The 57,259-nt window shown below is 56.1% G+C and carries 53 protein-coding genes and 5 tRNA genes; 22 read left to right on the forward strand and 36 right to left on the reverse strand.

All coding sequences use genetic code 11. The annotated features are described in order from the left end of the window. The first annotated feature begins 167 nt into the window (after positions 1 to 167). From ABIE02_RS13445 to emrB, 4 genes are all read left to right on the forward strand, one after another. Entirely contained in the window at positions 168 to 1,352 is a 1,185-nt protein-coding gene (locus ABIE02_RS13445; protein WP_336995070.1) for an MFS transporter, read from the forward strand. Between the two features lie 312 nt (positions 1,353 to 1,664). Continuing rightward, positions 1,665 to 2,195 carry a transcriptional repressor MprA gene (mprA, locus tag ABIE02_RS13450; protein WP_032613564.1) on the forward strand — a complete coding sequence of 177 codons (531 nt, stop codon included), beginning with the start codon at positions 1,665 to 1,667 and terminating at the stop codon, positions 2,193 to 2,195. Between the two features lie 125 nt (positions 2,196 to 2,320). Then, on the forward strand, positions 2,321 to 3,496 hold the full coding sequence (emrA, locus tag ABIE02_RS13455; RefSeq protein ID WP_032613565.1) for a multidrug efflux MFS transporter periplasmic adaptor subunit EmrA: 1,176 nt from the start codon (positions 2,321 to 2,323) through the stop codon (positions 3,494 to 3,496). Between the two features lie 16 nt (positions 3,497 to 3,512). Beyond that, entirely contained in the window at positions 3,513 to 5,060 is a 1,548-nt protein-coding gene (gene emrB / locus ABIE02_RS13460) for a multidrug efflux MFS transporter permease subunit EmrB (protein WP_032613566.1), read from the forward strand. Positions 5,061 to 5,139: 79 nt separating this feature from the next. On the opposite strand, the gene luxS is transcribed toward emrB, so the two are convergent. The 15 genes from luxS to mltB all read right to left on the reverse strand — a co-directional run bounded on the left by luxS (position 5,140) and on the right by mltB (position 16,529). Continuing rightward, complete coding sequence (luxS, locus tag ABIE02_RS13465; protein ID WP_032613568.1) at positions 5,140 to 5,655, reverse strand: S-ribosylhomocysteine lyase; 516 nt, start codon at positions 5,653 to 5,655, stop codon at positions 5,140 to 5,142. Positions 5,656 to 5,806: 151 nt separating this feature from the next. Continuing rightward, positions 5,807 to 7,351 (reverse strand): glutamate--cysteine ligase, encoded by a 1,545-nt coding sequence (gshA, locus tag ABIE02_RS13470; RefSeq protein WP_059307309.1) that lies wholly within the window; start codon positions 7,349 to 7,351, stop codon positions 5,807 to 5,809. Between the two features lie 71 nt (positions 7,352 to 7,422). Further along, entirely contained in the window at positions 7,423 to 7,851 is a 429-nt protein-coding gene (locus ABIE02_RS13475) for a YqaA family protein (protein WP_032613573.1), read from the reverse strand. Then, complete coding sequence (gene yqaB, locus ABIE02_RS13480) at positions 7,848 to 8,414, reverse strand: fructose-1-phosphate/6-phosphogluconate phosphatase (protein ID WP_032613575.1); 567 nt, start codon at positions 8,412 to 8,414, stop codon at positions 7,848 to 7,850. Before yqaB ends, ABIE02_RS13475 begins: the two co-directional genes overlap by 4 nt. Before the next feature lie 248 nt (positions 8,415 to 8,662). Next, positions 8,663 to 8,739: transfer RNA gene (locus tag ABIE02_RS13485), tRNA-Arg, on the reverse strand. Positions 8,740 to 8,936: 197 nt separating this feature from the next. Next, positions 8,937 to 9,013, reverse strand: a tRNA-Arg gene (locus ABIE02_RS13490). A 65-nt stretch (positions 9,014 to 9,078) separates the two neighbouring features. Beyond that, positions 9,079 to 9,155, reverse strand: a tRNA-Arg gene (locus ABIE02_RS13495). A gap of 196 nt (positions 9,156 to 9,351) precedes the next feature. Further along, positions 9,352 to 9,428: transfer RNA gene (locus ABIE02_RS13500), tRNA-Arg, on the reverse strand. A 4-nt stretch (positions 9,429 to 9,432) separates the two neighbouring features. Beyond that, positions 9,433 to 9,525 (reverse strand) — tRNA-Ser (locus ABIE02_RS13505). Between the two features lie 342 nt (positions 9,526 to 9,867). Then, positions 9,868 to 10,053: a carbon storage regulator CsrA gene (gene csrA, locus ABIE02_RS13510; RefSeq protein WP_000906486.1), complete on the reverse strand. Its 186-nt coding sequence runs from the start codon at positions 10,051 to 10,053 to the stop codon at positions 9,868 to 9,870. Between the two features lie 241 nt (positions 10,054 to 10,294). Then, positions 10,295 to 12,922 carry an alanine--tRNA ligase gene (gene alaS, locus ABIE02_RS13515; protein WP_336995071.1) on the reverse strand — a complete coding sequence of 876 codons (2,628 nt, stop codon included), beginning with the start codon at positions 12,920 to 12,922 and terminating at the stop codon, positions 10,295 to 10,297. 131 nt (positions 12,923 to 13,053) lie between these two features. After that, a complete protein-coding gene (recX, locus tag ABIE02_RS13520) occupies positions 13,054 to 13,554 on the reverse strand; it encodes a recombination regulator RecX (protein WP_059307307.1) in 501 nt (166 codons plus the stop codon). Positions 13,555 to 13,623: 69 nt separating this feature from the next. Then, positions 13,624 to 14,682, reverse strand: a complete 1,059-nt coding sequence (recA, locus tag ABIE02_RS13525) for a recombinase RecA (protein WP_032613584.1) — start codon at positions 14,680 to 14,682, stop codon at positions 13,624 to 13,626. A gap of 87 nt (positions 14,683 to 14,769) precedes the next feature. Next, positions 14,770 to 15,267, reverse strand: coding sequence for a nicotinamide-nucleotide amidase (gene pncC, locus ABIE02_RS13530; protein ID WP_032613587.1), 498 nt, complete (start codon positions 15,265 to 15,267; stop codon positions 14,770 to 14,772). Between the two features lie 170 nt (positions 15,268 to 15,437). Continuing rightward, positions 15,438 to 16,529, reverse strand: coding sequence for a lytic murein transglycosylase B (mltB, locus tag ABIE02_RS13535; protein WP_032613589.1), 1,092 nt, complete (start codon positions 16,527 to 16,529; stop codon positions 15,438 to 15,440). Between the two features lie 317 nt (positions 16,530 to 16,846). On the opposite strand from mltB, the gene ABIE02_RS13540 reads away from it, so the two are divergent. Beyond that, on the forward strand, positions 16,847 to 17,107 hold the full coding sequence (locus ABIE02_RS13540) for a hypothetical protein (protein WP_263298027.1): 261 nt from the start codon (positions 16,847 to 16,849) through the stop codon (positions 17,105 to 17,107). After that, entirely contained in the window at positions 17,100 to 18,065 is a 966-nt protein-coding gene (gene gutQ / locus ABIE02_RS13545) for an arabinose-5-phosphate isomerase GutQ (RefSeq protein WP_150872272.1), read from the forward strand. Before ABIE02_RS13540 ends, gutQ begins: the two co-directional genes overlap by 8 nt. On the opposite strand, the gene norR is transcribed toward gutQ, so the two are convergent. Next, complete coding sequence (norR, locus tag ABIE02_RS13550) at positions 18,062 to 19,576, reverse strand: nitric oxide reductase transcriptional regulator NorR (RefSeq protein ID WP_150872275.1); 1,515 nt, start codon at positions 19,574 to 19,576, stop codon at positions 18,062 to 18,064. The genes gutQ and norR overlap by 4 nt on opposite strands. Before the next feature lie 189 nt (positions 19,577 to 19,765). Between norR and norV the strand changes: the two genes are divergently transcribed. The 5 genes from norV to ABIE02_RS13575 all read left to right on the forward strand — a co-directional run bounded on the left by norV (position 19,766) and on the right by ABIE02_RS13575 (position 26,185). Further along, a complete protein-coding gene (gene norV, locus ABIE02_RS13555; protein ID WP_032613595.1) occupies positions 19,766 to 21,214 on the forward strand; it encodes an anaerobic nitric oxide reductase flavorubredoxin in 1,449 nt (482 codons plus the stop codon). Beyond that, complete coding sequence (gene norW, locus ABIE02_RS13560) at positions 21,211 to 22,344, forward strand: NADH:flavorubredoxin reductase NorW (protein ID WP_150872277.1); 1,134 nt, start codon at positions 21,211 to 21,213, stop codon at positions 22,342 to 22,344. The genes norV and norW overlap by 4 nt, the downstream gene beginning before the upstream one ends. Before the next feature lie 200 nt (positions 22,345 to 22,544). Beyond that, positions 22,545 to 22,703 (forward strand): hypothetical protein, encoded by a 159-nt coding sequence (locus ABIE02_RS13565; protein WP_164530006.1) that lies wholly within the window; start codon positions 22,545 to 22,547, stop codon positions 22,701 to 22,703. A gap of 211 nt (positions 22,704 to 22,914) precedes the next feature. Continuing rightward, entirely contained in the window at positions 22,915 to 24,405 is a 1,491-nt protein-coding gene (gene nagE, locus ABIE02_RS13570; RefSeq protein WP_059307303.1) for an N-acetylglucosamine-specific PTS transporter subunit IIBC, read from the forward strand. Positions 24,406 to 24,532: 127 nt separating this feature from the next. Next, entirely contained in the window at positions 24,533 to 26,185 is a 1,653-nt protein-coding gene (locus ABIE02_RS13575) for an SgrR family transcriptional regulator (protein ID WP_150872280.1), read from the forward strand. On the opposite strand, the gene ABIE02_RS13580 is transcribed toward ABIE02_RS13575, so the two are convergent. Continuing rightward, entirely contained in the window at positions 26,186 to 27,199 is a 1,014-nt protein-coding gene (locus ABIE02_RS13580; protein WP_336995072.1) for a LacI family DNA-binding transcriptional regulator, read from the reverse strand. It abuts the gene before it with no gap. A 244-nt stretch (positions 27,200 to 27,443) separates the two neighbouring features. Between ABIE02_RS13580 and ascF the strand changes: the two genes are divergently transcribed. The 6 genes from ascF (at position 27,444) to ABIE02_RS13610 (ending at position 34,579) form a co-directional block, all read left to right on the forward strand. After that, positions 27,444 to 28,895, forward strand: a complete 1,452-nt coding sequence (gene ascF / locus ABIE02_RS13585; protein WP_032613606.1) for a PTS cellobiose/arbutin/salicin transporter subunit IIBC — start codon at positions 27,444 to 27,446, stop codon at positions 28,893 to 28,895. An 18-nt stretch (positions 28,896 to 28,913) separates the two neighbouring features. Beyond that, positions 28,914 to 30,338: a 6-phospho-beta-glucosidase gene (locus tag ABIE02_RS13590; RefSeq protein WP_032613669.1), complete on the forward strand. Its 1,425-nt coding sequence runs from the start codon at positions 28,914 to 28,916 to the stop codon at positions 30,336 to 30,338. A 198-nt stretch (positions 30,339 to 30,536) separates the two neighbouring features. Beyond that, entirely contained in the window at positions 30,537 to 31,535 is a 999-nt protein-coding gene (locus ABIE02_RS13595) for an ABC transporter substrate-binding protein (protein WP_032613609.1), read from the forward strand. Further along, positions 31,535 to 32,572, forward strand: coding sequence for a FecCD family ABC transporter permease (locus tag ABIE02_RS13600; RefSeq protein ID WP_032613612.1), 1,038 nt, complete (start codon positions 31,535 to 31,537; stop codon positions 32,570 to 32,572). Before ABIE02_RS13595 ends, ABIE02_RS13600 begins: the two co-directional genes overlap by 1 nt. After that, positions 32,572 to 33,333, forward strand: coding sequence for an ABC transporter ATP-binding protein (locus ABIE02_RS13605; RefSeq protein WP_032613614.1), 762 nt, complete (start codon positions 32,572 to 32,574; stop codon positions 33,331 to 33,333). The genes ABIE02_RS13600 and ABIE02_RS13605 overlap by 1 nt, the downstream gene beginning before the upstream one ends. A gap of 13 nt (positions 33,334 to 33,346) precedes the next feature. After that, positions 33,347 to 34,579 (forward strand): MFS transporter, encoded by a 1,233-nt coding sequence (locus ABIE02_RS13610; RefSeq protein ID WP_059307300.1) that lies wholly within the window; start codon positions 33,347 to 33,349, stop codon positions 34,577 to 34,579. Between the two features lie 4 nt (positions 34,580 to 34,583). Here ABIE02_RS13610 and ABIE02_RS13615 read toward each other — a convergent pair whose 3' ends face one another. Further along, entirely contained in the window at positions 34,584 to 34,928 is a 345-nt protein-coding gene (locus tag ABIE02_RS13615; RefSeq protein WP_032613618.1) for a nitrous oxide-stimulated promoter family protein, read from the reverse strand. Positions 34,929 to 35,117: 189 nt separating this feature from the next. Here ABIE02_RS13615 and ABIE02_RS13620 point away from each other — a divergent pair, with 189 nt between their 5' ends. The 3 genes from ABIE02_RS13620 to ABIE02_RS13630 all read left to right on the forward strand — a co-directional run bounded on the left by ABIE02_RS13620 (position 35,118) and on the right by ABIE02_RS13630 (position 38,504). Further along, positions 35,118 to 35,348, forward strand: a complete 231-nt coding sequence (locus tag ABIE02_RS13620; RefSeq protein ID WP_059307299.1) for a SymE family type I addiction module toxin — start codon at positions 35,118 to 35,120, stop codon at positions 35,346 to 35,348. A 113-nt stretch (positions 35,349 to 35,461) separates the two neighbouring features. Next, positions 35,462 to 38,023 carry a DNA mismatch repair protein MutS gene (gene mutS, locus ABIE02_RS13625; RefSeq protein ID WP_059307298.1) on the forward strand — a complete coding sequence of 854 codons (2,562 nt, stop codon included), beginning with the start codon at positions 35,462 to 35,464 and terminating at the stop codon, positions 38,021 to 38,023. A gap of 103 nt (positions 38,024 to 38,126) precedes the next feature. Beyond that, entirely contained in the window at positions 38,127 to 38,504 is a 378-nt protein-coding gene (locus tag ABIE02_RS13630; RefSeq protein ID WP_077227376.1) for a DUF4440 domain-containing protein, read from the forward strand. Positions 38,505 to 38,555: 51 nt separating this feature from the next. Here the strand turns inward: ABIE02_RS13630 and rpoS are convergent, their stop codons facing one another. The 13 genes from rpoS to cysG all read right to left on the reverse strand — a co-directional run bounded on the left by rpoS (position 38,556) and on the right by cysG (position 49,646). Then, positions 38,556 to 39,548, reverse strand: coding sequence for an RNA polymerase sigma factor RpoS (rpoS, locus tag ABIE02_RS13635; protein WP_032613624.1), 993 nt, complete (start codon positions 39,546 to 39,548; stop codon positions 38,556 to 38,558). Positions 39,549 to 39,608: 60 nt separating this feature from the next. Further along, positions 39,609 to 40,730: a murein hydrolase activator NlpD gene (gene nlpD / locus ABIE02_RS13640; RefSeq protein ID WP_130588276.1), complete on the reverse strand. Its 1,122-nt coding sequence runs from the start codon at positions 40,728 to 40,730 to the stop codon at positions 39,609 to 39,611. A gap of 117 nt (positions 40,731 to 40,847) precedes the next feature. Continuing rightward, on the reverse strand, positions 40,848 to 41,474 hold the full coding sequence (locus ABIE02_RS13645) for a protein-L-isoaspartate(D-aspartate) O-methyltransferase (RefSeq protein ID WP_336995073.1): 627 nt from the start codon (positions 41,472 to 41,474) through the stop codon (positions 40,848 to 40,850). Beyond that, positions 41,468 to 42,229 carry a 5'/3'-nucleotidase SurE gene (gene surE, locus ABIE02_RS13650; RefSeq protein ID WP_032613629.1) on the reverse strand — a complete coding sequence of 254 codons (762 nt, stop codon included), beginning with the start codon at positions 42,227 to 42,229 and terminating at the stop codon, positions 41,468 to 41,470. Before surE ends, ABIE02_RS13645 begins: the two co-directional genes overlap by 7 nt. Continuing rightward, positions 42,210 to 43,259, reverse strand: coding sequence for a tRNA pseudouridine(13) synthase TruD (gene truD / locus ABIE02_RS13655; protein ID WP_059307295.1), 1,050 nt, complete (start codon positions 43,257 to 43,259; stop codon positions 42,210 to 42,212). The genes surE and truD overlap by 20 nt, the downstream gene beginning before the upstream one ends. Further along, the gene (ispF, locus tag ABIE02_RS13660) at positions 43,256 to 43,735 is read right to left on the reverse strand and encodes a 2-C-methyl-D-erythritol 2,4-cyclodiphosphate synthase (RefSeq protein WP_059307294.1); all 480 of its coding nucleotides are present in this window, start codon (positions 43,733 to 43,735) and stop codon (positions 43,256 to 43,258) included. Before ispF ends, truD begins: the two co-directional genes overlap by 4 nt. Next, on the reverse strand, positions 43,735 to 44,445 hold the full coding sequence (ispD, locus tag ABIE02_RS13665; protein ID WP_077227378.1) for a 2-C-methyl-D-erythritol 4-phosphate cytidylyltransferase: 711 nt from the start codon (positions 44,443 to 44,445) through the stop codon (positions 43,735 to 43,737). Before ispD ends, ispF begins: the two co-directional genes overlap by 1 nt. 22 nt (positions 44,446 to 44,467) lie before the next feature. After that, a complete protein-coding gene (gene ftsB / locus ABIE02_RS13670; protein ID WP_032613637.1) occupies positions 44,468 to 44,779 on the reverse strand; it encodes a cell division protein FtsB in 312 nt (103 codons plus the stop codon). A gap of 167 nt (positions 44,780 to 44,946) precedes the next feature. Further along, positions 44,947 to 45,270, reverse strand: a complete 324-nt coding sequence (locus ABIE02_RS13675; protein WP_032613639.1) for a DUF3561 family protein — start codon at positions 45,268 to 45,270, stop codon at positions 44,947 to 44,949. A 57-nt stretch (positions 45,271 to 45,327) separates the two neighbouring features. Then, on the reverse strand, positions 45,328 to 45,933 hold the full coding sequence (gene cysC / locus ABIE02_RS13680; protein WP_032613641.1) for an adenylyl-sulfate kinase: 606 nt from the start codon (positions 45,931 to 45,933) through the stop codon (positions 45,328 to 45,330). Beyond that, positions 45,933 to 47,360: a sulfate adenylyltransferase subunit CysN gene (cysN, locus tag ABIE02_RS13685; RefSeq protein WP_336995074.1), complete on the reverse strand. Its 1,428-nt coding sequence runs from the start codon at positions 47,358 to 47,360 to the stop codon at positions 45,933 to 45,935. Before cysN ends, cysC begins: the two co-directional genes overlap by 1 nt. A gap of 9 nt (positions 47,361 to 47,369) precedes the next feature. Next, positions 47,370 to 48,278: a sulfate adenylyltransferase subunit CysD gene (gene cysD, locus ABIE02_RS13690; RefSeq protein WP_032613645.1), complete on the reverse strand. Its 909-nt coding sequence runs from the start codon at positions 48,276 to 48,278 to the stop codon at positions 47,370 to 47,372. Between the two features lie 9 nt (positions 48,279 to 48,287). Further along, positions 48,288 to 49,646: a siroheme synthase CysG gene (gene cysG, locus ABIE02_RS13695; RefSeq protein WP_032613647.1), complete on the reverse strand. Its 1,359-nt coding sequence runs from the start codon at positions 49,644 to 49,646 to the stop codon at positions 48,288 to 48,290. Positions 49,647 to 49,885: 239 nt separating this feature from the next. Here cysG and ABIE02_RS13700 point away from each other — a divergent pair, with 239 nt between their 5' ends. Further along, positions 49,886 to 50,932 carry an aminopeptidase gene (locus tag ABIE02_RS13700; RefSeq protein ID WP_032613649.1) on the forward strand — a complete coding sequence of 349 codons (1,047 nt, stop codon included), beginning with the start codon at positions 49,886 to 49,888 and terminating at the stop codon, positions 50,930 to 50,932. A 100-nt stretch (positions 50,933 to 51,032) separates the two neighbouring features. Here ABIE02_RS13700 and ABIE02_RS13705 read toward each other — a convergent pair whose 3' ends face one another. Together ABIE02_RS13705 and ABIE02_RS13710 are read right to left on the reverse strand one after the other, a co-directional pair. Continuing rightward, complete coding sequence (locus ABIE02_RS13705) at positions 51,033 to 51,497, reverse strand: hypothetical protein (RefSeq protein WP_059307290.1); 465 nt, start codon at positions 51,495 to 51,497, stop codon at positions 51,033 to 51,035. Further along, complete coding sequence (locus ABIE02_RS13710; protein WP_130588271.1) at positions 51,475 to 51,867, reverse strand: polymorphic toxin type 44 domain-containing protein; 393 nt, start codon at positions 51,865 to 51,867, stop codon at positions 51,475 to 51,477. The genes ABIE02_RS13705 and ABIE02_RS13710 overlap by 23 nt, the downstream gene beginning before the upstream one ends. 202 nt (positions 51,868 to 52,069) lie before the next feature. On the opposite strand from ABIE02_RS13710, the gene ABIE02_RS13715 reads away from it, so the two are divergent. Beyond that, a complete protein-coding gene (locus ABIE02_RS13715; RefSeq protein WP_032613656.1) occupies positions 52,070 to 52,561 on the forward strand; it encodes an Hcp family type VI secretion system effector in 492 nt (163 codons plus the stop codon). Between the two features lie 363 nt (positions 52,562 to 52,924). On the opposite strand, the gene cysH is transcribed toward ABIE02_RS13715, so the two are convergent. Genes cysH through cysJ form a run of 3 tightly spaced genes read right to left on the reverse strand, consistent with a single transcriptional unit; the run spans position 52,925 to position 57,192 of the window. Then, positions 52,925 to 53,659: a phosphoadenosine phosphosulfate reductase gene (gene cysH, locus ABIE02_RS13720; RefSeq protein WP_130588269.1), complete on the reverse strand. Its 735-nt coding sequence runs from the start codon at positions 53,657 to 53,659 to the stop codon at positions 52,925 to 52,927. Positions 53,660 to 53,674: 15 nt separating this feature from the next. Continuing rightward, a complete protein-coding gene (gene cysI, locus ABIE02_RS13725; RefSeq protein WP_032613661.1) occupies positions 53,675 to 55,387 on the reverse strand; it encodes an assimilatory sulfite reductase (NADPH) hemoprotein subunit in 1,713 nt (570 codons plus the stop codon). Beyond that, on the reverse strand, positions 55,387 to 57,192 hold the full coding sequence (gene cysJ / locus ABIE02_RS13730) for an NADPH-dependent assimilatory sulfite reductase flavoprotein subunit (protein WP_032613663.1): 1,806 nt from the start codon (positions 57,190 to 57,192) through the stop codon (positions 55,387 to 55,389). Before cysJ ends, cysI begins: the two co-directional genes overlap by 1 nt. Positions 57,193 to 57,259: the final 67 nt, after the last annotated feature.

Here is a 57,259-nt window from a genome sequence, read left to right on the forward strand (position 1 = left end):
GAATGGAGAGGGAGCCTGAACACCTTCTCTCCTCTGAAAGAAAGACCGGAATGAGGGGGAAGCCCAAACCGCACAATCCATCACTCACCAGTTCTCCTCCTTTCTTATTCATCCGTTATTATGTTTTCTGAAAAAATAATCACTCAACTAATGATTTCAAAAACCTAATGACAAAATCGACTCAGGGGCTTAGCCCCGCACTTATTCTTCTGATGTCCGTGGCAACCGGTCTGGCGGTCGCCAGTAACTATTACGCCCAGCCGCTACTGGAAACCATCGCGCGTAACTTTTCGCTGTCTGCCAGCTCGGCCGGTTTTATCGTTACCGCCGCGCAGCTGGGGTATGCCGTTGGTCTGCTGTTCCTCGTCCCGCTGGGGGATATGTTCGAACGCCGGGCCATGATTGTCTCCATGACCCTGCTGGCCGCTGGCGGGATGTTGATCACCGCCTCCAGCCAGTCGCTGGCGATGATGATCTTCGGCACCGCCCTGACCGGCCTGTTCTCGGTGGTGGCGCAGATCCTGGTGCCGCTCGCGGCTACCCTCGCCTCACCGGAAAAACGCGGCAAAGTGGTCGGCACCATTATGAGCGGCCTGTTGCTGGGGATTTTGCTGGCACGTACCGTCGCAGGTCTGCTGGCGGGCATCGGCGGCTGGCGCACCGTGTACTGGGTGGCGTCGGTGCTGATGGTGGTGATGGCCCTCGCCCTGTGGCGCGGCCTGCCGAAGGTGAAATCCGAAACCCACCTCAATTATCCTCAGCTGCTGGGGTCCGTTTTTAGCCTGTTCACGCACGATAAACTGCTGCGTACCCGGGCGCTGCTGGGTTGTTTCACCTTCGCCAACTTCAGCATCCTCTGGACCTCAATGGCCTTTCTGCTGGCCGCTCCGCCGTTTAACTATTCCGAAGGGATGATTGGCCTGTTCGGCCTGGCGGGCGCGGCCGGGGCGCTGGGCGCACGTCCGGCGGGGGGGCTGGCGGATAAGGGCAAGTCGCACATTACCACGACCGCCAGTCTGGTCCTGCTGCTGCTCTCCTGGGCAACGATCTGGTACGGGCATGTCTCGGTGCTGGCGCTGATTGTGGGCATTCTGGTGCTGGACCTCACCGTGCAGGGGGTGCATATCACCAACCAGACCGTGATTTACCGCGTCAAGCCGGAGGCCCGTAACCGCCTGACGGCGGGCTACATGACCAGCTACTTCATCGGTGGGGCCGCCGGGTCGCTCATCTCGGCCTCGGCGTGGCAGCATGCTGGCTGGGCGGGCGTATGTGCAGTTGGGGCAGTTATGGCTATCCTTAATCTGCTGGTCTGGTGGCGCGGCTACCATCGTCAGGACGCTATTCAATAAGGTTTACATAAGTTTGGGGTTTCTTAGGGTGTTAAGGAACCCCTCAGTCTGTTATGGTGACTGGAATCATTTATTCTGGAAATTTTTATGTGGGTAATATATTAGAATACCGCATGAATAACTTACGCCCGAAGACCCATCCCCGTTTTGCCAGCGCTCCCTCCTCTTTTCTGTGCTTACCGGGTCACGGATCTACCCGGCTCTTGATGACGGTGAAATTTGTCTGATGGATTTTAGTCGCACAAATAATTCATTTACATTATTTGTCACTGTCGTTACTATATCGGCTGTAATTAATGAGGTTATGCCCAAATGGATAGTTCGTTTACGCCCATTGAACAAATGCTTAAGTTTCGCGCCAGTCGCTACGCAGATTTCCCTTATCAGGAGATCCTGTTAACCCGTCTCTGCATGCACATGCAGGGCAAGCTGCTGGAAAATCGCAATAAGATGCTGAAAGCTCAAGGGATTAACGAGACGTTGTTTATGGCGTTGATTACGCTGGAGTCTCAGGAGAATCACAGCATCCAGCCTTCCGAGCTGAGTTGCGCCCTGGGTTCGTCTCGTACCAATGCAACCCGTATTGCCGATGAGCTGGAAAAACGCGGCTGGATTGAACGCCGTGAAAGCGATAACGACCGCCGTTGTCTGCATCTGCAACTGACCGAGAAAGGTCACGAATTCCTGCGCGAGGTGCTTCCACCTCAGCACAATTGTCTGCATCAACTCTGGTCGTCTTTAAGTGGTACCGAGAAAGAGCAGCTCGAGCATATCACCCGCAAGCTTCTCACCCGTCTGGACCAGATGGATGAAGATGGCGCCGTTCTTGAGGCGCTACGCTAACGCGACGACACGCTCCAAAAATCCAGATTCATAAGAAAACCGACAGGCCAGCACATCACAGTGCTGGCCTTTCTGATAACAGGTCGGCTCAGCCGATGTGAAATAATAAGATCGTGGAGAAAATCATGAGCGCAAATGCGGAGAACACAACCCCGCAGCAACCGGTCAATAAGAAGAAAGGCAAACGCAAGCGCGCCCTTCTGCTGCTGACCTTGCTCTTTATTATCATTGCCGTGGCATATGGGATCTATTGGTTTTTAGTACTGCGTCATACTGAAGAGACGGATGATGCGTACGTGGCAGGGAACCAGGTTCAGATTATGGCGCAGGTGTCGGGCAGCGTGACGAAAGTCTGGGCTGACAATACCGACTTTGTGCAAAAAGGCGACGTGCTGGTCACGCTGGATCCGACCGACGCCCAGCAGGCGTTTGAAAAAGCGCAGACCGAGCTGGCCTCGAGCGTGCGCCAGACCCGTCAGCTGATGATCAACAGCAAACAGCTGCAGGCCAGCATCAATGTGCAGAAAACCGCCCTCGCCCAGGCGCAGACCGATTTCAATCGTCGTGTTCCACTCGGTAACGCTAACCTGATTGGCCGTGAAGAGTTGCAACACGCCCGTGACGCGGTTGCCAGCGCGCAGGCCCAGCTGGATGTCTCTGTTCAGCAATATAACGCTAACCAGGCGATGGTGCTGGATACCACCCTCGATCAACAACCTGCGGTGAAACAGGCGGCGACGGAAGTGCGCAATGCCTGGCTGGCGCTGCAGCGAACCAAAATTGTCAGCCCGATGACCGGCTACGTGTCCCGTCGCTCGGTGCAGCCTGGCGCGCAGATTAGCTCCTCAACCCCGCTGATGGCGGTCGTGCCCGCGACCAACCTGTGGGTGGATGCTAACTTCAAAGAGACGCAGCTGGCGCATATGCGTATCGGCCAGAGCGCAACGATCGTCAGCGATATCTACGGCGACGAGGTGAAATACACCGGTAAAGTTGTCGGGCTGGATATGGGTACCGGCAGCGCCTTCTCCCTGCTGCCTGCGCAGAACGCCACCGGGAACTGGATCAAAGTGGTACAGCGTCTGCCGGTGCGTATCGAGCTGGATGAGAAACAGCTGGCGGATCATCCGCTGCGTATTGGCCTCTCCACACTGGTCACGGTCGATACCGCGAACCGCGACGGTCAGATGCTGGCGAACCAGGCGCGTTCTAACCCGGCTTACGAAAGTAATGCCCGCGAGATCAGCCTTGAGCCTGTGAATAAGCTGATCGATGAGATCGTGAAGGCGAACGCCGGTTAATCCAAAGGTGAGCGTTATGCAACAGCAAAAACCGCACAAACCGTTGGAAGGCGCGCAACTGGTCATCATGACCATTGCGCTGTCGCTGGCGACCTTCATGCAGGTGCTGGACTCCACCATCGCCAACGTGGCGATCCCGACCATCGCCGGGAACCTTGGCTCCTCCCTGAGCCAGGGGACATGGGTAATCACCTCGTTCGGGGTGGCGAATGCGATCTCCATTCCGATCACCGGCTGGCTGGCAAAGCGCGTCGGGGAAGTGAAGCTGTTCCTCTGGTCCACCACCGCCTTTGTCATCGCCTCCTGGGCGTGCGGGGTGTCCAGCAGCCTGACCATGCTGATCTTCTTCCGCGTGATTCAGGGGATTGTTGCCGGGCCGCTGATCCCGCTGTCGCAAAGTCTGCTCCTCAACAACTATCCGCCTGCCAAACGGTCTATCGCGCTGGCGCTGTGGTCGATGACGGTGATTGTCGCCCCGATCTGCGGCCCGATTCTGGGCGGCTATATCAGCGATAACTATCACTGGGGCTGGATCTTCTTTATCAACGTGCCGATTGGCGCGGTGGTGGTATTGCTGACCCTGCAATCGCTGCGTGGCCGCGAAACCCGCACCGAGCAACGGCGTATTGATGGCGTGGGGCTGGCACTGCTGGTGCTGGGCATCGGCAGCCTGCAGATCATGCTCGACCGCGGGAAAGAGCTGGACTGGTTCGCCTCGCAGGAGATCATCGTTCTGACGGTCGTGGCGGTGGTGGCGCTAAGCTTCCTGATTGTCTGGGAGCTGACGGATGATAACCCTATAGTCGATCTGTCGTTGTTTAAGTCGCGCAACTTCACCATAGGCTGCTTGTGTATCAGCCTTGCCTACATGCTCTACTTCGGCGCGATTGTTCTGCTGCCGCAGCTGTTGCAGGAGGTATATGGCTACACCGCCACCTGGGCAGGGCTGGCGTCAGCACCGGTCGGGGTGATCCCGGTCCTGCTGTCACCGATTATCGGCCGTTTCGCCCATAAGCTCGATATGCGTCGGCTGGTGACTTTCAGCTTCATTATGTATGCGGTGTGCTTCTACTGGCGTGCCTATACCTTTGAGCCGGGCATGGACTTTGGTGCCTCCGCGTGGCCGCAGTTCATTCAGGGCTTTGCGGTGGCGTGCTTCTTTATGCCTCTGACCACCATCACCCTCTCCGGCCTGCCGCCGGAACGAATGGCGGCGGCCTCCAGTCTGTCGAACTTTATGCGTACGCTGGCGGGTTCCATCGGTACGTCGATGACCACCACCATGTGGACTAACCGCGAGTCGTTGCACCATGCGCAGCTGACAGAATCGGTGAACGTGTTCAATCCGCAGGCGCAGGAGGTCTACAGCCAGCTGCAGGGGATGGGTATGTCCGAGCAGCAGGCTTCAGGCTGGATAGCCCAGCAGATCACCGCTCAGGGGCTGATAATCTCCGCCAATGAGATCTTCTGGCTATCGGCTGGGGTGTTCATTGTGCTGCTGGGGCTGATCTGGTTCGCCAAACCGCCGTTTGGGGCGGGTGGCGGAGGCGGAGGCGCGCACTGAGTCGCCTGCCTGAAAACAAAAACGGATCTGCATGCAGATCCGTTTTTTTATGCTCGCGATTCCCGCAACTGCCTTGTGACTAGATGTGCAGTTCCTGCAGTTTATCTTTTGGCAGCGCCAGCTCTTCGTTGCTGTTAACGCGAACGTCACGCTCAAGAATATGACGTGCAATCTCCTGGGCTTCTTCCAGGGAGTGCATCTGGTATGTGCCACACTGGTAAACGTTCAGTTCCGGGATCTGGTTCTGCTCTTTGACCTTCAGCACGTCGGCCATCGCTGCTTTCCAGGCATCGGCAACACGCGTCTCTTCCGGCACACCAATCAGGCTCATATAAAAGCCGGTGCGGCAGCCCATCGGCGAGATATCGATGATCTCAACGCCATTCCCGTTCAGGTGATCGCGCATGAAACCTGCAAACAGGTGCTCCAGGGTGTGGATGCCTTTCTCTGGCATGACTTCCTGGTTCGGTACGCAGAAACGCAGGTCGAATACAGTGATCGTGTCGCCGTGCGGGGTATGCATGGTCTTCGCAACGCGTACAGCAGGTGCTTCCATACGGGTATGGTCGACAGTAAAGCTATCTAATAACGGCATACGTCACCTCCGATAGTGATTTTTTTATAAAAAAATGAACTCTTCTGTTCAACGCGAGTCTGACTATATGAAAGACGCGCATTTGTTATCATCATCCCTGTTCTTCAGAGATGTTATTTTGGCCACAGCGATGTGGCCTTTTTCTTTTCTGTCAGGCCTGTTTCGCCAGAAACGCTTCAAACGACTCAGTATCCGCCGCTTCAATCTCACTCTGACGCACCACGGACGCATCGCGCTCCGCAGCAAACTCGGCTTCGCTTAATACTTCCAGCGGCTCCTGTCGCAGCATATCCCGATACTCCGCCGAAAGCGCACGACCGGTGCCGCCAATTCCCTGATCGATCATCGAACGCAGAATGCGCGCCGAGAACGTCAGCTCAGGGTTATCAAAGCTTTCGACCAGCTGGTCACACACCTGCTGATACGCTTCGCCACCGTACACGCTGTCCAGCGTTTGGGCGACACGTTTAAGGTCGCGGAACAGATCTTTACCCACCTGCTGTAACGGGAACTGCGCCGTTTGACACCCGATGCCCAGCGTCAGCCCAGGCTTGCGCCCTTCGAGGATGACCCGGTTCCAGTTGGTGCGGGTGCAGAGCAGTTCGTCAGCGCTCATCTCCGGCGCATCGGCCAGTACGCACCAGACCATAAACAGATCGAGGAAGCGTACCTGCTGCTCATCCACACCAATCGGTGAGAACGGGTTGATATCCAGAGAACGCACTTCGATGTACTCAATACCGCCGCGTTGCAGAGCGTCTGACGGTGTCTCGCCGCTGCGGGTGACACGTTTTGGCCGGATCGGCGCGTACAGTTCGTTTTCGATCTGCAATACGTTGGTGTTGATTTGCAGGCGTTTACCGTCTTTCTCAAGTCCGATGTCGCTGTACGCTTCCGATGGCGTTTTGATCGCCCGCTTCAATCCTGCCACATACTCGTGCAAGTCGTTAAACGTAATTCCGAGATTGCTTTGCGACTTATTGGTATATCCCAGGTCGCTGAGACGCAGAGAGGTGGCGTACGGCAGGTAATACATACCGCAGTCAGTCTTCTCAAACGGCAGCGTGGTGGGTTTGCCCTGCAGGAAAGAGGAGCAAATCGCCGGCGATGCGCCGAACAGATATGGGATGACCCAGCCAAAGCGATAGTAGTTACGGATCAGGCGGAAATAGCCTGCAGAGATGGCCTCTTTGTCCGTCTCGCCGCACTTCGCCTGCCAGAATGCCATCGGCAGCGAGAAGTTATAATGCACCCCAGAGATGGTCTGCATCAGTGCGCCATAGCGGTTCTTCAGCCCTTCACGATAGAGGGTTTTCAGACGACCAACGTTAGAGGTGCCATACTGCGCCAGTTCGATGTCCTGGCCCTGTTCGATATAGCAAGGCATGCTGAGCGGCCACATACGTTCATCGCCCAGATTGCGGGCGCTGTGGCGGTGAATATCTCGCATAACCTTCAGCATGTGGTCAATATCGCCATCAACTGGCGTAATGAACTCAAGCAGCGCTTCAGCGAAATCAGTAGTGATCCACTTATGGGTCAGCGCGGAACCCAACGCCTGTGGATGGCCCGTCGTTGCAAGACTGCCATCCGCGTTTACGCGCAGCGTTTCGCGCTCAAGACCACGCTGAATACCCTTCAGAGCCTGAGGGTGGTTTTCCAGCCAGGCCAGTGCCTGTGATACGTCCGGGATCAATTCGACCTCCCGCCTGTCAAAATCATTTTATTTAGCATAATTGTAATGGTTCATGGTCACAAACAGTCCAATTAGTGCCACCACGTCATGCCCTGCATCGTCACCACTGCCACGAGAACGTAGCGCAGCGCCTTGCCCAGGCATAAAAAAAAGAGCACAGGCCCCCAGGAGATGCGCATCCATCCCGCCAGCAGGCACAGTAAATCACCGATTACCGGCATCCAGCTTAATAACAGCGTGGCAGCGCCATAGCGTTTTAGCCAGCCGACTGCCTTTTCCTGCCAGCGCGACGTTTTGCGTAGCGGAAAGAATCGCCCAAGAATAACGTTAGTCAGCCCTCCAAAGCTATTACCCATTGTTGCTATTAACACAAGCAACCAGGGCTGACTTACGCCGGACAATAGCATCGCCACCAGTACCACTTCCGAATTTCCCGGCAGGAGCGTGGCGCTTAAAAAACTGCTGGCGAATAATGAGGACAGTGACAGCAAGTCACTCACAGTAAGCGAACGTCCACTGCGTCCATGCCGGCAGCGTGCGCCGCCTGAATACCGAAGTCGGCATCTTCAAACACGACGCACCTGGCAGCGGGGACACCCATCAGCTCTGCACACAGCAGGAAGGTGTCCGGGGCGGGCTTGTGATTTTTAACATGATCGGCCGCGACAACCGCAGAAAAGTAGCGGCGCAGGCCAAGGTGGTTGAGTAATGCCTCTGCGATCGCGCTCTCACTGCCCGTCCCGACCGACATTGGCCGACGTCCGTGCCACTCTTTTACCACCTCGATTAATGGCAAAGGGCGCACGGTATCTAACAGCATCGCTTTTACCGCATCGGTTTTTTCACGCGCGAGCAGATGGGGGTCGAGATCGGCCTGATTCAGTTCAATCACGGCCTGCGCAATACGCCAGGTAGGCGATCCGTTGAGAGCAATCATGGCCTGTAAGTCGAAACGCATTCCGTAACGGCCGAGGACATCAGCCCAGGCTTTACGATGCGTTGGCTCAGTGTCCAGGATGGTGCCATCCATATCGAAGATCAAACCGTCATACTGTGCGTACATCGTGCTCTCGCAAAAGGATTACAAAGCATTACTTTATCGTAAATGATGGTTTTTGTCGCTGACAGAGAAGGTGATTGCTGACGGAACGTCGAAGGAATAAACAATGAGGAAGAAGATGGTGCATCCGGGAGGATTACTCGGCTGCGCCTTGCCCTACGGGTCGTTGCTAAAGCAACGCTATTCTCCCTAGTGCTCGCGATTATCTCGCAGAACACGAAACAACAGTTTATCTGCTATCTCGGAGAAGATGGTGCATCCGGGAGGATTCGAACCTCCGACCGCTCGGTTCGTAGCCGAGTACTCTATCCAGCTGAGCTACGGATGCATCGGGATTTGCTTCTGTACTACTCGATACTCTGTATTACTTCATAAGCAACACAAAGTAAAAGATGGTGCATCCGGGAGGATTACTCGGCTGCGCCTCGCCCTACGGGTCGTTGCTAAAGCAACGCTATTCTCCCTGGTGCTCGCGATTATCTCGCAGAGCATGAAACAACAGCCTGGCTGCTATCTCGGAGAATATGGTGCATCCGGGAGGATTCGAACCTCCGACCGCTCGGTTCGTAGCCGAGTACTCTATCCAGCTGAGCTACGGATGCATCGGGATTTACTACTGTACTACTCGATACTCAGTATTGCTTCATAAGCAACACAAAGTAAAAGATGGTGCATCCGGGAGGATTCGAACCTCCGACCGCTCGGTTCGTAGCCGAGTACTCTATCCAGCTGAGCTACGGATGCATCAGGATTTACTACTGTACTACTCGATACTCATATCACTTCGAAAGCAATATGAAGTAATAGATGGTGCATCCGGGAGTATTACTCGGCTGCGCCTCGCCCTACGGGTCGTTGCTAAAGCAACGCTATCCTCCCTGGTGCTCGCGATTATCTCGCAGAGCATGAAACAACAGTTTAGCTGCTATCTCGGAGAAAATGGTGCATCCGGGAGGATTCGAACCTCCGACCGCTCGGTTCGTAGCCGAGTACTCTATCCAGCTGAGCTACGGATGCAAAATGGCGGTGAGGCGGGGATTCGAACCCCGGATGCAGCTTTTGACCGCATACTCCCTTAGCAGGGGAGCGCCTTCAGCCTCTCGGCCACCTCACCACACAACGCCTCTTTCGAGTGCTTCGAGTAACTCGTTAAGAGCTTCTCGTCGCTGCGTGGCGCATATATTACTTTCTGGGACTTATAAGTCAAACAATTTTCCACAAGCTTTTATCGTTTGCACAAATCGCAGGCAATTCGCATGTAAAAGCCGCAAGAAGGGTGTTTTATAAGCACATTTTACTGGCCAGATGGCAGTTATGTGGGAGTAGAAAGCGTTGTTGTGGAGGTGAAAGCTGATTGCAGAAGGTTAAAAAGAGAGCAATTGAAATCGAACGGTAACTTTTGACAAGGAATATATCGGGAGGGTTGCGTCTCGCCAGACAGCGAGACGCGATAATATCAGTAACTGGACTGCTGGGATTTTTCAGCCTGGATACGCTGGTAGATCTCTTCACGATGAACAGAGACTTCTTTAGGGGCGTTCACACCAATACGTACCTGGTTGCCCTTTACCCCTAAAACTGTCACGGTGACCTCATCCCCAATCATGAGGGTCTCACCAACTCGACGAGTCAGAATCAGCATTCTTTGCTCCTTGAAAGATTAAAAGAGTCGGGTCTCTTGTATCCCGGCATTATCCATCATATAACGCCAAAAAGTAAGCGATGACAAACACGTAATGTGTAGGTAGTCACGGCATCACAATCTGTTAAACGTAAGTTTAGCCGATATACACAAACTCAACCTGACTTTATCATTATCGATAGCGTAGAGCGCAGTACGCCATAACGTTGTCGTTATGGCGTCTGTGCACGCTTTGTAATTATTACAGTTTAGAACTTACCCAGCTTTCAACACTGGCCAGTGCCGCTGGAAGGGCTGCTGCGTCTGTACCACCGGCTTGCGCCATGTCTGGACGACCGCCGCCTTTACCGCCCACTTGCTGAGCGACCATACCAATCAGCTCCCCTGCTTTCACACGGTCGATCACGTCCTTAGATACGCCCGCAATCAGAGAAACCTTACCTTCTGCTACCGTTGCCAGAACGATAATGGTTGAACCGAGCTGGTTCTTCAGATCGTCGACCATGGTACGAAGCATTTTCGGCTCCACGCCTGCCAGTTCGCTGACCAGCAGTTTGACGCCGTTAATCTCAACCGCTTTGCTGGAGAGATTTGCGCTCTCGGCAACGGCGGCCTGTTCTTTCAACTGCTGCAACTCTTTTTCCAGCTGACGGGTACGTTCCATCACGCTGCGCACTTTTTCGCCCAGGTTCTGGCTATCGCCCTTCAGCAGCTGCGCGATGTCGTGCAGTTGATCGCTCTGCGCATGCAGTAATGCAATCGCGCCTTCGCCGGTGACCGCTTCAATACGACGAACACCTGCCGCCGTACCCGATTCAGACACAATACGGAACAGACCAATGTCGCCCGTACGGCTGGCGTGCGTACCGCCGCATAGCTCGGTGGAGAAATCGCCCATGCTCAGCACGCGAACGCGTTCGTCATACTTCTCACCGAACAGGGCCATTGCGCCTTTGTTCTTCGCCGCGTCGAGATCCATGATATTGGTTTCGATCGGCAGGTTGCGACGGATCTGGGCATTCACCAGATCTTCTACCGCACGGATTTCCGACGGTTTCATCGCTTCGAAATGGGAGAAGTCGAAACGCAGCACTTTGTCGTTGACCAGCGAGCCTTTCTGCGCAACGTGCGTGCCCAGAACCTGGCGCAGCGCGGCGTGCATCAGGTGCGTCGCGGAGTGGTTCAGACGGATACGTGCGCGGCGCGCTTCATCAACGATAGCCTGAACGCCCTCGCCCACTTTCAGCGTGCCGGAGGCCAGCGTACCCTGATGACCAATCGCCTGGCCGTATTTCTGCGTGTCGTTCACCGCAAAGCTGAAATCACTGCCTTTCAGCTCGCCTTTGTCGCCAACCTGGCCGCCCGATTCTGCATAGAACGGCGTCTTATCCAGAACCACAACCGCAGCCTGACCTGCGCTGATGCTGTCCACGGCTTTGCCGTCAACAAACAGAGCGGTCACTTTGCCGTTGGTTTCGAGATGCTCATAACCTTCGAATTCGCTGCTGCCATCAACACGGATCATCGCGTTGTAGTCGGCACCAAAACCGCTGGACTCACGCGCGCGGCGGCGCTGCTCTTCCATTGCCGCTTCAAAGCCTGCTTCGTCAACTTTGATGTTGCGCTCGCGGCAGACGTCAGCCGTCAGGTCAACCGGGAAGCCGTAGGTATCATACAGACGGAAGGCGGTTTCACCATCCAGCGTATCGCCTTTCAGCTTCGACAGTTCGTCATCCAGCAGGGCCAGACCACGTTCCAGCGTACGGGCAAACTGCTCTTCTTCGGTTTTCAGAACCTGCTCAACCTGTGCCTGCTGGCGTTTCAGTTCATCGCCGGCTGCACCCATCACGCCAACCAGTGGCCCAACGAGTTTGTAGAAGAAGGTGTCCTTCGCGCCCAGCATGTTGCCGTGACGGATAGCACGACGAATGATACGGCGCAGCACATAGCCACGGTTTTCATTCGACGGGATCACGCCGTCAGCAATCAGGAAGGCACAGGAGCGGATGTGGTCAGCAATAACGCGCAGGGATTTGTTGCTTAGATCGGTTGCGCCAGTCAATTCGGCAACAGACTTAATCAGGTTGCTGAACAGATCGATGTCGTAGTTGGAGTTAACATGCTGCAGTACTGCGGCAATACGCTCCAGACCCATACCGGTATCTACGGATGGCTTCGGCAGCGGCTCCATGGTGCCGTCGATTTGACGGTTGAACTGCATGAAGACGATGTTCCAGATCTCAATGTAACGGTCGCCGTCTTCTTCTGCGCTGCCCGGAGGGCCACCCCAGATGTGATCGCCATGATCGTAGAAGATTTCGGTGCATGGACCGCATGGACCGGTATCGCCCATCTGCCAGAAGTTGTCAGACGCGTAAGGTGCGCCTTTGTTATCGCCGATGCGAATAATACGTTCGCGCGGGATACCCACTTCTTTTTCCCAGATTTCGTAGGCTTCGTCATCGGTTTCGTAAACGGTAACCCACAGACGCTCTTTCGGCAGGTTGAACCAGTTTTCACCGGTCAGCAGTTCCCATGCGTACTGGATAGCATCGTGTTTGAAATAATCGCCGAAGCTGAAGTTACCCAGCATTTCGAAGAAGGTGTGGTGACGTGCGGTGTAACCGACGTTTTCCAGATCGTTATGTTTACCGCCCGCACGCACGCAGCGCTGCGAGGTGGTTGCGCGAGAATAATTACGCTTGTCGAGACCAAGGAAGACATCCTTGAACTGGTTCATCCCGGCGTTGGTAAACAGTAAAGTTGGATCGTTGTTCGGTACCAGGGAGCTGCTGGCAACAACCTGGTGTCCCTTACTATGGAAAAAATCGAGAAACGCCTGTCGGATCTCAGCGGTGCTCTTGCTCATAATTATCCTGAAATCAAGCTAACGAAATGTCACAGCGGGTCGCTACACAACCTTTGTTGGACGGACCAGCTACTGAAAAAAGTGGGAATAAGATAAGTTTTCTTTAAAGGGAAGTAAAATCCCGCATGCGTTCATTCGGTAAAATTACGCCAGATATCCTGAATATCTTCCATAAGGAAGCCGCGATAAAGCAAAAAGCGCTGGATTTTGACTTTTTCCGAAAACTCCCGCGGCAAAGGCTCGCCATACTTCCGCACGGCCTGTTCCCGCGCCAGTTCGCACCAGTCAATGTCACATTCACGCATCGCCTTTTCGCTGGTTTCGCGGGCGATACCTTTTTGATTTAGCTCCTGACGGATGCGCGCTGGACCGTACCCTTTACGGCTGCGGCTGGCAATGAAGCGCGAGACAAACCGGGTATCGTCCAGATAGCTGTGTTCATAGCACCAGGCGACCACCCGATCGTAATCTTCTGCCGTGGCATCGATGGCTTCTGGTCCGTTTTTGCTCATTACCGGCGCGGCGAGCTTGCGGCGAAGCTCCTGTTCGCTGTGATCGCGAACGGCAAGAATACGTACAGCGCGATCTAACAGACGGTTATAAGCAGGACGACGTGCTGGGGATTCATTCATAGATAAACCTGCTGCAGTCAAAAAGCAAAAGGGCCGCACTAAGCGACCCTTGTCTATTACATCCGATTATCAGAAATCTTCGTTGGTTTCTTCAACGCCTTCGCCATCAACAGCGAACTGCGGTTTGGAATCCTGGTTGCTGAGCAGAAGCTCACGCACCTTCTTCTCGATCTCTTTTGCTGCTTCCGGGTTCTCTTTCAGCCAGGAGATAGCATTCGCTTTACCCTGACCAATCTTGTCACCGTTGTAGCTGTACCAGGCACCCGCTTTCTCAATCAGCTTCTCTTTCACGCCCAGGTCAACCAGTTCGCCGTAGAAGTTGATACCTTCACCGTAGAGGATCTGGAACTCAGCCTGTTTAAACGGCGCAGCAATCTTGTTCTTCACAACCTTCACGCGGGTTTCGCTACCCACCACGTTTTCACCGTCTTTCACGGCACCGATACGGCGGATATCCAGACGCACAGAGGCGTAGAATTTCAGCGCGTTACCACCGGTGGTGGTTTCCGGGTTACCGAACATCACACCAATCTTCATACGGATCTGGTTGATGAAGATCAGCAGCGTGTTGGACTGCTTCAGGTTACCGGCCAGCTTACGCATCGCCTGGCTCATCATACGTGCCGCGAGGCCCATGTGAGAGTCACCGATTTCGCCTTCGATTTCTGCTTTTGGCGTCAGGGCTGCAACGGAGTCGACGATAATTACGTCTACTGCGCCAGAGCGCGCCAGTGCGTCACAGATTTCCAGTGCCTGCTCACCGGTATCCGGCTGGGAGCAGAGCAGGTTGTCGATATCAACACCCAGTTTACGTGCGTAGACCGGATCCAGCGCATGCTCAGCATCGATGAAGGCACAAGTTTTGCCCTCGCGCTGTGCAGCAGCCACGACCTGTAACGTCAGGGTGGTTTTACCGGAGGATTCTGGCCCGTAGATCTCTACGATACGACCCATAGGCAGGCCGCCAGCACCCAGTGCAATATCCAGCGAAAGCGAACCGGTGGAGATAGTTTCTACATCCATGGAACGATCTTCACCCAGGCGCATGATGGAACCTTTACCGAATTGCTTTTCGATCTGGCCCAGTGCTGCCGCCAACGCTTTCTGTTTGTTTTCGTCGATAGCCATTTTTTCCTCTCATGCCGGGTGAAACAACTGCGCTTCACCTTGGATTTCTGTTCTGTTGGGGCAATTATACTGTATGCTCATACAGTATCAAGTGTTTTGTAGAAATTGTTGCCAGAGCGTTTTTAACGCATAAACGGTGGCCTGACGACGCACGCTTTCACGGTCGCCGCTGAAGCATTCCCGCCGGGTAATCCCCTCCCCTTGCGCTGTCGCAAAGCCAAACCAGACCGTTCCGACAGGCTTTTCATCGCTGCCGCCGTCCGGCCCGGCAATGCCACTAATAGAGATAGCATAGTCCGCGCGGGCGGCACGCAGGGCACCAATCGCCATCTCGATGACAACCGGCTCGCTGACCGCGCCATGCTCGATAAGCGTGGGTTCCCGTACGCCGATCATTTGCGCTTTCGCTTCATTACTGTAGGTGACAAACCCGCGTTCAAACCAGGCGGAACTGCCAGCAATATCAGTGATCACTTTTGCCACCCAGCCACCGGTACAGGACTCGGCAGTGGTGAGCGTGGCACCGCGCTGTTTTAACGCCTGCCCGACGCTCTCACTGAGCTGCATCAATTCATGGTCAGTCATATCGTTTTGGCTCCTTAAAAACGTGCAGCACAAGATAGCACTTTAGCCTGTAGATATGAGGATGAGGTGAAGGTTTTACGAGGGGGCTTCAGAAAAATTAACCTGGCCGTCAGGGTAATTTAAAAGTGAGTGGCACCACGCCACCCACTTTTCGGCAAGAAGAGGCAGCGTTAACTGAACGGCGAGCTTACGCGCGCCTGCGCCACGGCCAGCCCCAACTGCCAGACCGCCATCGCATAGTGCGTGCTGTGGTTGTAGCGGGTGATGGTGTAGAAGTTCGGCAGACCGTACCAGTACTGGTAGCCGGTACCGATATCCAGACGCAGCAGGCTGACCTGCTGATTGCCATTCAGCGGCTGCTGCGGCGTTAACCCTGCTGCGGTCAGCTGTGCGGTGCTGTAGCGGGTTTTAAAGCCGTTCTCCAGCCCTGGCGCCTGGCCGTTCGCGAGGATTGCCACCGGCTGACCTTGCGTCCAGCCGTGCTCTTTGAAGTAGTTGGCGACGCTGCCAATCGCATCCTCAGGATCCCACAGGTTAATGTGGCCGTCCCCATTGAAATCGACCGCATACTGCTTATAGGAGGACGGCATAAACTGCCCGTAGCCCATCGCACCGGCAAAGGAACCTTTCAGATCCAGCGGATCGTCCTGCTCGTCACGCGCCATCAGCAGGAAGGTTTCCAGCTCAGAAGAGAAATACTCCGCGCGGCGTGGGTAGTTAAAGGAGAGTGTCGCCAGCGCATCAAGAATACGGGTTTTGCCCATCACGCGGCCCCAGCGGGTTTCCACGCCAATAATCCCGATGATGATCTCCGGCGGCACGCCGTAAACCTGCTGGGCGCGGGTCAGCGCATCCTCATACTGGTTCCAGAACGCTACGCCGTTTTGCACGTTGTCCGGGGTAATAAACTGTTTGCGATAGCGTAACCACGCGCCGTTCGGCCCGGCCGGTGGCTGCGTGGTCGGAGCCTGGCGGTCCATCAACCGCAGCACGTAGTCCAGACGTTTCGCCTGGGAGAGGATCTCCTGCAGCTGGGTTTTATTGAAACCGTGCTTGCTCACCATTTTGTCGATGAACTGTTCCGCCGCGGGGTTGTTGGCGAAATCGCCCCCCATCTGCATCACATTATGCTGGGGTTCCAGCAGGAAGCCGCCGGACGGGGCGCCTGCCGTTTGCTGAACCTCTTCGGTCTTCGGTTTGCTGCTGCAGGCGGAAAGCAGAATAAGCGCAGGCAATAAGGCTGCGTAACGACGCTTGAACATGACAGATCCATTCAACAAATTCGATAAGAGGCAAGTATGGTAAAGCATCCGGGACACCTCAAGGAAGAGATGCGAAGCCGCACGGCAAAATCTTTACGCGTCCAAAGCTAAATTCGTTTTCTTCTCAACCACGTCATCCTCTTCCCACCCAAGACGGCACTCCATTGCAGGAGTTAAAGCCTGGTGTGATCATGCCTAATGATTCGCACTGTCAGGATGCATTATCATTAGCGCTTAAATTGAAACAGGGATAATTTCGTTGTGAACGTTATAAGCTGGCAAAATTATCATTTTGCAACCCGAAGAACTCAACGCCTATGAAACCCCGTCAGCGGCAGGCGGCGATTCCCAACCATCTGCAAAAGCAGGCAGAATACAAGAAAGCGATGTGCAACGCCGCCCGGGAAGTGATCCTGATGGCCGATTCATCAAAATTTGGTCGTAAAAGTCCCAATATAGTCTGTAGCCTTGAGAGCGTCGATAAGCTGATCACCGACGCGGGTATCGATCCGGCGTTTAAAAAAGCGCTGGAAGAGAAAGGAATCGAAGTCATTGTAACCGGAGAGAGAGATGAGTGATTTTTTGTTAAACGCGGGTCGTCAAACCCTGATGCTGGAACTGCAGGAGGCCAGCCGCCTGCCGGAACGTCTGGGGGAGGACTTCGTGCGTGCGGCAAACACCATTATCCAGTGCGAAGGAAAAGTGATTGTCGCGGGCATTGGCAAGTCCGGCCATATCGGTAAAAAGATTGCCGCGACCCTTGCCAGCACCGGCACGCCGGCCTTTTTTGTCCATCCGGCTGAAGCCCTGCACGGCGACCTGGGTATGATCGAAAGCCGCGACGTACTGCTGTTTATCTCCTACTCCGGCTCGGCGAAGGAGCTGGATCTGATCCTGCCGCGCCTGCAGGAAAAATCGGTCGCGCTGCTGGCGATGACCGGAAAATCCCGTTCGCCGCTGGCGCTCGCCGCCAAAGCCACGCTGGATATTTCCGTGGAGCGCGAAGCCTGCCCGATGCACCTCGCCCCCACCTCCAGCACCGTCACTACCCTGATGATGGGCGATGCGCTGGCGATGGCGGTTATGCAGGCCCGCGGCTTTAACGAAGAAGATTTTGCCCGCTCCCACCCTGCCGGCGCACTGGGGGCGCGCCTGCTGAATAAAGTCCACCACCTGATGCGCACCGACGCGGCAGTCCCGCAGGTGAAGCTGAATACCAGCGTGATGGATGCGATGATGGAGCTGAGCCGCACCGGGCTGGGACTGGTGGCGGTCTGCGATGATGACCTCCAGGTTAAAGGCGTCTTCACCGACGGTGACCTGCGTCGCTGGCTGGTGGGCGGCGGCCAACTGGAGGTTAACGTCAGCAGCGCCATGACCACTGGCGGCCTGACGCTGAATGCCGAAAGCCGCGCCATTGAGGCCAAAGAGCTGCTGATGAAGCGCAAAATCACCGCCGCCCCGGTGGTGGACGAAGCTGGCCGCCTGTGTGGTGCCATCAACCTGCAGGATTTTTATCAGGCAGGCATCATCTAACCTTTCAGACCCAGACGTTTCGCCAGCCGGTGCAGGTTGGCGACGTCGGTCTCCAGCGCCCTTGCGCTCGCCGCCCAGCTGCGGCTGTTCTGCTCCAGCGTCCGGGTGATCATCTGGCGCTGAAATGCCTCCGTTGCCTCACGCAGGTTCTGATTTACCACCACCGGGTTTTCCGGCATGACCGCAGGCGCGCTCTCATCATGCAGGGCAAAATGCTGCGCGTGGATCACCACGTCATTCCCCAGCCGCGCCGCCCGGGCCAGCACCACCGCCCGGTGGATGGCATGTTCCAGTTCGCGCACGTTGCCTGGCCAGCCGTAACTCAGCAAATGCGCCCGCGCGCCGGGGCTAAGCACCACACGGGACAATCCCATCCGCAACCGGCACTGTTCGCAAAAATAGCCCGCCAGCAGCACCACGTCTTCGCCCCGTTCGCGCAGCGGCGGCACCGAAAGCGGGAAGACACTCAGGCGGTGGTACAGGTCGGCGCGGAAGTTCCCGGCCAGCACCTCTTCACGCAGATCGCGGTTGGTGGCCGCCAGCACCCGCACATCGACCCGCAGGCTGCGGTCGTCGCCCACGCGCTGGATATCGCCATACTGCAAAACGCGCAGCAGCTTGGCCTGTAGCGCCAGCGACAGTTCGCCAATCTCATCAAGGAACAGGGTGCCGTTATCGGCCATTTCAAACTTGCCGCTGCGGTTGCTGATGGCCCCGGTAAAGGCCCCTTTCACGTGGCCGAACAGCTCGCTCTCCGCCACGCTCTCCGGCAGGGCCGCGCAGTTGAGGTAGACCAGCGGATTCACCGCTCTTGGCGATGCCTCATGGATAGCTTTCGCCACCAGCTCTTTGCCGGTGCCGGTTTCTCCCTCGATCAGCACGTTCAGGTCGGAAGCCGCGACAATCTCAATCTCTTTTTTCAGGCTCACCATGCCCGGCGATAGCCCGATCATTTCCGTATTTTTCACCTGCTCAAACACCGCCGGGCCAGCGGGCAGGCTGTTCTGGCTCTCCAGTTGCTCAATCAGCAGGGCATTGTTTAGCGCCCCGGCGGCAAGGGCGGCAATGAGCCTCAGCTCCTCGTCGCTGAAGGTATCGAACTGATCCGGTGACATACCGTCGAGGGTCAGCGCACCAATCAGGTTTTGTCCGGCAAACAGCGGCAGGCCGATACAGGCGTGCACCTTCAGGCTCTCCTGTCCGGGGATCAGCCCGTCGTAGGGGTCGGGCAGATCGCTGTCGGCCGGGAAGCGCACCACATCCCCGGCGCGGGCGATGGTCTCCAGCCGCGGGTGGCCCTCCAGGGTAAAGCGCCGCCCCAGCACGTCCTGCGCCAGCCCGTCGATCGCCAGCGGGATAAACTGCCGCCCTTCATAACGCAGCAACGCCGAGGCATCGCAATCTAGCACGTGACGCAGGGTGGAGATCAGCCGCTGAAAACGATCCTGATGGCCGATACCGCTCTGCAATTCAATGGCGATTTTCGCCAGCACCTCTACAGAAAAACTCATTGTCGCCTCGCTGTCATTTTGACAATGCATCTTGTCATATTGACTATATCAATGACAGTCAAAATGACTACCCATCAGGGGTTAATATTTTTAAAATTCATTTAAATCAATATGTTAAAAAGTTGGCACGCAACCTGCAATTACCCTGACATCTTTCGTTTAATTTCGCTGTATTAAGTTGAGGTTGCTATGTCAATTCTGGTTAAAAACAATATTCATTGGGTTGGTCAACGTGACTGGGAAGTACGTGATTTTCACGGGACGGAATACAAAACACTGCGCGGCAGCAGCTACAACAGCTATCTCATCCGCGAAGAAAAAAATGTCCTGATCGATACCGTCGATCATAAGTTCAGCCGTGAGTTCGTGCAAAACCTGCGCAGTGAAATTGACCTGGCCGATATCGACTACATCATCATTAACCATGCGGAAGAAGATCACGCCGGGGCGCTGACCGAACTGATGTCCTGCATCCCGGACACCCCAATCTACTGCACCAACAACGCCATCGACTCCATTACCGGTCACCACCACCATCCAGAGTGGAATTTCAACGTGGTGAAAACCGGTGACTCACTGGATATTGGCAACGGCAAGCAGCTGATCTTCGTTGAAACCCCAATGCTGCACTGGCCGGACAGCATGATGACCTACATGACCGGCGACGCCGTGCTGTTCAGTAACGACGCCTTCGGCCAGCACTACTGCGACGAACGTCTGTTCAATGACGAAGTGGATCAGGCTGAACTGTACGAACAGTGCCAGCGCTACTACGCCAACATCCTGACCCCGTTCAGCCGTCTGGTTACGCCAAAAATTACCGAAATTCTCGGCTTCAACCTGCCGGTGGATATGATTGCCACCTCCCACGGTGTGGTATGGCGTGATAACCCAACCCAGATCGTCGAGCAGTACCTGAAATGGGCCGCAGACTATCAGGAAGATCGCATCACCATTTTCTACGACACCATGTCCAATAACACCCGCATGATGGCCGACGCGATTGCCCAGGGCATCAACGAAGTGGATCCGAACGTGGCGGTGAAAATCTTTAACGTGGCGCGCAGCGATAAAAACGACATTCTGACCAACGTCTTCCGCTCCAAAGGCGTGCTGGTGGGCACCTCCACCATGAACAACGTGATGATGCCGAAAATTGCTGGTCTTGTCGAAGAGATGACTGGCCTGCGCTTTCGTAACAAACGCGCCAGTGCGTTCGGCTCCCACGGCTGGAGCGGCGGTGCGGTTGACCGTCTTTCTACCCGTTTGCAGGATGCGGGCTTTGAAATGTCGATGAGCCTGAAGGCCAAATGGCGCCCTGATCTGGATGCGCTGGAAATCTGCCGTCAGCATGGCCGCGACATTGCACGTCAGTGGGCGCTCGCTCCGCTGCCAGAAGCGACCGCCAAAGCCACACCTGAACAGGAAGCCTGCGCCTGTGCTGCCGCCGCTGCCGCCGACCTCGGCCCACGCATGCAGTGCAGCGTCTGTCAGTGGATCTACGATCCGGCCACCGGTGAGCCGATGCAGGATGTCCAGCCAGGCACACCGTGGAGCGACGTCCCTGATAACTTCCTCTGCCCGGAATGTTCCCTCGGTAAAGACGTCTTCGAAGAACTGGGATCGGAGGTAAAATGAGCCAGGGTATCGTCATTATCGGCTCGGGCTTCGCCGCCCGTCAGCTGGCGAAAAATATCCGCAAACAGGATGCGAACGTCCCGCTGACGCTGATTGCCGCAGACAGCATGGACGAGTACAACAAACCAGACTTAAGCCACGTCATCAGCCAGAGTCAGCGCGCCGACGACCTCACCCGCCAGACGGCGGGGGAGTTTGCCGAACAGTTTAACCTGCGCCTGTTCCCTTACACCTGGGTCACCGACATTGACGCGGCGGCGCATGTGGTCAAAGGGAAAGACAACCAGTGGTCATATGACAAACTGGTTCTGGCTACCGGGGCCTCGGCCTTTGTGCCCCCGGTTCCTGGCCGTGAACTGATGCTGACCCTCAACAGCCAGATGGAATACCGCGCCTGCGAAAGCACCCTGCGTGATGCCCGGCGGGTGATGATTGTTGGCGCGGGGCTTATCGGCAGCGAACTGGCGATGGACTTTTGCCGGGCCGGGAAAGCAGTCACCCTGGTTGACCATTCCGCCAGCATTCTGTCGGCGCTGATGCCAGCCGAAGTAAGCAGTCGCTTACAACATCGCCTGACCGAGATGGGTGTGCATCTGCAACTGAAATCGCAGCTGCAAAGCCTGACCAAAACCGATACCGGCATTTGCGCCCTGCTGGATCGCGATCGCTGCATCGAGGTGGATGTGGTGATTGCCGCCACCGGCCTGCGCCCGGAAATCGGGCTGGCACAGCGTGCGGGGGCAGAAACCCAGCGCGGCGTGAAGGTTGACAGCTATCTGCAAACCACGCAGCCGGACATCTATGCCCTGGGGGACTGCGCCGAAATTAATGGCCAGGTGCTGCCGTTCCTGCAGCCTATCCAGTTAAGCGCCATGTATCTGGCGAAGAATCTACTCGGCGCCAATACACCACTGAAACTGCCGGCGATGCTGGTGAAGGTCAAAACGCCGGAACTGCCGCTGCATCTGGCAGGTGAAACCCAGCGCCAGGATTTGAACTGGCAGATCGCCATCGAGCCTCAGGGGATGGTGGCGAAAGGGGCCGACAGCGAGGGCAATTTACGCGCCTTTGTGGTCAGTGAAGATCGAATGAAGGAGGCTTTTGCCCTGCTGAAATCATTACCTGTTTAACCCTCAAACTCTTGCTCTACTCGTTGTATGTTTGTCAGATTTTGCCTTTCGCAGCCCCGGTGCCCCGGGGCTTTTTTGTATTTTTAATTAATCTTAAAATTCGATAAATAATAAAATGCGGAACAGCCGAAAAACATCACCCTGTTTTATTCCGTGATTTGTTTTTAATCTGAGAGGATATTTATTAGCCGGAGATAAACATGGCGACCTTCCTGAAAGAAATTAACGACCTTGCTGACTATTTTAAAAAAGTTCAACCTGTCGAACGCATATTATTCCGCTGGCTTTACCTTAGCCCGGAGGCGCGCACCGAGCGCCTGAAAGAGCTGATGCTGCCTGTCAGCGCGAAAAAGAATTAATAAAAAACGGCGCCACTGCCGTTTTTTTTATTCTCTAAAAGCGGAAGCATTCACCAAACATATCCTTGTTTACTTAAATATAAATATACCAAAAGAGTTTCAGGGGAATTAATTTAAAGCTCATCACATTTTTACGTGCCGCCGTTTCAACCCTCATGAAAAGCTGTTATTTTGCGCCGTGAATTAAGCCCCTTTTTTGGACATGGATATTATGAACGCATTTAGCTATTTGCAACGGCTGGGCAAGGCTCTGATGTTGCCTATCGCGACCTTACCTGTCGCCGCGATTTTATTACGTCTGGGTCAACCCGACGTGCTGAATATTCCTTTTATTGCCAGCGCAGGCGGCGGCATTTTTGACAGCCTGCCCCTGCTCTTTGCGCTCGGCATCGCCATTGGACTGGCGAAAGACAACGCCGGTGCTGCCGCCCTGGCGGGCGCTGTCGGTTTCCTGGTGCTGACCAAAGCCACGGCAGTCATTAACTCCTCCATTAACATGTCCTTCTTCGCCGGGATCATCGCGGGCGTGGTGGCGGGTCACTGTTACAACCGTTTCTCTGATACCAAACTGCCGGATTTCCTGGCGTTCTTTGCCGGTAAACGGCTGGTGCCGATCATGACCGGGCTCATCTGCCTGCTGCTGGCGTGGATTTGCGGCTACGTCTGGCCATCGGTACAGCACGGGATTGATACTTTCAGCCTGCTGGTTTCCCGCAGCGGTGAGCCGGGCTGGTTTATTTACGGCATTCTTAACCGCGCTTTGATCCCCTTCGGCCTGCATTACATTCTGCACTCGGTATTCTGGTTCAGCCTCGGCGACTGCCTGAAGGTGACCTACGATGCGGCCAGCAGCTTGCACAATATCTGCCTTGCGCCAGATGTGGTGAAAGGGTTAGTGGTCGGCGGTGCCGTGCCGGGCATTGACGGCTCCAGCATCACCCAAATTGCTACCGATCTGACCCGCGGCGATCTCAACCGCTTCTTCGCAGGCGATCCGCATGCCGGTGTTTATATGGCATGGGCTTACCCAATCTTTATGGGCGGTCTGCCCGGTGCGGCGCTGGCCATGTACTTCGCGGCCCCGAAAGCGCGCCGTTCGGCGGTGGGCGGGATGCTGCTTTCCGTTGCCCTGACCGCATTCCTGACCGGGATCACCGAACCGATTGAGTTTTCCTTCCTGTTCCTTGCCCCTGCCCTGTATGCCCTGCATGCCGTGCTGGCTGGCGTGAGCATGGTGATTGCCAACAGCCTTGGCGTATTGCACGGCTTTGGTTTCTCGGCGGGTCTGATCGACTTCGTGCTGAACTGGGGCTTAGCCACAAAACCCTGGATCCTGATCCCGCTGATTGCCCTGTTCTTTGCGATCTATTTTGTTGTCTTCAGTTTCGCGATCCGCATCTTCAAGCTCAAAACGCCGGGCCGGGAAGATGACGAGAGCGTTACGGGGGAGTCAGACGACCAGAACGAAGCCATCACGCAGTATATCGCTGCGCTGGGCGGGGAACAGAACCTGAAGCTGGTTGACGCCTGCATTACCCGTCTGCGTTTGACGCTGGTCGATAATAGCGTCCTCGACGAACCGGCCCTGAAAACGCTGGGCGCCAAAGGCATCCTGAAGATGGGCACGCAGAATGCCCAGGTGATTCTGGGGCCGCAGGCAGAAAGCATCGCGTTAAAAATCAAAGCGCGGCTTAACGCATAAAGATACCCCCTCTTCCTACGGGGAGAGGGGTTAGCCTTCAAAACCGGAACAGTTGCTACATCTCTCCCTTATTTCTTCCGTAAAACCACCTACACTCTGACCATTGCGATGATTCCCCGGGAACGCTATGCGCCAGCTTCAGAAAATCCGCCAGTACCAACGACTTACCGTCCATTACGGCTTTACGCCAAAACTCACCACCCTCGGCGAGGTCGCCGAAGTGGCGCTGTGCAGCGAACGCCACGCCCGAACGCTGTTACGCCAGCTAAGTGAAAGCGGCTGGCTGAGCTGGCGCGCCCAGGCGGGACGCGGGCATCGCGCCACCCTGCACTGCCTGGTGACCACCAGCGAACTCAGCGCCCCGCTGATGCATGCCTGTCTTGAGAAGGGAGATTATCAGAGTGCGCTGCAGCTGGCGGATGGCGATCCGGCCAGCCTGCATCACATCATCACCCCCTTTCTCGGCGGCAAATGGCTGAAGCATCAGCCGACGCTGCGCATCCCCTGGTATCGCCCGCTAACCTCCCTGCACCCGGCTCGTCATCGTCGGCGCGCCGAACAGCATATTATCTGCGCAGTACACGCCGGGTTAACGCGTTACGAACCGGGTCAGGCGCAGCCGGTAGCCGATCTGGCACACCACTGGGCCTGCTCCGACGACGGGCTGCGCTGGCATTTTTACCTGCGCAGCGGCGCGCACTGGCATAACGGCCAGCCGTTGAGCGATGACGATATTTTGAGTGCGGTGCAGCAGTTGCTCGCCGACCCGGCGCGCAACAGTGGATTGTTGCATATCGATGCGGTGACCCTCGTCGCCCCCTGGTGCCTGGCGGTTTATCTGCATGCGCCGGATGCCCTGCTGGCGCATCGCCTCGCGCATCCGGTCTGCCGCCTGCCGCATCCCCGGCAACCCGAGGTCGGTGCCGGGCCGTTCGCCATTGCCCGCCACCACTCGCATTTTCTACGCCTCGAGCGTCAGCCCTGGTACTTTGCTTCCCATCCCCTGCTGCACGCCATTGAGTTCTGGCGCACCGGCACAGTAGCCGATAAACCGGCATGGATTACGGTAGGGAAAGGCAGCGCCCCGCAGGAGGCCGTGACCTCAACCAGCGGCGGTTTTGCGTGGCTGATGATGAATGCCGGCCTGCCCGCTCCGCTGGCCGCCTGGCTGCGCCAGACTGCCCTGGCCCTTAACCAGCTGTGCTTTGGCAAGCGTGAGGATCTGCAGATCCACACCGAAATCCTGCCCGGACTGCGGGTACCCACCCTGCCCGCTCCCTCTGATATCGATCTGCCGCCCCGGCTGAAACTGGTGTGCTACAACACCCCGGAGCTGCGCGAGCTGGCAGAAACCTGGCGGCTCCAGCTACAGCCGCATGGCTGTGAACTGCACATCGAGTGGAAAGATCGTGATGGCTGGTATGCCCCCGATACGCTGGCAGATGCCGATCTGCTGCTGGGAGATCATCTGGCCACCGGGATGGCAGCCTTTGCGCTGGCGGAGTGGTTTGTCTATGAACCTGCCTGGGCCACGGCGTTAGGCGAGGCGGGCTGGGAGGCCGCGAAACAGCAGCTGATGCAAAACAGCGACAGCGAAGCGCATTTTCACGCTTATCTGACGCCCTTTTTCCAGCACCTGCTGGCGGAGGGGCGCTGCACGCCGCTATTCCACTATCGCTACCGGATCAACGCCCTGGAAAACGTTCAGGATATGGTGCTGACTGCGGGGGGCTGGCTCGATTTTACCCGCGCCTGGCTGCCCCCGGCCGCCGGACTGTGATCAGCGGTGTGGACCGGGGATCACTGAATCACGCAGGATCAGCTCCCCGGCAAAAGTCTGGCGGAAAGTAAAGTCCCCGCCATCGAGCATAAAGATCAGGCGGCTGATGGTCTCTTTCACCATCTCCGTCACCGGCACACGCACGCTGGAGAGCGCGGGCACCACATACGGTGCCATCGCAATGTCATCGAAACCCACTACCGAAACCGCGTCCGGCGTGGCGATTCCGCTGTCGTGGAGTTGCTTTATGGCCCCAATCGCCATGTCGTCGTTACTCGCCACCAGCGCAGTAAAATTCTCGTCGCGCGCCAGCAGCGTCGCGACGCCTGCCGCCCCGCTGGCCGGGTTCCATTTGCCCTCGACAATCAACGACTCGCGCAGCGGAATGCGGTGTTGGGCCAGCGCGTCTTTGTAGCCTGAAAGACGCTCAATCCCGGTGGGGGAGTCCAGCGATCCGGTAATAAACGCGATCTCGCGATGGCCCTGATCGATGAGGGTGGATACCGCCGCCTGGCTGGAGGCTTTATGATCCGACCAGACGCAGTGACTGCTGTTTTTACGCAGCCGACGGTTGAGCACCATCACCGGCTGCTCGTGTTTCTGGATGATCTCATCCATCTCATCGACGCTGAGAAAACGCGGGTAGATGATGATCGCATCACAGCGCATATCGAGCAGATACTGAATCGCTTCGCGCTCTTCATCGGCGCTGTGCTTGCCATCGGCAAGGATCAGCTGCCGCCCTCTCTCCTCGGTCATTCTGGCGGCATGGAACAGCAGCTCGCTGAAATAGACCCCGTGATAGAGGGTGTTGGTCACCACCAGCCCGAGGGTCTGTGTACGTTTGGTCGCCAGGTTGCGCGCCAGTAAATTGGGGCGGTAGCCGCTCTCTTCAATCGCCTGAAAAACCCGGTCTTTTGTCTCCTGGCTTACGTAGCCATTGCCCGAAAGCACCCGGGAAACCGTTGCCTTCGAGACTCCTGCCCGCTTCGCCACTTCCAGCATCGTGGTCATCAATCTGTTCCGTCTGAATCTAATGAGCGGCAGTGTACTGCACCGCGTGAAAATTGTCGCAGCAGGACGATCACGCTTTTTGCGCCCTTAGGTGATCGTCATCACGAATCTAAAAAATGGGCAAAACGTGATCTTGTTTGATCCATAGAAACTCTTCATGATTTTGTGGAACCGGTTTCCTATATAAGTTTCATCGTTGCATACGGTGAAGACGTACCTTACTGATAAAACAGGATACAACCCGATGGCCAAAAATTATGCTGCGCTGGCGAATGCCGTTGTCAGCGCGCTCGGCGGCAAAGAAAACATCGTCGCCGTCACCCACTGTATGACCCGACTGCGCTTTGTGGCGAAAGACGAGAGCCTGATTGACAGCGCCACGCTTAAAAGCATCAGCGGCGTGCTGGGGGTAGTGCGCAACGACAACCAGTGCCAGGTAATCATCGGCAATACCGTGTCCCAGGCGTACCGCGAGGTGGTCAATCTGCTGCCCGCCGACATGCAACCTGCTGCGCCCCAGGGGCCGCAAAAACTGACGCTGCGACGCATTGGCGCGGGGATCCTGGATGCGCTGATCGGCACGATGTCACCGCTGATCCCGGCGATCATCGGCGGATCGATGGTCAAGCTGCTGGCGATGATCCTTGAGATGACCGGCGTGCTGACCAAAGGCGAGCCGACGCTGACCATTCTGACGGTGATCGGCGATGGTGCCTTCTTCTTCCTGCCGCTGATGGTGGCGGCCTCCGCCGCGGTGAAATTCAAAACCAACATGTCGCTGGCGATTGCCATTGCGGGCGTGCTGGTGCACCCGAGCTTTATCGAACTGATGGCCAAAGCGGCGCAGGGCGAGCACGTTGAGTTCGCCTTTGTTCCGGTCACCGCGGTGAAATACACCTACACGGTGATCCCGGCGCTGGTGATGACCTGGTGCCTGTCGTATATCGAACGCTGGGTGGACAAAATTACCCCAGCCGTCACCAAAAACTTCCTCAAACCGATGCTGATCGTCCTGATTGCCGCCCCGCTCGCCATCGTCCTGATTGGGCCGCTGGGGATCTGGATCGGTAGCGGCATCTCTTCACTGGTTTACACCATTCACGGTTATCTGGGCTGGTTGTCCGTGGCCATTATGGGCGCGCTGTGGCCGCTGCTGGTCATGACCGGTATGCACCGTGTCTTTACCCCTACTATCATTCAAACCATTGCCGAAACCGGTAAAGAAGGGATGGTAATGCCGTCTGAAATTGGTGCCAACCTGTCGCTTGGCGGTTCGTCGCTGGCGGTGGCGTGGAAAACTAAAAACCCGGAACTGCGCCAGACGGCGCTGGCGGCGGCGGCCTCTGCCATCATGGCAGGGATCTCTGAACCGGCGCTGTACGGTGTCGCGGTTCGCCTGAAACGTCCTTTAATTGCAAGCCTGATCAGTGGTTTTATCTGCGGCGCCGTCGCCGGGATTGCCGGACTGGCCAGCCACTCAATGGCGGCACCGGGCCTGTTTACCAGCGTCCAGTTCTTTGACCCGGCGAACCCGATGTCCATCGTCTGGGTATTCGGAGTGATGGCCCTGGCCGTGGTGCTCTCTTTCGTGCTGACCCTGATCCTGGGCTTTGAAGATATCCCGGTAGAAGAGGAAGCGGAAAAAGCGCGCGCGCTGCAAACCGCGCCGGTTCAGGCTAAAGCAGCACAAGCATAAATGTATAGCGAGGTAAAAATGTCAGTTTTTCCACAAGGATTTTTATGGGGCGGCGCACTGGCCGCTAACCAGAGCGAGGGCGCATACCGTGAAGGCGGCAAGGGCTTAACCACCGTCGATATGATCCCCCACGGCGCACATCGCCTGGCGGTGAAAGTGGGTAAGGAAAAACGCTTTGCGCTGCGTGAGGAGGAATTTTATCCGAGCCACGAAGCAATTGATTTTTACCATCGCTATAAAGAAGACATCGCCTTAATGGCCGAGATGGGCTTCACGGTATTCCGTACCTCGATTGCCTGGAGCCGTCTCTACCCGAATGGCGACGAGCCGCTGCCTAATAAAGAAGGGATTGCGTTTTATCGTGCGGTGTTCGAAGAGTGCAGGAAGTACAACATCGAGCCGCTGGTCACGCTGTGTCACTTCGATGTTCCGATGCATCTGGTGACCGAGTATGGCTCCTGGCGTAACCGCAAAATGGTCGACTTCTTCGCCCGCTATGCGCGCACCTGTTTTGAAGAATTCAACGGGCTGGTGAAATACTGGCTCACCTTCAACGAAATCAACATTATGCTGCACAGCCCGTTCTCCGGGGCCGGGCTGGTGTTCGAAGAAGGCGAAAACGAAGATCAGGTGAAGTATCAGGCGGCGCACCACGAGCTGGTGGCAAGCGCGCTGGCGACCAAAATCGCCCACGAGGTGAACCCGCAAAACCAGGTGGGCTGTATGCTGGCGGGCGGCAATTTCTACCCGTACTCCTGTAAACCCGAAGACGTATGGACGGCACTGGAAAAAGACCGCGAGAACCTGTTCTTTATCGACGTGCAGGCCCGTGGCAGCTATCCGGCCTACTCTGCCCGCGTGTTCCGCGAAAAAGGCGTGGTGATTGTCAAAGATCCGGGCGATGACGCGCTGCTGAAACACACCGTCGATTTTGTATCGTTCAGCTATTACGCTTCGCGTTGTGCTTCGGCAGACATGAATGCCAACAACACCAGCGCGGCCAACATCGTCAAGTCCCTGCGCAATCCGCATATCGAGGTGAGCGAATGGGGCTGGGGCATCGACCCGCTCGGCCTGCGTATCACCATGAACATGATGTACGACCGCTATCAGAAACCGCTGTTCCTGGTGGAGAACGGCCTCGGCGCGAAAGACGAGCCGGACGCCAACGGCGAGATCAACGACGACTACCGCATCAGCTACCTGCGGGAGCATATCCGCGCCATGGGCGACGCAATAGAGGACGGGGTCCCGCTGATCGGCTACACCAGCTGGGGCTGTATTGATCTGGTGGCCGCCTCAACGGGCGAGATGAGCAAGCGCTACGGCTTTATCTATGTCGATCGTGATGACGCCGGTAACGGTACCCTTGATCGTAAACGTAAAAAATCGTTCTGGTGGTACAAAAAAGTGATCGCCAGCAACGGTGCTGATTTAGAGTAATCCCGCCTTCGCCGGGCGGCGCCACGCTTGCCCGGCCTGCAAATCCCTTGATAAACACAATAATTTCATTACGTTACCATCATTCATTGACACAATGAATATATCGTTGTATAAAACTCCGCCAAAATAAATGATATTCATTCTCAGCCAGATGTCCGGGCTGTGATCAATAAATAAATTAATGAAGGATAGCGTTCCATGAAGAAGATCATCAGCGCATTAGGATTGCTGATTGCCACAGCAGGCTCCGCCTTTGCGACCACCTATCCTCTGACGATTGAGAATTGCGGATATAAAGAAACCTTCACTAAAGCCCCGGAGCGCGTCGTCGCGCTGGGACAAAACACCGTTGAAATTCTGCTGCTGTTAGGCCTGCAAGATAAAGTGGTCGCCAGCGCCTTCTGGCCCACCAAAGTGCTGCCGCAGCTGGCTGAACAGAACAAAAAAGTCAAAACGCTGACCGTCGAGATCCCGACGCTGGAATCCATTCTGGCGCAAAATCCGGACTTCGTTCCGGCGCAGCTGCCGCTGCTGCTGGGGCCAGAGAGTAAAGTCGCCAAACGCGAAGATCTGGCCACCGTGGGCGTGAACAGCTATATGTCGCCAGGCATGTGTGCCACCAAAAAAGGCGTTGGCGATATGTACGGCAGCCGCCAGAAGCTCTGGGATATGACCTTCCTTTATAAAGAGATCGAAGATTTCGCCAAAATCTTTAATGTCGAAGATCGCGGCCAGGCGCTGATCGCCGATTTCAAAAAGCGCGAAGCCGACCTGCGCAGCGAATTCAGCAAAAACAAAAAAGACCTGTCATTCGTCTTCTGGTTCTCCAGCTCATCCCCCTCTTCTGACGCTTACGTCGGCGGCAAAAACAGCGCCTCTGGTTTTATCGCCAATGTGCTGGGCGGCCACAACGCCATCACCTCTGAAACCGAATGGCCGACCGTTGGCTGGGAAAGCATTATTGCCGCCAACCCGGACGTGATCGTCGTTTCCAGCCTCGACCGTAACCGCTGGGCGCTGGACAATGCCCAGGAAAAAATCAAATTTCTGAAGAGCGATCCGGCTGTCAGCCAGCTGGAAGCCGTTAAAAAAGGTCACATTGTGATCATGGACGGCCAGGCGATGAACCCGACAATCCGCACCATCTATGGCGCAGAGCAGATTGGGGAACAGCTGAGAAAGATGGGGCTTAATTAATGACCGCAGTGGTTCAACAGACCCGACTGAACTGGTTGTTGCCTGCGTCGGGTTTCCTGGCGGTCGTGGCTTTGCTGCTGGTTATCGCCATCGGCGTCAGCGTGGGGGAACTGTCGATCCCCCTGCAAAGCGTGTTCTATGCCATTACCAATAAAATTGGCTTAACCGAGGCTCCACTCAACCGCATCTACGAGAGCGTGATCTGGGACTTCCGCCTGAGCCGGGCGCTGGTAGCCGCCTGCTGCGGCGCGGGGCTGGCCATTTGCGGCGCGGTGCTGCAAAGCCTGCTGAAAAATGCCCTCGCAGAACCCTACGTGCTGGGTGTGTCAGCCGGGGCGTCCACCGGCGCGGTCTCGGTGGTAGTGCTGGGCATTGGCAGCGGCACCGTCACCCTCTCCGCTGGCGCTTTTGCCGGTGCCTTTACCGCCTTTGCCTTTGTCGCCCTGCTGACCAACGGCGCCCGCGGCGGCAGCGAACGCACTATCCTTGCGGGTGTGGCAGCCTCGCAGCTGTTTAACGCCATTACCGCTTACACCATCAGCACCTCGGCCAGCGCCCAACAGGCGCGCGACGTGATGTTCTGGCTGCTGGGCAGTTTTAGCGGCGTGAGATGGCCCGAGTTCCAGCTGGTGCTGGTGGTGATGCTGGTCGGTCTGGCTGTTTGTCTGTATTACGCCAGAGCGCTGGACGCCTTTACCTTTGGCGACGATGCCGCCGCCTCGCTGGGGATCGCCGTTCCCTGGGTACGCCTGATTCTGTTTATCGTTACTGCGTTAATGACGGCGACCATCGTCAGCATGGCAGGCTCTATTGGCTTTGTCGGCCTGGTTGTGCCGCACGTGATGCGCTTCTTCTTCGGCCCGCTGCACCGCACGCTGCTCATCGCCAGCGCCCTGGCTGGCGCAATCCTGATGGTGCTGGCGGATATCGCCTCCCGCCTGCTGATCGCCCCGCAAAGCCTGCCGGTTGGCGTGGTCACAGCGCTGGTGGGCGTTCCGTTCTTTGCCATGATTATCTATCGTTCAAGGAATAAGTGATGAGCATCACGGCTGAAAATATCACCTGGAAGGTGGGTAAAAAGGTCATCGTCGATAATGTCTCTCTGGCGGTATCGCCGGGGCAGACCGTCGGCCTGCTGGGGCCAAACGGCTCCGGCAAATCGTCGCTGCTGCGGATCCTTGCCGGTTTGCGTCGTCCGCATTCAGGCACCGTTGCGCTGGATGGTAAAAGCATCAGTGGGATTGCCAAAAAGCAGCTCGCCCGTCGGGTGGCCTTTGTGGAACAACACGGCATGACCGATGCCAATATGCGTGTGCGGGACGTGGTGAAGCTAGGGCGTATTCCGCACCATTCACCCTTTTCCGGCTGGACGGCGCAGGATGACGAGACCGTGAATTCGGCGCTGAAAACGGTGGATATGCTGCATAACAGCGATCAGGGCTGGCAAAGCCTGTCCGGCGGGGAACGCCAGCGCGTACACATTGCCCGGGCACTGGCGCAGATGCCAACCGAAATCCTGCTGGACGAACCGACTAACCACCTGGATATCCATCATCAGATGCAGCTGATGCAGTTGATCAGCCAGCTGCCGGTCACCAGCATTGTCGCCATCCACGATCTCAACCACGCCTCAATGTTCTGCGATGCGTTGGTTGTGTTGCAGAAAGGGCGCATTGTGGCCACCGGCACGCCGCAGGAGATCCTGACCGAAGAGTTGCTGTGGGAGGTCTTCCGGGTGAAAACCCGCATTGAACTGTCGCCTTACCACGGCAAAAAACACATTCATTACCTCGTCTGAGGCGAGGTAAGCCGTGACCCTGATCCGCCCCGCTAAACAACTCTGGCCGCCCGTCTTACTGGGCAGCCAGTTTGTTTTCAACATTGGTTTTTATGCCGTCGTCCCCTTCCTGGCGATCTTTTTACGCGACGATATGCTGCTCTCCGGCGGGCTTATCGGGCTGGTGCTCGGGCTGCGCACCTTCTCACAGCAAGGGATGTTTATTGTCGGCGGTGCCCTCTCCGACCGTTACGGCGCGCGCATCATTATTCTTTGCGGCTGCGTTGTGCGGGTGGTGGGCTATCTGCTGCTGGCCTTTGGCTACAGCCTGCCCGTCATCATTGCCGGAGCGTGCCTCACCGGGATTGGCGGCGCGCTCTTTTCCCCCTCCATTGAGGCCTTACTGGCAAAAGCCGGAACCCGAAGCGAGGCACAAGGCAAACGCAGCCGCGCCGAGTGGTTCGCCCTGTTTGCGGTGTGCGGCGAACTGGGGGCAGTGCTCGGCCCGGTGGCGGGCGCCCTACTCACAGGTCTGGGCTTTCGTCAGGTGGCCCTGGCAGGTGCAGCGGTCTTTGTGGTGGCGCTGATTGTGCTCTTCTTCTGTCTGCCTGCCGGATCGGCAAAAAACCAGCCGTTGCACATTACTCCGTGGTGGACCACCTTTCGCCAGCCGCGGTTCGTGGCCTTTATCATCGCCTGGAGCAGTTGGCTGTTAAGCTATAACCAGCTCTATCTGGCGCTACCGGTGGAGATCCAGCGCGCGGGCGGCAGCGAAAAAGATCTCGGCCCGCTGTTTATGCTGGCTTCGGCGCTGGTGATCCTCTTTCAGCTGCCGCTGGCGCGCGTGGCCCGCCGGGTGGGGGCGATACGGGTCCTGCCGGTGGGGTTTTTGCTGATCTCTGCGTCCTTCCTGAGCGTCGCGCTTTTTGCGCCCTCGGAACCGGCAACCGGCTGGCTGCGTCTGCTGCCTGCGGCCTGCTTTGTCACGCTGCTTACCACCGGGCAGATGTTGCTGGTGCCGGCGGGCAAAGATGTGGTGCCGTGGTTTGCGAGTGAATCGACATTAGGCGCGCATTACGGTGCGCTGGCCACCGCGGGTGGCTGCGCGGTGCTGGCGGGGAATTTGTTGCTGGGTGACCTGCTTGACCAGGCGCTGACGCCCTCCATCGGAGCGAGTGCGCCGTGGCTGGTGCTGGCGGTGTTTCCGCTGTGCAGCGCAATCGCCATGATCTTTATCTGCCGCCCGATGCGCAGGCCGCGCACCTGAGAGATCACTTTTTCGGGCGGTATTTTTCCGGCAGCTCCGGGACCGGGCGACGATCGTCGATAAGATGGCGAACGGTTAAAATCGGATGACGCCACAACATCCGTGGCCCTGCCCAACGCATCACCTGTTTCATCTCTTCGCGTTTGGCCGGCTGATAGCAGTGTACCGGACACTGTTTGCAGGCCGGTTTCTCCTCGCCAAACACGCATTTATCCAGCCGCTTGTCGGCGTACTCATTCAGCGCCGGATAGTGCCCCGCGGCTTTCGATGCCTGCGGACACTGCTTTTCATACAGCGCGATCATCTTGCGGATGGTCTCTTTTTCGCGCGCGATCCGTTTTCCTGACATGGCCTGATACCCACTAGAAAGTTGCATTTATAATACTCTTTTTAGGCTGGATGTTCAGCCCGATTTCATATTTTACATTCCGTTTCCTGAAGGCGCTTCGCAGTTATAGGTTTGTCTTCGCCTCATTTTACTGACATTTTATACAGGTGTTTATGTCACCGGATCCTACCCTGCGAAAAAGGAGTTTCTATGTCGGATATGCCCCTCTCCAGACCGAGCCGTCATCTCACCGTGGGCTATTTCAGAAAGCGTCACGAGGATCGTAAGACCAAAATTCCGACGCGCTACAGCGTGCATGCCGCGCTCAGTTTAAAAGGCGACTGGCTGGAAGAGGCGGGTTTTAAAACCCATTCCCAGGTGCGGGTGCTGGTTGAACAGGGGAAATTGGTGATTGAGCTGGTTCAGGAAGAGGCCTCGTAAAGTCGCGACATTTTGCTGCGCCGGGTCTTTTTTTCATGCGACAATAGCGGCATTACACGACCCTAACGTCGCCTGAACAGCACTATTTTCAAAGAAATGGACATCATCACTCCATGACCACTACTGACAATTTCGACGCGCACACCCCCATGATGCAGCAGTATCTGAAGCTGAAAGCTCAGCATCCAGAGATCCTGCTGTTTTACCGGATGGGTGACTTTTACGAGCTGTTTTATGACGATGCGAAACGGGCGTCTCAACTGCTCGACATCTCGCTGACCAAACGCGGCGCTTCGGCCGGGGAACCGATCCCCATGGCCGGGATCCCGCATCACGCGGTAGAGAACTACCTGGCGAAGCTGGTCAATCAGGGTGAGTCGGTCGCCATCTGCGAACAGATTGGCGATCCCGCCACCTCTAAAGGCCCGGTCGAGCGCAAAGTGGTGCGCATCGTTACGCCCGGCACCATCAGCGATGAAGCGCTGTTACAGGAGCGCCAGGATAACCTGCTCGCCGCTATCTGGCAGGACAGCAAAGGTTTCGGCTACGCCACACTGGATATTAGCTCCGGGCGTTTTCGCCTGAGCGAACCGGCCGACCGGGAAACCATGGCCGCCGAGTTGCAGCGCACCAATCCGGCTGAGCTACTGTACGCCGAAGATTTTGCCGAGATGGGGCTGCTCGAAGGCCGTCGCGGCCTGCGTCGTCGTCCACTGTGGGAATTTGAAATAGATACCGCGCGCCAGCAGCTCAATCTGCAGTTTGGCACCCGCGATCTCACCGGCTTTGGGGTAGAAAATGCCCCGCGCGGCCTGTGCGCTGCTGGCTGTTTACTGCAGTACGTGAAAGATACCCAGCGCACCGCCCTGCCGCATATCCGTTCCATTACCATTGAGCGCCAGCAGGACAGCATCATTATGGATGCCGCCACCCGCCGTAATCTGGAGATCACCCAGAACCTGGCCGGTGGCGTCGAAAATACTCTTGCCTCGGTGCTCGACAGCACCGTCACCCCGATGGGCAGCCGAATGCTGAAACGCTGGCTGCATATGCCGGTTCGTGACATCGCCACCCTCACCGGACGCCAGCAGACCATTGGTGCCCTGCAGGACCGATACAGCGAACTGCAACCGGTGTTACGCCAGGTGGGTGATCTGGAGCGTATTCTGGCGCGTCTGGCGCTGCGCACCGCACGCCCGCGCGATCTCGCCCGGATGCGCCACGCATTCCAGCAGTTACCTGAACTGCGCAGCCAGCTGGCAGAGATCGACAGCGCGCCGGTGCAGAAGCTGCGCGACGCGATGGGCGAATTCAGCGAACTGCGCGAACTGCTGGAAAACGCCATTATTGAATCCCCGCCTGTGCTGGTACGCGACGGCGGCGTCATCGCTCCGGGTTACAACGAGGAGCTTGACGAGTGGCGAGCACTGGCCGACGGCGCAACAGATTATCTCGATAAGCTGGAGATCCGCGAACGTGAGCGGCTCGGGCTGGACACCCTGAAGGTCGGTTACAACGCGGTACACGGCTACTTCATTCAGATCAGCCGCGGGCAGAGCCACCTGGCACCTATCCACTATGTGCGCCGCCAGACGCTGAAAAACGCCGAGCGTTACATTATTCCTGAGCTGAAAGAGTACGAAGACAAAGTGCTCACCTCGAAGGGCAAAGCCCTGGCGCTGGAAAAACAGCTGTATGACGCTCTCTTCGATATGCTGATGCCGCACCTGGCAGATCTGCAGCAGAGCGCGACTGCATTGGCCGAGCTGGATGTGCTGGTTAACCTGGCGGAACGCGCCGAAACGCTGAACTACTGCTGCCCGACCTTTAGCGATAAACCTGGCGTACGCATTACCGAAGGCCGTCACCCGGTGGTTGAGCAGGTATTGAATGAGCCGTTCATCGCGAACCCGCTGAACCTGTCACCGCAGCGGCGCATGCTGATCATTACCGGGCCGAACATGGGCGGTAAAAGTACCTATATGCGCCAGACGGCGCTGATTGCCCTGCTGGCCTATATCGGCAGCTACGTTCCGGCGCAAAAGGTAGAGATCGGCCCCATCGACCGTATCTTTACCCGCGTGGGCGCGGCGGACGATCTGGCGAGCGGTCGTTCAACCTTTATGGTGGAGATGACCGAAACCGCCAACATTCTGCACAACGCCACGGAGTACAGCCTGGTGCTGATGGATGAGATTGGCCGCGGAACCTCTACCTATGACGGCCTGTCACTGGCATGGGCGTGTGCTGAAAGCCTGGCCAATAAAATCAAAGCCCTGACCCTGTTTGCTACCCACTACTTCGAGCTGACCCAACTGCCAGAGAAGATGGAGGGCGTGGCAAACGTGCATCTGGATGCGCTGGAGCACGGGGATACCATCGCCTTTATGCACAGCGTGCAGGATGGCGCGGCGAGCAAAAGCTACGGTCTGGCCGTGGCTGCGCTGGCGGGGGTGCCGAAAGAGGTGATCAAGCGCGCGCGTCAGAAACTGCGCGAGCTGGAAAGCCTGGCGCCAAACGCGGCAGCGACCCAGGTAGATGGGACGCAGATGTCATTACTGGTGCCAGCCGAAGAGACCTCCCCGGCGCTGGAAGCGCTGGAGAATCTTGACCCGGATACTCTGTCGCCTCGTCAGGCGCTGGAGTGGATCTATCGCTTGAAGAATCTGGTATAAGTCCGACACGCCCGGCGGCGCTACGCTTGCCGGGCCTGCGTGAGCTGTGATGAACATCGCCGGTGACTAAATTCATCCGCCACTTAAGGGTAAAGGAGAAAGAATGACCTGCTATGAAACAGAAATTATTGATGCTCACATCGCGTTAGAAAACTGGTTAGGCCTGGGTGAAGGCGATCTTGCCCCCCTGCTCGCCCGTTTTCGTCAGGACTTCCTGATGATCGCGCCAACAGGCGCACATCTGGATCATCCCGCACTGGCACGTTTCCTTGAGGCTCAGCGCGGCAGCCGTCCGGGGCTGAAGATCGTGATTGATGAATTAACGACGTTGCAAACCTGGGACAATGGCGCAGTGCTTCACTATCGCGAAACGCAAACCCGCCCCGATCAGCCGGTCAATGTGCGCTGGTCTAGTGCGGTACTGAATCAGGAAGGCGATACCATAACCTGGCGTCTGCTGCACGAAACCACGCAGCCTTAACCAAAGAAAAAGGCCCGTCGAGAGACGGGCCTTTTTTGGATGAAAAGTTGCTTACTCACGGAACAGCGCTTCGATATTCAGCCCCTGGCCCTGCAGGATTTCACGCAGGCGACGCAGACCTTCTACCTGAATCTGACGAACACGTTCACGGGTCAGGCCGATTTCACGACCGACGTCTTCCAGTGTCGCAGCTTCATACCCCAGCAGACCGAAACGACGTGCCAGCACTTCACGCTGTTTAGCGTTCAGTTCGAACAGCCATTTGACGATGCTCTGTTTCATATCATCGTCCTGCGTGGTGTCTTCCGGGCCGTTGTCTTTTTCATCGGCCAGGATGTCCAACAGCGCTTTCTCTGAATCACCACCCAGCGGGGTGTCGACGGAGGTAATACGCTCGTTGAGACGCAGCATACGGCTTACATCATCAACCGGCTTATCAAGCTGCTCGGCAATCTCTTCCGCACTTGGCTCGTGGTCCAGTTTATGGGACAACTCACGAGCGGTACGCAGATATACGTTCAGCTCTTTCACGATGTGAATAGGCAGGCGAATCGTACGGGTTTGGTTCATGATTGCCCGTTCGATGGTCTGTCGAATCCACCATGTCGCATATGTTGAGAAACGGAACCCACGTTCAGGGTCAAATTTCTCTACCGCGCGGATCAGCCCCAGGTTGCCCTCTTCAATCAGATCCAGCAGAGCCAGACCACGATTGCTGTAACGACGGGCAATCTTGACCACCAGACGCAGGTTACTTTCAATCATACGACGGCGTGATGCCACATCACCACGTAGTGCCCGGCGCGCGAAATAAACTTCTTCTTCTGCTGTTAACAGTGGAGAGTATCCAATCTCTCCAAGGTAAAGCTGAGTCGCGTCCAGCACACGTTGAGTGGCGCCCTGCGATAACAGCTCTTCTTCAGCTAAATCGTTATCACTGGGTTCCTCTTCTACTAAGGCTTTTTCATCAAAAACCTCAGCTCCGTTCTCATCAAATTCCGCATCTTCATTTAAATCATGAACTTTCAGCGTATTCTGACTCATAAAGGTGGCTCCTACCCGTGATCCCTGACCGAGACAACCGAAGTGGTATGTCCCGCCAAATTATCGCTGCGGTAAATATTGCAGCGGGTTTACGGATTTCCCCTTGTAACGAATTTCAAAATGCAAGCGTGTAGAACTGGTTCCGGTGCTACCCATAGTAGCTATTTTTTGCCCCGCCTTAACTTCTTGTTGTTCCCGGACCAGCATCGTATCGTTATGGGCGTAGGCACTCAGGTAATCATCGTTGTGTTTTATGATAATAAGATTACCGTAACCCCGCAGAGCGTTACCGGCATATACCACGCGTCCATCTGCGGTCGCGATAATAGCCTGTCCCTTACTTCCTGCGATATCGACACCTTTATTTCCCCCCTCGGAGGAAGAAAAGTTCTCGATAACCTTGCCTTCAGTCGGCCAGCGCCATGAAGAGATTGGCGAGCTGGACGTCATACTGCTGGCAACGGGCACGGTAGAGCTAACGACAGGTGCCGTAACGGGCGCTGTGACAACAGCCGCAGACCCTTTGTTGTTCGGCAACATCTTGTTAGCACTCTGTTCACCTGAATCCTCAGAATACGTAATTGTCGGTTGCGACGCAACCACTGTGCTTGATTTTTGCGCAGGCGTCACACTGTTATTTTGCGCCGTTACGTCAGCCACCGACACGGTATTGCCAGGCGTTAACGGTGCGCCAGTGTTATTGCCTACCTGTAGCGTTTGGCCAACTTCCAGACCATACGGGGCCTGAACGTTATTTCGCTGCGCAAGATCACGGAAATCGTTCCCGGTGATCCAGGCAATATAGAATAAAGTATCGCCGCGTTTTACCGTGTACGTACTGCCGCCGGTATAGCTCCCTTTCGGAATGTTCCCATACTTACGGTTATACACAATGCGGCCATTTTCCGTCTGGACAGGCTGATCCACTGGCTGAATCTGTACTGGCTGGGTAACCGGACGCTGAACAGGCTGAATTTGCGGTGTTTGTTGTGTTGTGGTGCCCATCTTAGGCGGAGGGGTGATCAGCATGCCGCCGGATGAACTGCCGGATCCGCTGTTGCCGCCAACGGAACTCACCGGCGCAGGGGCATTATTTGAGGATGTACAACCTGCCAGCCACAGTGAAACCAGTGACAGTGCCGCAACTCGGCTGATGGTGAATTTTGGGCTTCCCGCGCTCATTTATCCCCCAGGAATGTTTTTAGTTACCAGTGACTTAAAATTAACCGTAGTGTCACGCGCTTTTGCGCCACAACCATACGCTGAATTGGCCTGAATAACCCTGGAAAAATCCGAGTCTCAGGCGAGCTCTCCTTTTACCAGAGGCACAAAACGTACGGCTTCTACGGTATCGATGATGAACTCGTCGCCCCGTCGACGAACACGCTTTAACAGCTGATGTTCATCGCCCACCGGTAAAACGAGGATCCCGCCGTCATCCAGTTGCGCCATAAGCGCAGCCGGGATTTCCGGCGGTGCTGCCGTCACGATAATGGCATCAAAGGGGCTGCGCGCCTTCCAGCCCTGCCATCCATCCCCGTGACGGGTAGAAACATTATGTAAATCAAGCTGCTTCAGGCGACGACGCGCTTGCCACTGCAAGCCCTTAATACGCTCCACTGAGCAGACATGATGCACCAGATGCGCCAGAATGGCGGTCTGGTAACCTGACCCGGTGCCGATCTCCAGCACCCGTGAGTCCGGGGTCAGCTCCAGCAGTTCGGTCATTCGCGCCACCATATAGGGCTGCGAAATGGTTTGTCCCTGGCCTATCGGCAAGGCGACATTTTCCCAGGCTTTGTGCTCAAACGCCTCATCGACGAACTTTTCACGCGGCACCAGCGAGATGGCATTAAGTACATGCTCATCCGCAATACCCTGAGTGCGTAATTGATCCAGAAGGGTTTGTACACGTTTACTTACCATTGTGAGCTAACTCCGGCGCGATCCAGCCAGCCTGACACCACATCCTGCGCGTTATGCGCGGTCAAATCCACATGCAGAGGCGTGACGGAAACGTACCCTTCGTCCACCGCGGCGAAGTCGGTATCCGGTCCCGCATCGTGTTTTTCACCCGGAGGGCCAATCCAGTACAGGGTATTACCCCGTGGATCTTCCTGGGGAATCACTTTATCTGCCGGATGGCGGCTACCGCAACGCGTTACGCGAATGCCTTTAATTTGGTCCAGCGGCAGGTCCGGGACGTTGATATTGAGGATCCGCCCGGTGCGCAGCGGCTCGCGGCTCAGCGCGCGCAAAATGGAGCAGGTCACCGCGGCAGCGGTGTCGTAATGCTGATGCCCGTTGAGCGATACCGCCAGCGCAGGGAAACCGAGGTGGCGTCCCTCCATAGCGGCGGCCACGGTGCCGGAATAGATCACATCATCGCCCAGATTGGGGCCGGCATTAATGCCGGAGACTACTACGTCCGGGCGCGGTCGCATCAGCGCATTGACGCCGAGAAAGACACAGTCCGTCGGAGTGCCCATCTGTACGGCGATATCGCCGTTATCGAAAGTAAAGGTGCGAAGAGAGGACTCAAGGGTTAACGAGTTAGAAGCACCGCTGCGGTTACGATCGGGCGCCACGACCTGCACCTCAGCAAACTCTCGTAGCGCCTTGGCCAGCGTCTGAATGCCTGGCGCATGGATGCCGTCATCGTTACTCAGCAATATTCGCATAGTCACCCGAAGTGTTGATAAGTTCCCTGACAACACTGGTGGCAAAGCTACCTGCCGGCAGCCAGAAACGTAACTCGACGGTCACGTCATCCCACCAGTTCCAGCTCAACTGTTGCGGATAGAGCAGCATCGCCCGGCGTGCCGCTTCGACTTTTTCCCGCACCAGCAGAGAGCATAATTCTGTTTCATCGGCGATGGCCGCCTGCTCAGCCTGCAGCGCCTCGCCCTGCGGCCCCCATTCGCCGGTACCCGGCAGGGCCGCGGTGATCAGCAGGGTTTTCGCATTGACGCGCGCCTGCAAATCAGCCATTTCTTCGTCAGTGGCGACGAACCAGCTGCCGCGTCCCGCTAATTGTAGCGCATCGCCAACAACAACTTGATTCGCGTCTGTTTTTTTCAGACGCTCGCTCACGATTTGATTAAACAACGCACTGCGGGCTGCCGACAACCAAAAACTGCGTTTATTGCGGTCACGCACCGGGGCATTGCTTTGCGCCCAGCGCAGCGCGCCCTGCAAGTTACTGCCGCCAATACCAAAACGCTGGGCACCAAAATAGTTCGGCACGCCCTGCTCGCTGATGGCTTGCAGGCGTTTTTCGACGTCGTCGCGGTTGCTCACTTCACGCAGTACCAGCGTAAAAGCATTGCCCTTTAACGCGCCGAGGCGCAATTTGCGCTTGTGACGAGCGTATTCAAGTACTTTACAGCCTTCAAGCTGGAACTGGCTTAAATCCGGCATCCCATTACCCGGTACGCGGGCGCAGAGCCACTGCTCGGTCACAGCTTGTTTATCTTTCTGCCCGGCGAAGCTCACCTCACGGGCATGAATTTTCAGGAACTTAGCCAGCGCCTCGGCCACAAAACGGGTGTTACAGCCGTTTTTCAGGATCCGCACCAGAATGTGCTCGCCCTCGCCATCCGGCTCAAAGCCCAGATCTTCGATCACCACGAAATCTTCTGGATTGGCCTTTAGCAGGCCCGTGCCCTGTGGTTTACCGTGCAGGTACGTCAGGTTATCAAAGTCCGTCATTTGGCCGCCTTCACCAGCAGCGCCACGGCTTCACAGGCGATACCTTCGCCACGCCCGACAAAGCCGAGCTTTTCCGTGGTGGTGGCTTTGACATTAACGTCGTCCATGTGGCAACCGAGATCTTCGGCAATAAACACCCGCATCTGCGGGATATGCGGCAGCATTTTGGGTGCCTGGGCAATAATGGTCACATCCACGTTTCCGAGGGTATAGCCTTTGGCCTGAATACGACGCCAGGCTTCGCGCAGCAATTCGCGGCTGTCGGCCCCTTTGAAGGCCGGATCGGTGTCCGGGAACAGTTTGCCGATATCGCCCAGCGCCGCGGCACCGAGCAGCGCGTCGGTTAACGCGTGCAGAGCAACATCGCCATCAGAATGCGCGAGCAGTCCTTTTTCATAAGGGATGCGTACGCCGCCAATGATAATTGGGCCTTCACCGCCAAAGGCGTGTACGTCAAAACCATGTCCAATTCGCATTATGCCTTCTCCTGATGGGTCGAACGGGTAAGATAAAATTCTGCCAGCTGTAAATCTTCGGGGCGCGTCACTTTTATATTATCTGCGCGCCCTTCAATGAGTTCCGGGTGGAAGCCGCAGTACTCCAGCGCCGAGGCTTCGTCGGTAATGGTTGCGCCCTCGTTAAGCGCACGGGTTAAGCAGGCCTGCAACAACTCACGGGGGAAAAATTGCGGTGTAAGCGCATGCCAGAGATCAACGCGTTCCACCGTGTGGGCGATGGCCGGAAGCCCCGGCTCGCCGCGCTTCATGGTATCGCGTACCGGCGTGGCGAGAATGCCGCCGACGCGGCTGGTTTCGCTGATGGCCAGCAGCCGTGCCAGGTCGTCCTGATGCAGGCACGGACGCGCCGCGTCATGCACCAGCACCCACTGCGCTTCACCGGCGGCCTGAAGACCCGCCAACACCGAATCGGCGCGCTCTGCGCCACCATCCACAACGGTAACCTGCGGATGACTGGCAAGCGGCAGCGCGGCAAAGCGGGCGTCGCCCGGGCTGATGGCGATAACGACCCGCGTCACGCGTGGGTTCGCCAGTAGCGCCGCCACGGTGTGCTCAAGGATGGTTTTATCACCAATTGAAAGGTACTGCTTGGGACATTCTGTCTGCATGCGCCGGCCAAACCCGGCGGCTGGCACTACGGCGCATACGTTCGAAAAAGTGACTGCCATGGCGTAATAATCCTGGGCCTGATTATCGGGTGTTTTGTACTGAGCCCTGGTTGCGTTTAGACGCATCCGGCACCAGACGATAGAAGGTTTCGCCCGGCTTAGTCATGCTGAGTTCGTTGCGCGCGCGCTCTTCAATGGCTTCTTGTCCGCCATTGAGATCGTCAATTTCCGCAAACAGCTGATCGTTTCGCGCTTTAAGTTTGCTGTTTGTTGCCTGCTGCGCCGTCACGTCATCGCTGACACGACTGTAATCGTGTAGACCGTTCTTACCGAACCACAGTGAATACTGAAGCCAGACCAACAAAGCCAGCAACAGCAGCGTAAGTTTACCCATCCTGCCCCCTGAAAAACGGCATCATCATCCCATAACTTTTCCCACGACTCTACATCGGGGCTACAGAGATGCCGCACCATTGCGGGCAAATGTACCACATTTTTTTTGCAGATTCGCGCAAGCCAACACCGTGTCACAGTTAGTGACGGTTTGAATTATGGCTGAACTTATCCCATGAGCCACAAAAATAACAGTCCGACCATCGCCACCACCGTCATCACGGTAGTAAATGAACTGTAGAGCAGCTTGCCGTTGAGCAGAGAGTGCAGCGCAATCCCGACCACTACAGCAACGGGCATCAGCGCCAGGAAGAAAGGCCAGGTATAGAGGAAAAAGAACAGCGTATTACTGCCGTAAAACAGGAACGGGATGCCCAGTGCCATCAGCCATGACGCGAAGCCGACAATCGCCCCTGGGAAAGACCAGGTCGTCTCGTCATTTGTCGATACCCTGTCCGACCCGGTGATAATGTAGTTTTCACTGTTTCGCATAGCTGATCCTGTGACCATGACATACCAATGGGGGGATCACCCCCCATCGATACTATCTCAGGATCTGATAATATCGCCCTGTCTGAGCAGGTCTAATAATTGGCTCACTAAATTTGTTACCAATTGTTGGCCTTCCAGATGAATTTCGGGCGCATCAGGGGTTTCATAAACTGCGTCAATACCGGTGAAATTTTTCAATTCACCCGCTCGGGCTTTTTTATACAGCCCTTTCGGATCGCGCTGCTCGCAGATCGCCAGCGGGGTATCAACAAAGACTTCGATAAAGCGGTTCTGGCCGACGCGCTCGCGCACGAACTGCCGCTCGGCACGGTGCGGCGAAATAAACGCCGTTAACACCACCAGCCCGGCATCGGCCATCAGGCTGGCCACTTCGCCCACCCGACGGATGTTCTCTTTACGATCCGCATCGCTAAAGCCCAAATCGCTGCACAGTCCGTGACGCACATTGTCGCCATCCAACAGATAGGTGCTGACCCCTAACTTATGCAGCGCCTCTTCCAGTGCGCCTGCGACGGTGGATTTACCGGAGCCAGAAAGCCCGGTAAACCACAGCACAACCCCACGGTGACCGTGGAGTTGTTCGCGATCGGCTACGGTGACCGGATGAGGATGCCAGACGACGTTCTCATCATGCTGCGCCATTACTTCCCTCCCAGCAGATCGCGTGCGCCCCAGTGCGGGAAGTGTTTGCGCACCAGCGCGTTCAGCTCCAGTTCAAAGGCGCTGAATTCTGACGGCACCACGCTCGCGTGTTCGTGCGGCTCGCGCACCATGCCAGCGCCCACGGTGACGTTGGTCAGGCGATCGATAATGATTAAGCCCCCGGTCACCGGGTTGTGCTGATACTGATCCAGCACCAGCGGTTCGTCGAAAGTGAAATCCACCAGACCAATGCCGTTCAACGGGAGCGCATCCACGCTATGCTGCGCCAGATTGTTGATATCCACCTGATAGTGAATGCCGTCCACACGGGCGCGGGTCTTCTTACCGGCGATTTTGATATCGTAGCTCTGGCCCGGGGTGAGGGGCTGTTCCGCCATCCACACCACATCAATGGCGGCGCTTTGCACCGCAGGCAAGGTCTCCTGTGCATCCACCAGCAGGTCGCCGCGGCTAATATCGATTTCGTCTTTCAGCACCAGAGTGACGGCTTCGCCTGCCCCGGCTTCCTGCAGATCGCCATCAAAAGTCACGATGCGGGTAATCGCAGACTCCACGCCTGACGGCAACACTTTTACGCGCTGACCCACCTGGACGCTGCCGGAGGCAAGGGTGCCGGAGAAGCCGCGGAAATCGAGGTTCGGACGGTTAACGTACTGCACCGGGAAACGCATCGGCTGCGTCTCAACGCTGCGCTGGATCTCAACCGTCTCTAACACTTCCAGCAGCGTCGGGCCGCTGTACCACGGCATGCTGGCGCTCTGGGAGGCCACGTTATCCCCTTCCAGCGCCGAGAGCGGCACGAAGCGAATGTCGAGGTTGCCCGGCAGCTGTTCGGCAAAGGTGAGATAGCTTTCGCGGATCTCGTTAAACGTCTCTTCGCTGAAGTTAACCAGGTCCATCTTGTTGACTGCCACCACCAGGTGTTTGATCCCCAGCAAGGTGGAGATAAAGCTGTGACGACGAGTTTGATCCAGCACCCCTTTACGGGCATCCATTAACAGGATTGCCAGATCGCAGGTTGAGGCACCGGTCGCCATATTACGGGTGTACTGCTCGTGCCCCGGGGTGTCGGCAATGATAAATTTGCGCTTCTCGGTGGAGAAATAGCGATAGGCCACGTCGATAGTGATGCCCTGCTCGCGCTCCGCCTGCAGGCCATCTACCAGCAGAGCCAGATCGAGCTTCTCGCCCTGGGTGCCGTGACGTTTGCTGTCGTTATGCAGGGATGAGAGCTGATCTTCATAGATCTGACGGGTATCGTGCAGCAGTCGGCCAATGAGCGTGCTTTTGCCGTCATCAACGCTGCCGCAGGTCAGAAAACGTAGCAGGCTTTTATGCTGTTGTGCGTGCAGGTAGGCTTCTACGCCGCCTTCATCCGCAATCTGTTGAGCAATAGTGGTATTCATGGCGGCTCCTTAGAAATAACCCTGACGTTTCTTCAGCTCCATCGAGCCTGCCTGGTCGCGGTCAATCACGCGCCCTTGTCGCTCGCTGGTGGTCGACACCAGCATCTCTTCAATGATCTCTGGCAGCGTCTGCGCGCTGGATTCCACCGCGCCGGTCAGCGGCCAGCAGCCGAGGGTACGAAAGCGCACCATCTGCTTTTTGATCACTTCGCCAGGCTGCAGATCGATACGATCGTCATCCACCATCATCAGCATACCGTCGCGCTCCAGCACCGGACGTTCCGCCGCCAGGTACAGAGGCACAATCTCGATATTTTCCAGATAGATGTACTGCCAGATATCCAGCTCGGTCCAGTTAGAGAGCGGGAAGACGCGGATGCTTTCGCCTTTGTTAATCTGGCCGTTGTAGTTGTGCCACAGCTCCGGTCGCTGGTTCTTCGGATCCCAGCGATGGAAGCGGTCGCGGAAGGAGTAGATACGCTCCTTGGCACGGGATTTCTCTTCATCGCGGCGGGCGCCACCAAAAGCGGCATCAAAGCCGTATTTGTTCAGCGCCTGCTTCAGCCCTTCGGTCTTCATGATGTCGGTGTGTTTCCCGCTGCCGTGCACGAACGGGTTAATGCCCATCGCCACCCCTTCCGGGTTTTTATGTACCAGCAGTTCACAGCCGTAGGCTTTGGCGGTGCGGTCACGGAACTCATACATCTCGCGGAATTTCCAGCCCGTATCCACGTGCAGCAGCGGGAATGGCAGCGTGCCCGGGTAGAAGGCTTTACGCGCCAGGTGGAGCATCACGCTGGAGTCTTTCCCGATGGAGTACATCATTACCGGATTAGCGAACTCGGCGGCCACTTCACGGATAATATGAATACTTTCCGCTTCGAGTTGCCGCAGGTGAGTCAGTCGTTTTTGGTCCATAACCGTTCCTTAAGCCAAAGTCACTACAGAAGAACCAAAGCCTTCTGTGTCGGTAGTGTGTTGAAACCAGGCGAGCGTGCTGTGCAGCTGCACCACCTCTCCCACCACAATCAGGGCGGGCATCGGGGCGTCTTTCGCCAGGGTTGCAAGGTGTTGTAATGTGCCGGTCACCACGTGCTGATCGACGCGCGTGCCGCGAGATATCACCGCCACAGGCGTATTTGCATCACGCCCGTGGCGAATAAGTTGTTCACTGATTTCCGCTGCCTTCATGGTGCCCATGTAGATCGCCAGCGTCTGACGGCTTTGCGCCAGATGCGTCCAGTCGAACGGTGTACTGTCGGCCTTGTAGTGGCCGGTGACAAAGGTGACGCTCTGGGCATAATCCCGGTGCGTCAGCGGAATACCGGCATAGGCCGTCACTGCGGAGGCCGCCGTGATGCCTGGTACGACCTGGAACGGCACGCCCGCTTCGGCTGCCGCCTGTAGCTCTTCGCCGCCGCGGCCAAAGATAAACGGATCGCCCCCTTTGAGACGCACCACGGTCTTACCTGCTTTCGCCGCGTCAATCAACATCTGATTGGTTTCATGCTGCGGCACAGCGTGCTGGCCCGCACGTTTGCCAACGCAGATCTGCTCGGCGTCACGACGAATCAGCTCACGTATGCCATCTGTCACCAGATGGTCATAGAACACCACATCCGCATCCTGGAGTACCTGCAGGCCACGCAGCGTCAGTAATCCGGCATCCCCTGGCCCCGCCCCGACGAGAATAATCTCGCCACAGGTGCTGCCCGGGTTATCCAGTTCGTCTTCAAGGATTTTTTGTGCCGCCGTCTCATTACCCGCCTGCATCAGGCTGGCAAAGCGGCCGCGAAACACGCGCTCCCAGAAGCGACGGCGTTCCGCCACGCTGGTCAGGCGGGTTTTCAGATGGTTACGCCAGAAGCCGGCTTTTTCTGCCATCCGGCCCAGGCTGGTTGGCAGCAGTGCTTCAATTTTTTCCCGCAATACGCGCGCCAGCACAGGAGCTGTGCCGCCGGAGGAGATTGCCACCAGCAGCGGCGAGCGATCGACAATCGACGGGAAGATAAAAGAGCACAGCGGCTGATCGTCCACCACGTTCACCAGACGGTGACGGGCGTGGGCGGCATCAGAGATGCGCTGGTTGAGCGCCCGGTTTTCGGTTGCGGCAATCACCAGCACCACATTGTCGATTTGCGCTTCATCAAAGTCCGCTTCAGCAACGACCTGCACGCGCGCGCCTGCCCGGTGTAAAAAGGCAATTTTGCGCTCGGCGATTTCGCCCGTGCCGATCACCAGTACCGGACGGTCTTTTACGGCAGCAAATAAAGGAAGGTAATCCACAATGCTACAACTCGCTAACAACCTGGAATAGTGGGACTATAGGGGGCTGCTCAGAACGAATGAAATTACGAATTGGAATGAGTAGTTACTCAATGGAATAACGCTATGGAAAAGCAAATATCAAAAAGTGCTTAACACGCGTAATTACGGGCATTTAAGAGCAATTCAAATTGTGTAAGCGCGATCACAGTTTCATACTAAGCGCGTTAAAATTTTGCTCGATTTTTTAAGGACTCACTATGTTTTCCGCAATGCGCCACCGTATCGCTGCTTTGGCGCTCGGCGTTTGCTTGATCGGAACGGTTCAGGCTAAAACGCCCCCTCTGGGTGAGATCGCCGCGATGCAGGCGCGTCATATTGCCACCTTTTTCCCGGGCCGTATGACCGGCACCCCCGCCGAAATGCTCTCCGCTGATTATGTGCGGCAGCAGTTCGCTGAAATGGGTTACCAGAGCGATATCCGCACCTTCCAGAGCCGCTATATCTATACCTCACGTAACCAGAGCAAAAACTGGCACAACGTGACTGGCAGCACCGTGATTGCTGCCCATGAAGGTAAAGCCGAACAACAAATTATTATCCTGGCGCATCTGGATACGTATGCGCCGATGAGCGACAGCGATGCCGATAACAATCTCGGCGGCCTGACGTTACAGGGCATCGATGATAATGCTGCGGGTGTCGGGGTGATGCTGGAGCTGGCCGATAAGCTGAAAGATATTCAAACGCAGTACAGCATCCGCTTTATCGCCACCAGCGGCGAAGAAGAGGGACGCCTCGGCGCCGAGAACGTACTCAACCGCATGAGCCAGGCCGAGAAGAAAAATACCCTGCTGGTGATTAACCTCGATAACTTAATCGTGGGCGATAAACTCTATTTTAACAGCGGAAAAACCACCCCTGCCCCGGTGCGTAAATTAACCCGTGATCGCGCGCTGGCTATTGCGCGCGCCCACGGGATTTTTGCCGCGACCAACCCGGGAGGTAACGCCGCGTACCCGAAAGGCACCGGATGCTGTAATGACGGTGAAGTTTTCGATAAAGCCGGGATCCCGGTGCTGTATGTTGAGGCCACCAACTGGTCATTAGGTAAGAAAGACGGTTATCAGCAGCGGGCAAAATCAAAAGCCTTCCCACAGGGATCGAGCTGGCATAACGTCAGGCTGGATAATCTGCAGCATATCGACGAGGCCCTCCCGCAGCGGATTGAACACCGCAGCCGGGACGTGGTGCGCATTATGCTGCCGTTAGTGAAGGAACTGGCGAAAGCGGGGAAAAAAGCCTGATAAAGTGCATCACCCAAGCGGTGCCTGGGCATTTTTCTGTTTATTTTTATACGGAGTAAGATTAGTCGTGGGTTATCCCCGCTAAGGCGGGGAAGACGATTTATCGGCTGAACTTACCCCTGTCCCACCCTTCTCCGCGAGCGGTGAGGTCTATAGATGGCGAAACGGCGATCCCTTCTGCATCATAAAAAAATGCAGTCGACATGAAGTCATATACAGTACCGTAAACAGTAAACGAGACGTTATTGCCGATACCGTCCACTTTTGCGCGCGAGGTGTTCGCAGTTAGCGTAGGGGCGATATGCTGTTTTTCAAGCGCCACCAGCGGATCGCCCTCCAACTTGCTCGCTAAAAAATAGCGATACACCTCACCGGTAGTCATGTTTGAGTCTTTATATTGTGTGATGTAGAGCCAGGTGCGGGGTGTAAGCTGGCGCACTTCGTAGAGCTGATCCCGCACTGTTATGCGCTGGACATGCTGGAAATAACAATAAATAGCGATCACCAGGGCCATTAGAATTGTGGCGATCCAGTGCAAGACCTTAAAGGTGGTGCTGTTTAACATAGTCTATGCCTTGCTTAATCCAAAACTGATCGTGTGGGTCATCCCCAAACGGTGGCCCCTGCAAGAAATTCCCCCATGCTGGCTCAGATGTTTTTGCAACCCCCTGGGCCGCGCCAGCGGCTGTATGTAAAATTTCGGCAGGGATACCCGCTGCATAGCCAACCGCCCCGTAATGGAAATTACCGTAGTTTTCCCACACCTTATTTTTCTGTTTGTAATCCCACGGCCCGCGGTTTCTTACGCGCTGATAAAACCAGATATAGGTTAATGGCGTGGCCATGTTTTGAACTTCGCGTCGGGCGCGAGCCTGTTTGATATGATCTTTCAGTATTTCCAGTCCACGGGGCGGGTAAATCGGTATACAAGCCATATTGATATTCCCTTTGTGAAAAGGGAAAAATTAAACGCCTGGAAGGCGCGGCGTACTGTCCGGGATCAACTCTACTTATTATTCTTTTTATACTATAAATCAATTTGTTATAGCTAATAATAGCCGTCACAAATAACACAATTTGTATCACGCCCTTTCGCTTTTTATCAGTTAATGAGCGTTTCACAAAAAGGAGTTTAAAATGCCCATTCCTGCTTATTTATGGCTCAAAGACGACGGCGGCGCGCACATTAAGGGATCTGTTGATGTAAAGAATCGAGAGGGGAGCATTGAGGTGCTTTCTTTTAGTCACGGTCTCTTAGTACCAACCGACAACAACACCGGCAAAATAACAGGCACGCGCGTACATGCGCCGCTCGTCATTGAAAAAGAGTTTGATAGCTCCAGCCCGTATCTCTACAAGGCGGTAAGCACCGGTCAGACCCTTAAAAGCGCAGAGATCAAATGGTACAAGATCAACGACGCGGGCCAGGAAGTGGAGTATTTCAACATGCTTCTTGAAAATGTCCGTATCGTGAGCATCACCCCTGTAATGCAAAACTGCAAAGAGCCAGCGCATGCGATACATAATCATAATGAGGGTATTCAATTGCGCTATGAAAAAATAACCTGGCGTTATTGTGATGGTAACATTCAGCACTCAGACGCATGGAACGAGCGTGTAACAGCATAAAAAAAGGGGCGGTTAATCCGCCCTTAAATCTTTTTTTGCGCCAGCTGACACGCACCCTTTGTTTGCCAGTACGCCGCCTCTCCTCGATGGAAACAAAAGCCCGATCGCCTGGCACTGGCTCTCAGCTTTATGCGGGCTGGTGCGGAGAAGACAATAATTCATGAGCCACCAGACAGCAGCCATAGAAAATTAACATCATTTAATTAAATAAATCTGCCTGATAATAACCGAAGTGAGAATTAATGCTTAACGTTAATTACATTGAGTAACTTTAGATTTAAACAGACTTAGAAAAGTTATTTTCTATTAACTTGCAATAAAAAGCCCTTGCCTGGCAGCAAGGGCTAGAGAGAAACACGTCAATTACCCTTCGTGCAATCCACACTCGCGCTTGAGGCCAAAGAAGCGGGTCTCTTCTTCCGCCATGCCCGGCTCCCATTTGCGGGTGGTATGGGTATCGCCAACCGACAGATAGCCCTGATCCCACAGGGGATGGTATTTCAGGCCATGCTGTTGCAGGTACTGATAAACGGTCCGGTTGTCCCAGTCGATAATCGGCAGCACTTTGAACACGCCGCGCTGGATCGCCAGCACCGGCAAACTCGCCCGGCTTCCTGACTGATCGCGGCGCAACCCGGCGAACCAGGTTTTTGCGTTAAGCTCAGAGAGCGCCCGGTTCATCGGTTCGACCTTGTTGATCGCATTGTATTTCTCAATGCCTTCCACGCCCTGCTCCCACAGCTTGCCATAGCGTGCTTCCTGCCAGGCAGCGCTCTGTTCGGCGCGGTAGACTTTGAGGTTCAGCTTGAGCTTGTCCGTCAGCTCATCAATAAACTGATAGGTTTCCGGGAACAGGTAGCCGGTGTCGGTGAGGATCACCGGAATGTCCGGACGGATCTTATTCACCAGATGCAAACTGACCGCCGCCTGGATACCAAAGCTCGAGGAGAGCACATATTCACCAGGCAGGTTTTCCAGCGCCCAGGCGACACGCCCTTCCGCGTCCAGCTTTTCCAGCTGAGCATTGATTTCGGCCAGCGCCAGAATGCGCTCGACTTTTGGCTGCTCGTTAAGGGCGTTTAGATCGAGTACGGACATAATTACCTCTCGTAGTTACTCCCAGAAATCCCTTGCGGGATCGAGCACCGGGCGAATGATGCCCGCACGCACCGTAAAGTCACCGAAGCCTTCACCCGCTTCGCGCTCTTTCGCCCAGCGCCCGACCAACTCGTCGATCGAAACCAGAATCTCTGATTCCGTTATGTTCTCGCGATACATACGTGGAATGCGCGTCCCGCTGCGATTCCCGCCCAGGTGCAGGTTGTAACGCCCTGGCGCTTTGCCCACCAGACCCAGCTCCGCCAGCATCGCGCGGCCACAGCCGTTCGGGCAACCAGTAACGCGCATAACGATATGCTCGTCAGGAATGCCGTGTTTTTCCAGCACCGCTTCCACTTTGTCGGTGAACGACGGCAGGAAGCGCTCGGCTTCGGCCATCGCCAGCGGACAGGTCGGGAAAGAGACACAGGCCATCGAGTTTTCACGCTGCGGTTTTACTGCGTCCATCAGGGCATGATCCCGCGCCAGCTTCTCGATCTTCGCTTTCTGGCTTTCCGGCACGCCGGCAATGATCAGGTTCTGGTTGGCGGTGATACGAAACTCGCCCTGGTGGATCTTCGCAATTTCCAGCAGGCCGGTTTTCAGCGGGCGACCCGGATAATCCAGGATACGACCGTTTTCAATAAACAGCGTCAGGTGCCATTTATCGTCGATACCTTTTACCCAGCCAATACGATCGCCGCGACCGGTGAATTCGTACGGGCGGATCGGCTCAAACTTGATGCCTGCGCGACGCTCCACTTCCGCTTTGAAGGTCTCAACGCCCACGCGCTCCAGCGTGTATTTGGTTTTTGCGTTTTTACGATCGGTACGGTTGCCCCAGTCGCGCTGGGTGGTCACTACCGCTTCGGCCACCGCCAGGGTGTGCTCCAGCGGCAGATAACCAAACTCGCTCGCGGTCCGGGCGTAGGTATTCTTGTTACCGTGTTCGATAGAGAGACCGCCGCCAACCAGCAGGTTAAAGCCCACCAGCTTGCCGTTCTCGGCAATCGCCACGAAGTTCATGTCGTTGGCATGCAGATCGATATCGTTCTGCGGCGGGATCACCACTGTGGTTTTGAACTTACGCGGCAGGTAGGTCTGGCCGAGGATTGGCTCTTCGTCAGTTGTCGCGACCTTTTCCTGATCCAGCCAGATCTCGGCATAGGCGCGGGTACGCGGCAGCAGATGCTCGGAGATCTTCTTCGCCCACTCGTAAGCTTCGGCATGCAGTTCGGACTCATACGGGTTCGACGTACAGAGCACGTTACGGTTCATGTCGTTGGCGGTCGCTAAGGCGTCCAGCCCAACGGAGTGCAGCATCTGGTGTACCGGCTTCACGTTCTTCTTCAGAATGCCGTGGAACTGGAAGGTCTGACGGTTGGTCAGACGGATGCTGCCGTAAATAGTGTTGTCATGGGCGAACTTGTCGATCGCCTGCCACTGTTTGGTGGTGATGATGCCACCCGGCAGACGGCAGCGCAGCAGCATCGCATGACGCGGCTCCAGCTTCTGTTCAGCACGTTCGGCGCGAATATCGCGATCGTCCTGCTGGTACATGCCGTGGAAACGGATCAGCAGGAAGTTGTCGCCTTTGAAACCGCCGGTCAGACCGTCATTTAAATCTTCGGCAATGGTGCCGCGCAGATAGTTGCTTTCAACCTTCATGCGCTCGGCATCAGACAGTTTGCCTTCGACCACCAGAGGGCCAGGATGTTTTTCGCTCATTAGTAGACATCTCGCTGATAACGGCGCTCGACGCGCAGCTCACTTAAAAATTCATCCGCCGATTCAGTATCCATACCACCGAATTCAGCAATCACTTCCAGCAACGCCTGCTCAACGTCTTTCGCCATGCGATTGGCGTCGCCGCAGACATAAATGTGGGCACCGTCATTGATCCAGCGCCACAGCTCTGCGCCCTGTTCGCGCAGTTTGTCTTGTACGTATATTTTTTGTTTTTGATCGCGGGACCAGGCCAGATCGATACGGCTCAGCACGCCTTCTTTCACGTAGCGCTGCCACTCCACCTGGTAGAGGAAATCTTCGGTGAAGTGCGGGTTGCCAAAGAACAGCCAGTTTTTGCCTGGCGCTTCGTCGGCGGCGCGCTGCTGCATAAAGGCGCGGAACGGCGCAATGCCGGTGCCCGGGCCAATCATAATCACCGGGGTTTCCGGGTTAGCAGGCAGACGGAAGTTGTCGTTGTGCTCGATAAAGACCCGTACTTCGCCCTCTTCTTCTACACGATCCGCCAGGAAGCTGGATGCACCACCGGCACGGGCACGACCTTCGATATCGTAACGCACCACGCCCACGGTGACGTGGACTTCGCTTTCCACCTCGGCCTGGGCAGAGGCGATGGAGTACAGACGCGGCGTCAGCGGGCGCAGCAGGCCGATTAACGCATTCGCGTCCAGCTGTGCTGGCGCAAAACGCACCATATCCACGATTGGCGTGGTCGCGGCGTACTGTTGCAGTTTGGCTTTATCACCCACCAGCGGCAGCAGGGATTCGCTGCGGGTCAGGGTGGCGTAGTTTTCCACGATATTCGCGGTATTCACGGTCAGCTCAAAATGCCACTGCAGCGCTTCAGAGAGCGGCAGAGTTTTGCCGTCTACTGATACCGGCTCGTCACCTTTCAGCCACAGCAGCTCCACCAGCTCTTTCACCAGCGCCGGATCGTTCTGATACCAGACACCAAGGGCATCGCCCGGCTGGTAACGCAGACCGGAGTCACCCAGATCGATTTCGATATGGCGCACGTCTTTTTCCGAGTCGCGACCGGTAATTTTCTGGTTAACCGAGAGGCTCGCCGTCAGCGGGGCTTCTTTGGTATATGGGCTGGTGTGAATATCGTTTACCGCGCCAGTGGCGGTGATGGCGGCCTGCGCAGGGGTCTCTTTCGGCACACGGGCTTTCAGCACATCGACAATGCGCGCACGCCATTCGGCAGCCGCGGCCTGGTATTCAACGTCGGTATCAACGCGATCCAGCAGGCGCTCGCCACCCAGTTCGGCCAGCTTGCTGTCAAAATCTTTGCCCGACTGGCAGAAGAATTCGTAGGAGGAGTCGCCCAAGCCAAAGACCGCAAAGGCGGTACCCGACAGTTTTGGCGCTTTTTTCGAGAACAGGAATTTATGCAGCGCAACCGCTTCTTCAGGCGGCTCACCTTCGCCCTGAGTTGAGGTCACAACGACAACCAGTTTTTCTGACGCGATTTGCTTAAATTTATAATCCCCGGCGTTCACCAGGTTCACGTTCAGTTTGGCCGCGAGCAGATCGTCCCGCAGGGCTTCCGCCACGCGACGAGCATTGCCGGTTTGCGAAGCGGAAATAAGCGTAATGGCCGGGATCTCAACGGCCGCAGCCGGAGCACTCACCACAGCACCCGGCTGTTGATTGAGCATTCCCCAGAAATAACCGGAGACCCAGGCAAGCTGGGTTGGCGAAAAATCAGTGGTGGCTGCCTGCAGGCGTGCCAGTTGCTCCGGGTTCAGGGGAAGCAAATTTGAAGGTGGGGCCTGTGTTGTCATGCGTCGTTATGTTCCAGTAGCAAAGCTGAATTTTTATCTGAAAGACAGAACAGAGTGTAAGGTTAAC

Origin of the sequence: Leclercia sp. 1548, assembly GCF_050435045.1 — a bacterium.
Classification (GTDB): domain Bacteria; phylum Pseudomonadota; class Gammaproteobacteria; order Enterobacterales; family Enterobacteriaceae; genus Enterobacter; species Enterobacter adecarboxylatus.

Coding starts and splice junctions, on each gene's coding strand:
- ABIE02_RS13575 (WP_150872280.1), top strand. CDS start 24,533: ATGCGCCAGCTTCAGAAAATCCGCCAGTACCAACGACTTACCGTCCAT.
- ABIE02_RS13540 (WP_263298027.1), top strand. CDS start 16,847: ATGAAACCCCGTCAGCGGCAGGCGGCGATTCCCAACCATCTGCAAAAG.
- ABIE02_RS13595 (WP_032613609.1), top strand. CDS start 30,537: ATGAAGAAGATCATCAGCGCATTAGGATTGCTGATTGCCACAGCAGGC.
- csrA (WP_000906486.1), bottom strand. CDS start 10,053: ATGCTGATTCTGACTCGTCGAGTTGGTGAGACCCTCATGATTGGGGAT.
- ABIE02_RS13615 (WP_032613618.1), bottom strand. CDS start 34,928: ATGTCAGGAAAACGGATCGCGCGCGAAAAAGAGACCATCCGCAAGATG.
- ascF (WP_032613606.1), top strand. CDS start 27,444: ATGGCCAAAAATTATGCTGCGCTGGCGAATGCCGTTGTCAGCGCGCTC.
- nlpD (WP_130588276.1), bottom strand. CDS start 40,730: ATGAGCGCGGGAAGCCCAAAATTCACCATCAGCCGAGTTGCGGCACTG.
- luxS (WP_032613568.1), bottom strand. CDS start 5,655: ATGCCGTTATTAGATAGCTTTACTGTCGACCATACCCGTATGGAAGCA.
- ABIE02_RS13710 (WP_130588271.1), bottom strand. CDS start 51,867: ATGGCTTGTATACCGATTTACCCGCCCCGTGGACTGGAAATACTGAAA.
- ispF (WP_059307294.1), bottom strand. CDS start 43,735: ATGCGAATTGGACATGGTTTTGACGTACACGCCTTTGGCGGTGAAGGC.
- rpoS (WP_032613624.1), bottom strand. CDS start 39,548: ATGAGTCAGAATACGCTGAAAGTTCATGATTTAAATGAAGATGCGGAA.
- cysD (WP_032613645.1), bottom strand. CDS start 48,278: ATGGACCAAAAACGACTGACTCACCTGCGGCAACTCGAAGCGGAAAGT.
- ispD (WP_077227378.1), bottom strand. CDS start 44,445: ATGGCAGTCACTTTTTCGAACGTATGCGCCGTAGTGCCAGCCGCCGGG.
- mltB (WP_032613589.1), bottom strand. CDS start 16,529: ATGTTCAAGCGTCGTTACGCAGCCTTATTGCCTGCGCTTATTCTGCTT.
- ABIE02_RS13580 (WP_336995072.1), bottom strand. CDS start 27,199: ATGACCACGATGCTGGAAGTGGCGAAGCGGGCAGGAGTCTCGAAGGCA.
- recX (WP_059307307.1), bottom strand. CDS start 13,554: ATGAATGAATCCCCAGCACGTCGTCCTGCTTATAACCGTCTGTTAGAT.
- nagE (WP_059307303.1), top strand. CDS start 22,915: ATGAACGCATTTAGCTATTTGCAACGGCTGGGCAAGGCTCTGATGTTG.
- ABIE02_RS13600 (WP_032613612.1), top strand. CDS start 31,535: ATGACCGCAGTGGTTCAACAGACCCGACTGAACTGGTTGTTGCCTGCG.
- norW (WP_150872277.1), top strand. CDS start 21,211: ATGAGCCAGGGTATCGTCATTATCGGCTCGGGCTTCGCCGCCCGTCAG.
- ftsB (WP_032613637.1), bottom strand. CDS start 44,779: ATGGGTAAACTTACGCTGCTGTTGCTGGCTTTGTTGGTCTGGCTTCAG.
- cysI (WP_032613661.1), bottom strand. CDS start 55,387: ATGAGCGAAAAACATCCTGGCCCTCTGGTGGTCGAAGGCAAACTGTCT.
- gutQ (WP_150872272.1), top strand. CDS start 17,100: ATGAGTGATTTTTTGTTAAACGCGGGTCGTCAAACCCTGATGCTGGAA.
- pncC (WP_032613587.1), bottom strand. CDS start 15,267: ATGACTGACCATGAATTGATGCAGCTCAGTGAGAGCGTCGGGCAGGCG.
- norR (WP_150872275.1), bottom strand. CDS start 19,576: ATGAGTTTTTCTGTAGAGGTGCTGGCGAAAATCGCCATTGAATTGCAG.
- mprA (WP_032613564.1), top strand. CDS start 1,665: ATGGATAGTTCGTTTACGCCCATTGAACAAATGCTTAAGTTTCGCGCC.
- ABIE02_RS13565 (WP_164530006.1), top strand. CDS start 22,545: ATGGCGACCTTCCTGAAAGAAATTAACGACCTTGCTGACTATTTTAAA.
- surE (WP_032613629.1), bottom strand. CDS start 42,229: ATGCGAATATTGCTGAGTAACGATGACGGCATCCATGCGCCAGGCATT.
- norV (WP_032613595.1), top strand. CDS start 19,766: ATGTCAATTCTGGTTAAAAACAATATTCATTGGGTTGGTCAACGTGAC.
- ABIE02_RS13620 (WP_059307299.1), top strand. CDS start 35,118: ATGTCGGATATGCCCCTCTCCAGACCGAGCCGTCATCTCACCGTGGGC.
- alaS (WP_336995071.1), bottom strand. CDS start 12,922: ATGAGCAAGAGCACCGCTGAGATCCGACAGGCGTTTCTCGATTTTTTC.
- ABIE02_RS13705 (WP_059307290.1), bottom strand. CDS start 51,497: ATGTTAAACAGCACCACCTTTAAGGTCTTGCACTGGATCGCCACAATT.
- recA (WP_032613584.1), bottom strand. CDS start 14,682: ATGGCTATCGACGAAAACAAACAGAAAGCGTTGGCGGCAGCACTGGGC.
- ABIE02_RS13715 (WP_032613656.1), top strand. CDS start 52,070: ATGCCCATTCCTGCTTATTTATGGCTCAAAGACGACGGCGGCGCGCAC.
- emrA (WP_032613565.1), top strand. CDS start 2,321: ATGAGCGCAAATGCGGAGAACACAACCCCGCAGCAACCGGTCAATAAG.
- cysN (WP_336995074.1), bottom strand. CDS start 47,360: ATGAATACCACTATTGCTCAACAGATTGCGGATGAAGGCGGCGTAGAA.
- truD (WP_059307295.1), bottom strand. CDS start 43,259: ATGACGGACTTTGATAACCTGACGTACCTGCACGGTAAACCACAGGGC.
- ABIE02_RS13445 (WP_336995070.1), top strand. CDS start 168: ATGACAAAATCGACTCAGGGGCTTAGCCCCGCACTTATTCTTCTGATG.
- ABIE02_RS13645 (WP_336995073.1), bottom strand. CDS start 41,474: ATGGTAAGTAAACGTGTACAAACCCTTCTGGATCAATTACGCACTCAG.
- cysC (WP_032613641.1), bottom strand. CDS start 45,933: ATGGCGCAGCATGATGAGAACGTCGTCTGGCATCCTCATCCGGTCACC.
- emrB (WP_032613566.1), top strand. CDS start 3,513: ATGCAACAGCAAAAACCGCACAAACCGTTGGAAGGCGCGCAACTGGTC.
- ABIE02_RS13675 (WP_032613639.1), bottom strand. CDS start 45,270: ATGCGAAACAGTGAAAACTACATTATCACCGGGTCGGACAGGGTATCG.
- cysH (WP_130588269.1), bottom strand. CDS start 53,659: ATGTCCGTACTCGATCTAAACGCCCTTAACGAGCAGCCAAAAGTCGAG.
- ABIE02_RS13590 (WP_032613669.1), top strand. CDS start 28,914: ATGTCAGTTTTTCCACAAGGATTTTTATGGGGCGGCGCACTGGCCGCT.
- ABIE02_RS13605 (WP_032613614.1), top strand. CDS start 32,572: ATGAGCATCACGGCTGAAAATATCACCTGGAAGGTGGGTAAAAAGGTC.
- mutS (WP_059307298.1), top strand. CDS start 35,462: ATGACCACTACTGACAATTTCGACGCGCACACCCCCATGATGCAGCAG.
- ABIE02_RS13630 (WP_077227376.1), top strand. CDS start 38,127: ATGACCTGCTATGAAACAGAAATTATTGATGCTCACATCGCGTTAGAA.
- yqaB (WP_032613575.1), bottom strand. CDS start 8,414: ATGTACGCACAGTATGACGGTTTGATCTTCGATATGGATGGCACCATC.
- cysJ (WP_032613663.1), bottom strand. CDS start 57,192: ATGACAACACAGGCCCCACCTTCAAATTTGCTTCCCCTGAACCCGGAG.
- ABIE02_RS13700 (WP_032613649.1), top strand. CDS start 49,886: ATGTTTTCCGCAATGCGCCACCGTATCGCTGCTTTGGCGCTCGGCGTT.